General features: G+C 51.3%; 54 protein-coding genes and 4 pseudogenes. 28 read left to right on the forward strand and 30 right to left on the reverse strand.

Going from position 1 to position 57250, the window contains the following annotated elements; all coding sequences use genetic code 11:
* Positions 1–861 precede the first annotated feature (861 nt).
* A pseudogene (locus EGC76_RS07455) lies at positions 862–1422 on the forward strand (aminotransferase class V-fold PLP-dependent enzyme); the annotation flags it as partial.
* A gap of 112 nt (positions 1423–1534) precedes the next feature.
* Here EGC76_RS07455 and EGC76_RS07460 read toward each other — a convergent pair.
* Genes EGC76_RS07460 through EGC76_RS07480 form a run of 5 tightly spaced genes read right to left on the reverse strand, consistent with a single transcriptional unit; the run spans position 1535 to position 7930 of the window.
* A complete protein-coding gene (locus EGC76_RS07460; protein WP_128352369.1) occupies positions 1535–2569 on the reverse strand; it encodes a cyclase family protein in 1035 nt (344 codons plus the stop codon).
* A 32-nt stretch (positions 2570–2601) separates the two neighbouring features.
* On the reverse strand, positions 2602–4044 hold the full coding sequence (locus EGC76_RS07465; protein WP_128352370.1) for an NAD-dependent succinate-semialdehyde dehydrogenase: 1443 nt from the start codon (positions 4042–4044) through the stop codon (positions 2602–2604).
* A complete protein-coding gene (locus EGC76_RS07470) occupies positions 4037–5416 on the reverse strand; it encodes a sigma-54 interaction domain-containing protein (RefSeq protein ID WP_128352371.1) in 1380 nt (459 codons plus the stop codon). Before EGC76_RS07470 ends, EGC76_RS07465 begins: the two co-directional genes overlap by 8 nt.
* Complete coding sequence (locus tag EGC76_RS07475) at positions 5413–6756, reverse strand: hypothetical protein (RefSeq protein ID WP_128352372.1); 1344 nt, start codon at positions 6754–6756, stop codon at positions 5413–5415. Before EGC76_RS07475 ends, EGC76_RS07470 begins: the two co-directional genes overlap by 4 nt.
* Before the next feature lie 10 nt (positions 6757–6766).
* Positions 6767–7930, reverse strand: coding sequence for an iron-containing alcohol dehydrogenase (locus EGC76_RS07480; protein WP_128352373.1), 1164 nt, complete (start codon positions 7928–7930; stop codon positions 6767–6769).
* 362 nt (positions 7931–8292) lie between these two features.
* Between EGC76_RS07480 and EGC76_RS07485 the strand changes: the two genes are divergently transcribed.
* The 3 genes and pseudogenes from EGC76_RS07485 (at position 8293) to mgtE (ending at position 11616) form a co-directional block, all read left to right on the forward strand.
* Complete coding sequence (locus EGC76_RS07485; protein WP_128352374.1) at positions 8293–9465, forward strand: porin family protein; 1173 nt, start codon at positions 8293–8295, stop codon at positions 9463–9465.
* Positions 9466–9514: 49 nt separating this feature from the next.
* The gene (locus EGC76_RS07490) at positions 9515–10261 is read left to right on the forward strand and encodes a plasmid pRiA4b ORF-3 family protein (RefSeq protein ID WP_164876815.1); all 747 of its coding nucleotides are present in this window, start codon (positions 9515–9517) and stop codon (positions 10259–10261) included.
* Positions 10262–10270: 9 nt separating this feature from the next.
* Positions 10271–11616: pseudogene (mgtE, locus tag EGC76_RS07495) on the forward strand (magnesium transporter).
* A 105-nt stretch (positions 11617–11721) separates the two neighbouring features.
* Here mgtE and EGC76_RS07500 read toward each other — a convergent pair.
* Both EGC76_RS07500 and EGC76_RS07505 read right to left on the reverse strand, forming a co-directional pair.
* Positions 11722–11931, reverse strand: coding sequence for a helix-turn-helix transcriptional regulator (locus EGC76_RS07500; protein WP_128352376.1), 210 nt, complete (start codon positions 11929–11931; stop codon positions 11722–11724).
* Positions 11924–12256, reverse strand: coding sequence for a hypothetical protein (locus EGC76_RS07505; RefSeq protein ID WP_164876816.1), 333 nt, complete (start codon positions 12254–12256; stop codon positions 11924–11926). Before EGC76_RS07505 ends, EGC76_RS07500 begins: the two co-directional genes overlap by 8 nt.
* Positions 12257–12890: 634 nt before the next feature.
* Here EGC76_RS07505 and EGC76_RS07510 point away from each other — a divergent pair.
* A pseudogene (locus EGC76_RS07510) lies at positions 12891–13262 on the forward strand (conjugal transfer nickase/helicase domain-containing protein).
* Between the two features lie 79 nt (positions 13263–13341).
* On the opposite strand, the gene EGC76_RS07515 reads toward EGC76_RS07510, so the two are convergent.
* The 8 genes from EGC76_RS07515 to EGC76_RS07550 form a co-directional block, all read right to left on the reverse strand.
* The gene (locus tag EGC76_RS07515; protein ID WP_128352378.1) at positions 13342–15984 is read right to left on the reverse strand and encodes an excinuclease ABC subunit UvrA; all 2643 of its coding nucleotides are present in this window, start codon (positions 15982–15984) and stop codon (positions 13342–13344) included.
* A 25-nt stretch (positions 15985–16009) separates the two neighbouring features.
* Positions 16010–17875, reverse strand: a complete 1866-nt coding sequence (gene nhaA, locus EGC76_RS07520) for a Na+/H+ antiporter NhaA (protein ID WP_074777290.1) — start codon at positions 17873–17875, stop codon at positions 16010–16012.
* A 134-nt stretch (positions 17876–18009) separates the two neighbouring features.
* Positions 18010–18999 carry a zinc-dependent alcohol dehydrogenase family protein gene (locus EGC76_RS07525; protein WP_128352379.1) on the reverse strand — a complete coding sequence of 330 codons (990 nt, stop codon included), beginning with the start codon at positions 18997–18999 and terminating at the stop codon, positions 18010–18012.
* 212 nt (positions 19000–19211) lie between these two features.
* Entirely contained in the window at positions 19212–19517 is a 306-nt protein-coding gene (locus EGC76_RS07530; protein WP_128352380.1) for an ArsR/SmtB family transcription factor, read from the reverse strand.
* Positions 19518–19650: 133 nt separating this feature from the next.
* Entirely contained in the window at positions 19651–20637 is a 987-nt protein-coding gene (locus EGC76_RS07535; protein WP_128352381.1) for an LLM class oxidoreductase, read from the reverse strand.
* Between the two features lie 66 nt (positions 20638–20703).
* A complete protein-coding gene (locus EGC76_RS07540; RefSeq protein ID WP_128352382.1) occupies positions 20704–21828 on the reverse strand; it encodes an alkene reductase in 1125 nt (374 codons plus the stop codon).
* A gap of 54 nt (positions 21829–21882) precedes the next feature.
* The gene (locus EGC76_RS07545; protein WP_220445670.1) at positions 21883–22059 is read right to left on the reverse strand and encodes a hypothetical protein; all 177 of its coding nucleotides are present in this window, start codon (positions 22057–22059) and stop codon (positions 21883–21885) included.
* Between the two features lie 182 nt (positions 22060–22241).
* Entirely contained in the window at positions 22242–23156 is a 915-nt protein-coding gene (locus EGC76_RS07550) for a LysR family transcriptional regulator (protein ID WP_128352383.1), read from the reverse strand.
* A 108-nt stretch (positions 23157–23264) separates the two neighbouring features.
* On the opposite strand from EGC76_RS07550, the gene EGC76_RS07555 reads away from it, so the two are divergent.
* The 5 genes from EGC76_RS07555 (at position 23265) to EGC76_RS07575 (ending at position 27324) form a co-directional block, all read left to right on the forward strand.
* The gene (locus tag EGC76_RS07555; protein WP_244154900.1) at positions 23265–24044 is read left to right on the forward strand and encodes an SDR family oxidoreductase; all 780 of its coding nucleotides are present in this window, start codon (positions 23265–23267) and stop codon (positions 24042–24044) included.
* Between the two features lie 60 nt (positions 24045–24104).
* A complete protein-coding gene (locus EGC76_RS07560) occupies positions 24105–24317 on the forward strand; it encodes a metal-sensing transcriptional repressor (protein WP_128352384.1) in 213 nt (70 codons plus the stop codon).
* Positions 24318–24376: 59 nt separating this feature from the next.
* Positions 24377–25486, forward strand: a complete 1110-nt coding sequence (locus tag EGC76_RS07565; protein ID WP_003291553.1) for an S-(hydroxymethyl)glutathione dehydrogenase/class III alcohol dehydrogenase — start codon at positions 24377–24379, stop codon at positions 25484–25486.
* 43 nt (positions 25487–25529) lie between these two features.
* A complete protein-coding gene (locus EGC76_RS07570; RefSeq protein ID WP_128352385.1) occupies positions 25530–25928 on the forward strand; it encodes a VOC family protein in 399 nt (132 codons plus the stop codon).
* 94 nt (positions 25929–26022) lie between these two features.
* Positions 26023–27324, forward strand: coding sequence for a DUF3422 family protein (locus EGC76_RS07575; RefSeq protein ID WP_128352386.1), 1302 nt, complete (start codon positions 26023–26025; stop codon positions 27322–27324).
* Between the two features lie 284 nt (positions 27325–27608).
* Here the strand turns inward: EGC76_RS07575 and EGC76_RS07580 are convergent, their stop codons facing one another.
* Positions 27609–28622, reverse strand: coding sequence for a GlxA family transcriptional regulator (locus EGC76_RS07580; RefSeq protein WP_128352387.1), 1014 nt, complete (start codon positions 28620–28622; stop codon positions 27609–27611).
* 63 nt (positions 28623–28685) lie between these two features.
* On the opposite strand from EGC76_RS07580, the gene EGC76_RS07585 reads away from it, so the two are divergent.
* Positions 28686–28988 (forward strand): putative quinol monooxygenase, encoded by a 303-nt coding sequence (locus tag EGC76_RS07585; protein ID WP_007182542.1) that lies wholly within the window; start codon positions 28686–28688, stop codon positions 28986–28988.
* A gap of 172 nt (positions 28989–29160) precedes the next feature.
* Here the strand turns inward: EGC76_RS07585 and EGC76_RS07590 are convergent, their stop codons facing one another.
* Both EGC76_RS07590 and EGC76_RS07595 read right to left on the reverse strand, forming a co-directional pair.
* A complete protein-coding gene (locus tag EGC76_RS07590) occupies positions 29161–30693 on the reverse strand; it encodes an integrase catalytic domain-containing protein (RefSeq protein ID WP_128352388.1) in 1533 nt (510 codons plus the stop codon).
* 69 nt (positions 30694–30762) lie between these two features.
* On the reverse strand, positions 30763–31344 hold the full coding sequence (locus EGC76_RS07595) for a hypothetical protein (RefSeq protein WP_128352389.1): 582 nt from the start codon (positions 31342–31344) through the stop codon (positions 30763–30765).
* Positions 31345–31608: 264 nt separating this feature from the next.
* Here EGC76_RS07595 and EGC76_RS07600 point away from each other — a divergent pair, with 264 nt between their 5' ends.
* Both EGC76_RS07600 and EGC76_RS07605 read left to right on the forward strand, forming a co-directional pair.
* A complete protein-coding gene (locus tag EGC76_RS07600) occupies positions 31609–32076 on the forward strand; it encodes a mobile mystery protein A (protein ID WP_128352390.1) in 468 nt (155 codons plus the stop codon).
* Entirely contained in the window at positions 32076–32666 is a 591-nt protein-coding gene (locus EGC76_RS07605) for a mobile mystery protein B (protein WP_128352391.1), read from the forward strand. The genes EGC76_RS07600 and EGC76_RS07605 overlap by 1 nt, the downstream gene beginning before the upstream one ends.
* Positions 32667–32810: 144 nt before the next feature.
* Here EGC76_RS07605 and EGC76_RS07610 read toward each other — a convergent pair.
* The 4 genes and pseudogenes from EGC76_RS07610 to EGC76_RS07625 form a co-directional block, all read right to left on the reverse strand.
* Positions 32811–32957, reverse strand: a pseudogene (locus EGC76_RS07610) (nucleotidyl transferase AbiEii/AbiGii toxin family protein); the annotation flags it as partial.
* Complete coding sequence (locus tag EGC76_RS07615; RefSeq protein ID WP_220445671.1) at positions 32950–33726, reverse strand: type IV toxin-antitoxin system AbiEi family antitoxin; 777 nt, start codon at positions 33724–33726, stop codon at positions 32950–32952. The gene EGC76_RS07615 and the pseudogene EGC76_RS07610, both read right to left, overlap by 8 nt.
* 123 nt (positions 33727–33849) lie before the next feature.
* Complete coding sequence (locus tag EGC76_RS07620) at positions 33850–34197, reverse strand: DUF3024 domain-containing protein (RefSeq protein ID WP_128352392.1); 348 nt, start codon at positions 34195–34197, stop codon at positions 33850–33852.
* Between the two features lie 344 nt (positions 34198–34541).
* Complete coding sequence (locus EGC76_RS07625) at positions 34542–35972, reverse strand: amidohydrolase family protein (protein ID WP_246013935.1); 1431 nt, start codon at positions 35970–35972, stop codon at positions 34542–34544.
* 343 nt (positions 35973–36315) lie between these two features.
* On the opposite strand from EGC76_RS07625, the gene fic reads away from it, so the two are divergent.
* From fic to EGC76_RS07645, 4 genes are all read left to right on the forward strand, one after another.
* The gene (gene fic / locus EGC76_RS07630) at positions 36316–37398 is read left to right on the forward strand and encodes a protein adenylyltransferase Fic (protein ID WP_128352393.1); all 1083 of its coding nucleotides are present in this window, start codon (positions 36316–36318) and stop codon (positions 37396–37398) included.
* Positions 37399–37584: 186 nt separating this feature from the next.
* Positions 37585–38322 carry an endonuclease/exonuclease/phosphatase family protein gene (locus tag EGC76_RS07635; protein WP_128352394.1) on the forward strand — a complete coding sequence of 246 codons (738 nt, stop codon included), beginning with the start codon at positions 37585–37587 and terminating at the stop codon, positions 38320–38322.
* A gap of 134 nt (positions 38323–38456) precedes the next feature.
* Positions 38457–38732: a YebG family protein gene (locus EGC76_RS07640; protein ID WP_128352395.1), complete on the forward strand. Its 276-nt coding sequence runs from the start codon at positions 38457–38459 to the stop codon at positions 38730–38732.
* Positions 38733–38806: 74 nt separating this feature from the next.
* On the forward strand, positions 38807–40630 hold the full coding sequence (locus EGC76_RS07645) for an SLC13 family permease (protein WP_128352396.1): 1824 nt from the start codon (positions 38807–38809) through the stop codon (positions 40628–40630).
* A 69-nt stretch (positions 40631–40699) separates the two neighbouring features.
* Here EGC76_RS07645 and EGC76_RS07650 read toward each other — a convergent pair whose 3' ends face one another.
* Positions 40700–41527 (reverse strand): MipA/OmpV family protein, encoded by an 828-nt coding sequence (locus EGC76_RS07650; protein ID WP_128352397.1) that lies wholly within the window; start codon positions 41525–41527, stop codon positions 40700–40702.
* 222 nt (positions 41528–41749) lie between these two features.
* Here EGC76_RS07650 and EGC76_RS07655 point away from each other — a divergent pair, with 222 nt between their 5' ends.
* The 4 genes from EGC76_RS07655 (at position 41750) to EGC76_RS07670 (ending at position 44264) form a co-directional block, all read left to right on the forward strand.
* Positions 41750–42214, forward strand: coding sequence for an SRPBCC family protein (locus tag EGC76_RS07655; RefSeq protein WP_128352398.1), 465 nt, complete (start codon positions 41750–41752; stop codon positions 42212–42214).
* An 8-nt stretch (positions 42215–42222) separates the two neighbouring features.
* Positions 42223–42567, forward strand: coding sequence for a YciI family protein (locus tag EGC76_RS07660; RefSeq protein WP_128352399.1), 345 nt, complete (start codon positions 42223–42225; stop codon positions 42565–42567).
* Between the two features lie 5 nt (positions 42568–42572).
* On the forward strand, positions 42573–43811 hold the full coding sequence (locus EGC76_RS07665) for an RNA polymerase sigma factor (protein ID WP_128352400.1): 1239 nt from the start codon (positions 42573–42575) through the stop codon (positions 43809–43811).
* A 75-nt stretch (positions 43812–43886) separates the two neighbouring features.
* Positions 43887–44264, forward strand: coding sequence for a nuclear transport factor 2 family protein (locus EGC76_RS07670; protein WP_128352401.1), 378 nt, complete (start codon positions 43887–43889; stop codon positions 44262–44264).
* Between the two features lie 85 nt (positions 44265–44349).
* Here the strand turns inward: EGC76_RS07670 and EGC76_RS07675 are convergent, their stop codons facing one another.
* Positions 44350–44808, reverse strand: coding sequence for an ATPase (locus EGC76_RS07675; protein WP_128352402.1), 459 nt, complete (start codon positions 44806–44808; stop codon positions 44350–44352).
* Positions 44809–45030: 222 nt separating this feature from the next.
* Here EGC76_RS07675 and EGC76_RS07680 point away from each other — a divergent pair, with 222 nt between their 5' ends.
* Entirely contained in the window at positions 45031–45381 is a 351-nt protein-coding gene (locus tag EGC76_RS07680; RefSeq protein ID WP_128352403.1) for a PadR family transcriptional regulator, read from the forward strand.
* Positions 45381–46307 carry a hypothetical protein gene (locus EGC76_RS07685; RefSeq protein WP_128352404.1) on the forward strand — a complete coding sequence of 309 codons (927 nt, stop codon included), beginning with the start codon at positions 45381–45383 and terminating at the stop codon, positions 46305–46307. The genes EGC76_RS07680 and EGC76_RS07685 overlap by 1 nt, the downstream gene beginning before the upstream one ends.
* A gap of 20 nt (positions 46308–46327) precedes the next feature.
* Here the strand turns inward: EGC76_RS07685 and EGC76_RS07690 are convergent, their stop codons facing one another.
* The gene (locus EGC76_RS07690) at positions 46328–47377 is read right to left on the reverse strand and encodes an isopenicillin N synthase family dioxygenase (RefSeq protein WP_128352405.1); all 1050 of its coding nucleotides are present in this window, start codon (positions 47375–47377) and stop codon (positions 46328–46330) included.
* 143 nt (positions 47378–47520) lie between these two features.
* Positions 47521–48606, reverse strand: a complete 1086-nt coding sequence (locus EGC76_RS07695; RefSeq protein ID WP_128352406.1) for a DUF2891 domain-containing protein — start codon at positions 48604–48606, stop codon at positions 47521–47523.
* Positions 48607–48724: 118 nt separating this feature from the next.
* Here EGC76_RS07695 and EGC76_RS07700 point away from each other — a divergent pair, with 118 nt between their 5' ends.
* Complete coding sequence (locus tag EGC76_RS07700; RefSeq protein WP_281277728.1) at positions 48725–49756, forward strand: branched-chain amino acid aminotransferase; 1032 nt, start codon at positions 48725–48727, stop codon at positions 49754–49756.
* Positions 49757–49781: 25 nt separating this feature from the next.
* Here the strand turns inward: EGC76_RS07700 and EGC76_RS07705 are convergent, their stop codons facing one another.
* On the reverse strand, positions 49782–51368 hold the full coding sequence (locus EGC76_RS07705; RefSeq protein WP_128352408.1) for an ABC-F family ATPase: 1587 nt from the start codon (positions 51366–51368) through the stop codon (positions 49782–49784).
* 210 nt (positions 51369–51578) lie between these two features.
* Here EGC76_RS07705 and EGC76_RS07710 point away from each other — a divergent pair, with 210 nt between their 5' ends.
* Together EGC76_RS07710 and mscL are read left to right on the forward strand one after the other, a co-directional pair.
* Positions 51579–52619, forward strand: coding sequence for a bifunctional glycosyltransferase family 2/GtrA family protein (locus tag EGC76_RS07710; RefSeq protein ID WP_128352409.1), 1041 nt, complete (start codon positions 51579–51581; stop codon positions 52617–52619).
* Positions 52620–52707: 88 nt separating this feature from the next.
* Positions 52708–53163 carry a large-conductance mechanosensitive channel protein MscL gene (gene mscL / locus EGC76_RS07715; RefSeq protein ID WP_128352410.1) on the forward strand — a complete coding sequence of 152 codons (456 nt, stop codon included), beginning with the start codon at positions 52708–52710 and terminating at the stop codon, positions 53161–53163.
* On the opposite strand, the gene EGC76_RS07720 is transcribed toward mscL, so the two are convergent.
* Positions 53160–54089 (reverse strand): sodium-dependent bicarbonate transport family permease, encoded by a 930-nt coding sequence (locus EGC76_RS07720; protein WP_128352411.1) that lies wholly within the window; start codon positions 54087–54089, stop codon positions 53160–53162. The two genes, mscL and EGC76_RS07720, sit on opposite strands and share 4 nt — an antisense overlap.
* 118 nt (positions 54090–54207) lie before the next feature.
* Here EGC76_RS07720 and EGC76_RS07725 point away from each other — a divergent pair, with 118 nt between their 5' ends.
* Both EGC76_RS07725 and EGC76_RS07730 read left to right on the forward strand, forming a co-directional pair.
* Positions 54208–55107 carry a LysR family transcriptional regulator gene (locus tag EGC76_RS07725; RefSeq protein WP_128352412.1) on the forward strand — a complete coding sequence of 300 codons (900 nt, stop codon included), beginning with the start codon at positions 54208–54210 and terminating at the stop codon, positions 55105–55107.
* Between the two features lie 30 nt (positions 55108–55137).
* Positions 55138–56274, forward strand: coding sequence for a DSD1 family PLP-dependent enzyme (locus EGC76_RS07730; protein WP_128352413.1), 1137 nt, complete (start codon positions 55138–55140; stop codon positions 56272–56274).
* 7 nt (positions 56275–56281) lie between these two features.
* On the opposite strand, the gene EGC76_RS07735 is transcribed toward EGC76_RS07730, so the two are convergent.
* Both EGC76_RS07735 and EGC76_RS07740 read right to left on the reverse strand, forming a co-directional pair.
* Entirely contained in the window at positions 56282–56548 is a 267-nt protein-coding gene (locus EGC76_RS07735; protein ID WP_128352414.1) for a TIGR03643 family protein, read from the reverse strand.
* A gap of 2 nt (positions 56549–56550) precedes the next feature.
* Complete coding sequence (locus EGC76_RS07740) at positions 56551–57210, reverse strand: cupin domain-containing protein (RefSeq protein WP_128352415.1); 660 nt, start codon at positions 57208–57210, stop codon at positions 56551–56553.
* Between the last annotated feature and the right edge of the window lie 40 nt (positions 57211–57250).

Consider the following 57250-nt stretch of genomic DNA (forward strand, 5'->3'; position numbering starts at 1 on the left):
ACTTTAATGGTCACAACCATCTCCTGAGTTAACATCGAAAGCGGCCTCTTGAGAAAAACCGCTAGTTTACTTCAGGGGGTCAATTTTCAATTGCCGTTAGGGGGTCATTTTTACACTGCCGGTAACAGAAGGATCTCAGAGTACCAATACTGTGTAATCTCCCCGATAATTTTGCCGACATTATTGAGCGTTTAGCCAAACAGCAAGATCTAATTAATAGCTTTTTGAACAAGCGGCGTTAATGTCAATAAAGCCTTTCCTAAACGCCGTATTTATCTCGCATACTTTCTTTTTAAAGATGCGATCGTTTGCATTTCAGTAGACTCTTTCATCTTGAGCCCCTCTTACCGAAGGCTGGTTTTGAAGTTCTCGATATTTGGAACAAAGCGCTCTCGGTTGTTGCCATGAGTTTTTGTGTTTCTCATTACCATACCCCTCATGTTGAAACGATTAAATTATAGGCTACTCTACGTAACCAAAGTCCAGTTAAATGGTGGAATTTTTTCCACCTCTAAACTCAGGTTTTCTCGGATACCTCATAGATTTTTGTCGCGAGGCAAAGGTCAAAAACTGAAATTCCCATGTCGGTTTTCTGTGACCAATTTTGTCATTAATAGGTTTCAAAAGTGTCGATTTCGACACAAAACAGAAAGCCACAACACCGTTTAAACCCTTACCAAACCTGGCTTTAACGATTTACCACCGAACCCTTGACTGCCCTCCGGAGGCAGAGGTCACAGGTTCGACTCCTGTCGGGTGCGCCATTTTTAATAGTATGTAGACAAGTAGTACTTACTAACTAAGAGGCCAGCACCCCAAGGGGTTACTACGAACAGACGTGACTTTCTCCAACGCGCCGCAGCCCTTGTGGCGATGGCGCGGATCTTTGGGGTGGATTGTATTGTCGATGCTGCCCATTCGTGGGGCCAGATGAACTTTGATCTAAACGATTTAGGAGCTGATTTTGTTGGTTTTAACCTACATAAATGGATGGGAGCGCCGTTAGGCGCAGGGGTGATGTACATCAAATCGACACGCCTCGCCGATATCGCTCCTGCTAGCGGTGACAACGTTTGGTTGCAAGAGCAAGCGGCCAGTCATAACGACCGTGGTTTCACCTATAAAAGAATCCACACCGGTACTTTCAACTACGCTGCGTGGCTAAGCGTCCCTACGGCTCTCGCCTATCGCGACACTATCGGTGCTGAATTAATTGCTGCACGCTTACGCTACCTACGCCACTACTGGACCAGCCAAGTGGGTTCTCACGTTCAAGTGATAGGTAGCCAACATGTCGATAATTTTGCCGGCATTGGCGCCTTTCGCCTCAACGGCCTTGCCGCCGGGTCCTGCCTGCGCATCACGCCGGCGCTATTCACCAGCACCGCCGAACTCGACACCTTGCTACACGCCCTCACTTGAGGAACTTGCAGACCCACCTCCGGACCTCCCTCCGGAGCCACCTGCGGCCCCAGCTACGTAGCTGGGGCCGCAAGTCCCTCCAAGTCCCTGCAGACAGAAAAGAGCAACAAGCCTACTTAATCACAATCGGGTTAATCGGCGAGCCTGAGCCGCGTTCCATTTTCAGCGGCGCCGCGGTGAACATAAAGGTATACTGGCCATCTTTGGCGCTATCTGCAGCCAAATCGTCCAGCCAATACAACTCGCTCAGCACCACACCTAAATCACGAATAAGCGCACCATGTAAAGGGATCACGTAATCGTCACCCTCAATCTTTTGTGGTACCAATTCAACCGCTAAGTTATCCGCCGCAATCACCGGAATTTCCATCTGATCAATCCAGCGCACCAACTCTTTGCTGTAACACAAACCTGGCTCGGTGGTAGCGCTCCATGGCGCATCTGGCGCATCGCTATAAAAACGGCCAACGGAGCCCGTACGAATCAGCAAAATATCACGCTTTTCAAGCGTTACACCTTGGGCCTTTGCTGTCTCTTTCAGATCTTGCAAAGTCACGCAACTGCTAGGTGGCAAACGCCCGGCATCGCCGCCTTTACGTAAACCAACATCCAGCAACACCCCGCGTCCAACAATACCGTGACTCGCCAAGCTACCAATATCCACATGGTCATGCCCATGCACCGTACTATCAGCGCTCACCCCACCGTAAACTTGGTCACCGTACCAAGCGTGGCCTAACGCATCCATGTGCGTGGTTCCTTGCAGATACATAAATACCGCATCATCAGAATACTTCACGCCACCCGCCAGTTTATCCAACTTACCGGTGTCGTACATGCTCTCATCTTGAGTCATATAGTGCATGGCCGGCACTCGACCAGGAAAGACCGGTCCCACGCCATGTATCATCGGCAACTGTAAAGTAAATGTCTTACCTTGCTTCACAGCTTTTACCCCACGCATCGCCTGCGCGTCATCGAGGTAATTCAGCGCACCAATTTGGTCGTCATCTCCCCATTTGCCCCAGTTCTTCGGCATATCGGCCTGTAATTTCTCAATCGGTGTTTGTTGTGCCAGAGCTGCTGTTGATAAACCCATCAGCATGGCTGCAATCGCTACTGGTAGTACTTTCTTTGTTGTTTTCATAATGTAAGTCCTTATTGTTATTGGAATAAAACTTAGTTACTCAATTTAATGTATTTGGTTTCGAGATATTCCTCGATCCCTTGACGGCCGCCTTCACGACCCATACCCGACGCTTTGACTCCGCCAAATGGCACCGCAGCATCTGAGATAAGGCCCGTGTTGACACCCACCATGCCTACCTCAAGCTCTCGTGCAAAGCGTTGAATTCGTTTCAAATCTTGGCTGTAGACATAGGCAGCCAAGCCGGCCTCCTGCTGGCGTAACTGTTGAATTAATTGGGTCTCGTCAGTAAAGCGCACCAAAGGTGCTACCGGCCCAAAAATCTCCTCTTGCACGCACTCCATAGCAAAACTGGCGTCAGCCAATACCGTGGGTAAAAACCAATTAGCATCGCTCTGCCAACGTTTACCACCGCATAACAGCTTGGCCCCTTTGGTGAGCGCATCTAACAACAGCTTTTCGACTTTATGTAGGGCCGCCCGGTTGATCAGCGGCCCAATCGTGACATCAGTCTGATCGCCAGAGCCCAAGCGCAACTGCTGCACCTTCTCAACTAAGCGTTCAGCAAATGGCTGATACACCTCATCGGCAATAAACAGGGCATTGGCGCACACGCAGGTTTGCCCAGCATTACGAAACTTAGCCGCAATAGCTCCATCCACCGCAGCCTCAATATCCGCATCGGCGCAAACAATAAAAGGAGCATTACCACCCAGTTCTAGCGACAGTCGCTTCAAGGTTGGAGCACATTGAGCCATCAACAAACGCCCCACCGCAGTCGAGCCAGTAAAACTCAACTTACGAACCTGCTTGGAAGCCGTTAATTGAGCTCCTACCTGCTGTGCATCGCCGGTGATCACATTCAGCACCCCTGCTGGTAGCCCCGCGCGTTGCGCGAGCTCAGCCAAAGCCAATGCTGTAAAAGGTGTGTCCGGCGCTGGTTTAACAATCATGGTGCAGCCCGCAGCTAAGGCCGGCGCTACCTTCCGAGTGATCATCGCCGCCGGAAAATTCCATGGTGTAATAGCCGCACACACCCCTACCGGCTCTTTAACGACCAACATCGATAATGGGGTTTCGCCGTAGGGCAAGGTCGCCCCACCATCAAGCAGGCTCGGCTGCGCAAACCATTGAATGTAGCTCGCAGCATAAGTTATCTCACCGAGCGCTTCAGCCAACGGCTTACCCTGCTCCAGCGTCAAAATCCGCGCCAAGCGCTCGCGCTCAGCCATAATCAACTCATACCAAGCCAGCAATAGGCCACAACGCTCACGAACCGGTACCTCCCGCCACAGGTAATAGGCTTGTTCGGCAGCAGCAATACAGGCCTCAACTTGCGCGCTATTGAGTTGTGGCACCGTGCCTAAGCACTCTCCTGTTGCTGGGTTGACGACCTCCTCTACCGCATCGGCATCAAGCCACTGGCCATTCACAAATGCCTGCTGGCGTAACTCAATTACGTCGTTTTTAAACATCTTTAAACTCCACTGTATTGCGGTTTTCCACAGCTTGCTGGGCCCGCCAGCGTTGTTGCTTTTTCACCAAAGTAGACTGATCAATGCCCAGCGCTGCCGCCGCTTGGCGGGTAGTGCCGTACATGGCGAGGGCCTGCTCAATCAGCTCGCGCTCTAAACCTTCTACTTGTTCTTTTAAACTCATACCAAGGGCCGTAAAACCTGTATCTACTCGCATTTCGCGTGGCAGTTGGCCCGTGGTAATCAGCGATTGCTCTGCAGTCACCACCAGTCGCTCAGTCAGGTTAATCAGCTCACGAATGTTGCCCGGCCAGTGATAGCGTTGTAACCGAGCAATCACATCGCTGTGCCAACGACAGTCAAACTCGTACTTAGCATTAAAATGGCTTAGATAATGCTGCAACAAGGCTTCAACTTCTTCAGCCCGCTCGCGCAGCGGCGGCAATTCCAGTGGCACCACACTCAAGCGATACAACAAATCTTCACGAAATTGGCGCTGTGCCACCAATTCATGCAAGTTATGATGGGTTGCAGAAATCAACCTGAAATTGGTATTTTTGAATTGAATGCCACCAACCGGAATAAACCGGTTTTCAGCAATCACTTTGAGCAGTTTGGCTTGCAAGCTGAGTGGTAAATCGCCAATCTCATCAAGAAATAAAGTGCCGTTATTAGCGGCCTCCAACAGCCCCGTCTTGCCTTTCTGAGCAGCCCCAGTAAAGGCCCCCGGCACATAGCCGAACAATTCTGCTTCTAACAGACTCTCTGGCATGGCAGCACAATTCAACTCAATAAAGGGCCCTTGCGCCACGGCACTGTAATCATGAATGGTGCGCGCCAGTAACGTCTTACCAGTGCCGGTTTCACCCTGAATCAGAACCTTGGCGGCGGTGGGAGCAACTCGTTTGGCGAGATCGTAGCAACGCTGGGTTGCCCGACTGATAATCACCGCATCGTTGGCCTCGTGCGCACCATAATGGTCACGCACATGTAAGATCTGCTCCAACTGTTCTTCGGCGCGTTTGGCCTGCAGCAACTCGGTAACGTCACGCACGGTCGTAACTATGTATTCAATTCGCCCTTGCGGGTCGAACATGGGCGTACCCGAGACTAAAATCTTATGATCATTGCCAATGGTCTGAGTGAGCGTGACCGGACCTTGCTCTTTCAACACCTCCAACGACACCGAACGCGAGATGTAGCCTCGCTGTACCACTTCAGACATGTGTAAGCCCACGAGCGCACTACGTGGGATGCGGGTAATACGCTCGTACGCCTTATTCACAGTGACCGTCACGCCATGACCATCGGTGATATAGACACCATCACTTAACGCATCAATCACTCGCTGTAAATTATCGCCGGACATCATGCTCGTTGCTCCCTTAGGCGCCAGCCGTACACTAAAAAGCACAGCAACAGCCCAGCTGCAAAGGCCCAAGTAGCACCTTTCACCACCAAAATGGCAGCAATCACCCCAGCAATCCCTAAATCACGCTCGGAGCGTGCTTCTTGAATGCCAATACGCACGCTCACATAGCCTTGAATAAGCAGAGTGAGCGCTAAAGCGATCCCCAAAATCGGCTGCACCAAACTCACCACCGGCAACAACAACAAGCCGGTATTGGTGCCCCAACGAAATGAGCCGGCGCCACCAAAAATCGAGTCCATCGCTTGCCGCCCCTTTTTGAAGCGCTCCACAATCACCACATGCATGGCCGCCCACAAGGGTCCGCACATAGTCACATCGGGTCCGATCACGCTCATGCCGAGGTTACGCGCACCAAAGATTAAATGCGCACGATTAGGGTCGTAATCAATTTTCTCATCTTGGCGCACCTCGTCTGCTTCATCCAAGATAGCCTTGCTTTGCAACACATCACCAAACAACACAATGTACGCCGCAAGCACCGTCGGAATCGCACTCAAGTACATACTCCAAGGCGGAAAACCCACTCCGAACAAGGTGTACTGACTAAACATGGTGGCAAAATCAGGCGAGGTAAAACCCCACTCCAACTGCGGCCAAGGCGCTTCTGAAAACAGCGGGGCCAGCACAATCGCCAAGGCAATAATCGGGAAAATACCTAGCTTACCTAACGCCGCAAACACCCAATGACGATCTTGCAAGGCCGCAAAATGCTTAGAAAAGATCAGATAAAAGGCAATACCCACCGCAATAGAAATGGTAAATGGATAACTTTCAAAGCGCCCGCCATCGTCAAACACCACAGCAACCGCTGCTAGCCCAGCCCCCATAATAATGCCGGCTTTGATGGCGCTAGGTATCAACTGCACTACCCGCTTAGCAGCGCCCGAGGCGCCCAGCAAAATAGCAAACAACCCCAGCAACATCTGAAACGCAATCAATGCATGCACCCGCGCCTCACCTTCCGGGAACATCGACACATACATCATCAGTAACGGAATCGCTGGGGTTATCCACCCAGGGACCACAGGATCACCAAGCAAATGGTGCAGTAAATAAAACAAACCATTGAGCACCACAATCGCTAACGCCGCCTCGAACGGCATGCCCAGCAGTTCGGTCATTAACGAGATGGCGGCAAGATCAACCGCACACATCAACAGCCCTTGAAAATAGTCCGGCCATTCAAAGCGATAATGCACAAACGGCAACCGCACTTTAAACGGACCCAGGGCAAAAAACGGTGCTTCAGCGCCGCTAACGCGTTGTTTCCATAACGACATCAGAGGCTCCTTAGTAGGCTTCGCGATAAATGGCTTCGATATCTTGCACCGAGAGCTCGCGTGGATTATTGCGCAATAGCCGAGTGACCCCACTTGCGGCTTCCGCAAGCTCAGGTAAGGCCGACTCAGGGATGTCAAACTCGCGCAGTTGCGCCGGAATATTGACCGCCGCACACAACACCTGCATTTGCTGTAAGACATAATCCCCAGCCGCTTCTACGCTGATACTATCGGCCGCACCAAAAGCTTTGGCTAATTCGACAAAGCGCTCAGGACAAGCCGCTTGGTTCCAACGCATCACTGGCACCAACATCACCGCATTGCTCATACCGTGTGACAAATGATAACGGCCTCCTAGCGGGTACGCCAAAGCATGAACAGCACCCACCCCAGCGTTACCAAAAGCCAGCCCAGCCATCAAACTGGCGGTGGCCATTTCTTCGCGGGCGACCATGTTGTCAGGCTCTTGATAAGCCTGCACCAAACTGGCTTTGATTTTACGGATAGCCGCCAACGAATAGGGCTCGGTTAACGCCGTCGCAAATCTTGAAAGGTAACTTTCTACGGCATGCACCAACGCATCAATACCGCTGGCCGCAGTAACACCTGGCGGACAGCTCAGCGTGAGCTCTGGCGCCACAATGGCCACATCAGGCAACATCTCATTACTCACAATGCCCTTTTTTAACTGGGCTTGGGTGTCAGCCAAAATAGAAATGTTGGTGACTTCTGAGCCGGTACCTGCGGTAGTAGGTAAACAAATCAGCGGATATTGCCGAGGTTTCACTTGGTCTTCACCGAACAGCTCCGCTAACGGGCGCGTATCACCAGCGTAAACCGCCACGGCCTTGGCCGTATCCATGGCACTACCGCCACCAATCGCCACAATGCCATCGCAACCTTCTGCCACAAACAGCTCGCGACAGGCTTCAACCACCGCCATCTCAGGTTCAGCAGAAATCGCATCAAAGACAGTCACTTGATGCACACCAGCTTGGTTTAACTGGGCGGTAACCGTAGCGATAATGCCCGCCTCACTCACCCCGCGATCACTCACCAATAACGGGCGCTGCATAGCAAGCAGTTGCATCTCGTGCGCCAACTGATGACTAGCATGGGCGCCAGTTAGCAACCGTCGAGCGGTTTTAAAGGTTTGAACCGTTGAAGTACTCATGATCTTCCTCTCGTTGTTCTTGTTCTTATTATTGGCGTTCGATAGTCGGTACCTTGGATGACAAACATAGATGCAAACGACGTACCAACTTTTACAATATTTATAACACCATGTTTTTAAATGCTTTTTTGTTTCAAGCCTAAGAGTCTCGCCCATCTTGTTGATGACAATTATCATCAAGCTACACCCAACGATGACATTTGTCATCAAGATTGTTTGTATCTCAAAAAATAAATAGCTTTAAAAACATATAGTTATAAATAGCTACCGACTTGGCACAGCCATTGCACCTGTTACCCACATCAGCATCATCTCATTCTGAGAGCTGTCACCAACGATAATAACAACAAGAGGCAATGGTTATGACTGACAAAACAACACGGCTTTATCTTCCAGCAGTAATGAGCGCTCTGTTACTGGGTACCGCACCAGCCTATGCCAACAGCAGCAGCGAGCCCGCTTGGGATTTTGGCTTTCGCGGTTATGTGAACGCCCATGCGGTATTCGCCGATTGCGATGACTCAGGGGCCGTCGTTGCAGGCAATGCCCTGCTCTGTACCGGCGAAGATGCTACCTCGGTATCCAACGGCTACAGCCCCGCTAGTTTCCAATTCTCCGCCAGCACCCAACGCGAAGGCTTTGATATCAAAGCAGTGATCGCCATCGAGCCCGGCACCACTGATAACAGCGCCTTTAACGGCAACGGCGACAACCGTGCTTATCGCGCCTTCTTTACGGTAGGCAACGCAGAACTAGGAACCATCAAAGTGGGTCGTGATTACGGCGTATTCGGTATCGATGTAGTACTAGAAGATATGGCATTAGGCGGGGTTGGCGCACCAGCGTCCATTCGTAGTCCTCTGAACACCACTCTAGGTGCGGCTGGCTACGGCTACGTATTTGCAGATAGGCTGTCACAAATCACATACAGCCGTCAGTTTGGCGAACAATGGCAGGCCGATATCGGTATTTTTCAGCCGTTAGACCCAGTCAGTTTCGGCGGTAACGGCTATGTCGGCGACTCAGGCTCTGAACGGCCAGGCCTGCACGGCCGCCTACGCTACAACTACGAGCAAGGGTTTGTCTCTAGCACCTTCTACAACCAAGATGTTAGCACCCCAAGCGGCAGCTACAGCGCCCGTGGCATCGATATCACTGCGGCGCTGCAGTTGGGCGATACCCGCTTCATGGCATCAGCGTTCGACGGTCAAGGTTTTGGCTATTACGGACTTCTGATTGATGCTGCCGATAGCAATGGCGCTCCACGCGATAGCTCGGGCTGGTTAGCCCAAGCCACCCACACCATAGGAGCCACCAAATTTGGTATCAACTACGGCGTCTCACAAGTAGACCTCGCTGGCGTTGATACCTTGGCGCAAGTAGAACAACAAAGCAAAGCCAGCATCGGCGTCTGGCACACCCTCTGGAGCATGTTCACCATCTCCGGTGAAGTCTCTCGCATGGATGCCGAAAGCCACGCCGGCGACAGCATCGAAAACACCGCCATCAGCGTCGGCCTCGCCCTCAGTTTTTGAGGAACTTGCAGACCCACCTCCGGAGCGGGGTCCGGAGGTGGGTCTGCATATGTTCAAGACCGCAGCAGGCTTCTTCTCGAACAACGATGACCCTTTTGATGACGATCAATCTGAAATTGGTGTCAAGCTAGTCGCCCAGCTGCCATGCAAAGGCGATAGCATGCTTTACGTTTATGATTTTGGCGATGACTGGCGTCATACAGTGACTCATGGGGGCAGCAGCATTCAGCCTCGCCACAGCTCGGTTAAAATCATCGCAGCGGTGGGTGCTTGCCCTACTGAAGATAGCGGCGGCGTTGCACATATGCCCGAGCGCTCCAGCAACAAGCCGAACCTAGCGCAGATCCAACAGCGCCTGGATCAGTTTATCGAACTAACAGAACAACAAGCCCACGACCACGACCGTGCTTTTGCATTTGTAATGGGTGACCAGGATGCACTAGATGAAACTGACGGTGAGGATTTCTTTGACGAAGAGGCGTTAGCAGCCTTTATAGCGGCCGATGAGGCCGAAGAGTTTAACGAGGATGAACTCACGCCCGAGCAGCAGCAAGCATTTGCTGAGCTGAAGCTGGACATGCAAAAGCAAGCGGCCCAAATACTGTTACAACAAATTATCGCGAACATGCATGCGCAGCAGCGTTATCAGCATGTGAACGAGTTTATCAACAAGCCAATTAAGCTCACGGCTGCAGGCTATCTGCCGCAGCACGAGTTTCCGGTTAACATGCTGTACGACATGATCAGCACCTTAATACCCGCGCTTAACGAAGAGCCGATCCCGGCTGGCGCGTAGAGAATAGACATGAAGCTCCCAATCATTATTGACCATCTACGCAACGCGCTAGAAACTCATCAATTCGGTGCGTTAGCTAAGACATTAGATGACGTGCATCCAGCTGATTTTGCCAGTGCCCTAGAGCACTTTATCCTCAGTGACCTGTGGTTGCTGATGGGAACTCTACCCACGGCAACGCAAGCTAAGATTTTCGCGTACTTAAGTGAAGAAACACAGCAACAGCTTGCTCTGCAAATCGGTCGCAAGCACTTGGCTAGTATTTTTAAGCAAATGTCAGCTGACGAACGAGCGGACTTATTTAACCGCCTCCAACAAGAACAACGGGATGTTTTGCTGCCTGCATTGTTTTTCATGCTGAACGAGAAGACTTATTGAGACTATCGGCCTACCAAGAAGGAACAGCCGGTGCCATTATGACGTCTGATTATGCAACACTTCCTGACCATGTCACGGTCCAACAGGCACTCGACATATTGCGTCGCGAGGCGCCAGATAAAGAGACCATCTACACCGCGTATGTGGTGAACACCCAGCGAAAACTCATTGGTGTTATTACCCTACGTGAACTTATCTTAGCACCGGTAGGGGCTCTGATTTCTGAATTGATGAACCATGATCCGATCTTCGCCAGCGTTCATACATCGCAAGAAGAAATCGCCGCACTCATTGCTCGTTACGATCTGATGGCACTGCCTATCGTCAATGACGACCAACACATGATTGGTATCGTTACCTATGACGACGCCATGGATGTTGTTGAACAAGAAGCCACGGAAGATTTTCACAAAACCGCCACCATTGGCAAACTCGAGAGTAGTGTGAAACAAGCCAGTGTCACGTTACTCTATCGAAAGCGAGTGTTTTGGCTGGTTGTTCTAGTATTTGGCAATATTTTTTCAGGCGCGGGTATCGCCCACTTTGAAGAGACCATTTCAAGTTACTTGGCTTTACTGTTTTTTCTCCCTTTACTCATCGCTAGTAGTGGTAATGCCGGTGCTCAATCTGGCACCCTAATGGTCCGTGCATTAGCTACCGGTGATGTCAGTTTAAAAGATTGGAGTTACCTCCTCGGCAAAGAGTGCTTGGTAGCATTGCTACTAGGGTTAACCATGGCTGCCGCCGTATTTGGTTTAGGTATCTGGCGTGGCGGCGCCGACATAGCCGTGGTAGTGACCTTAACCATGGTACTTGTGGTAATAGTAGGAAGCCTGATTGGGCTATCGTTACCCTTCTTGCTGAGCCGATTCAACCTCGACCCTGCCACCGCAAGCGGTCCGTTAATCACCTCCATTGCCGACGTTACCGGCGTGATCTTGTACTTCTCTATCGCCGCGTGGTACCTCAATCTCTAAAACAGCCCTTTTTAATCATGACAATGACTACTACTTGCACGCTTCGTTATCATAGTTTGTGACTTGGGGAAGTCATCAATTGTGTCGACTCGAACTAACGCGAAGTCAGTTCGAACTCAATGAAAAAATAGTTTCCACTGGCACATTAAAGTAATTTGCCAACTTCAATGCAATAACTACAGACGGCGTAAATCGGCGAGTCTCAATCGTACTAATTGTTTTACGCGATACGCCGATTGCATCAGCGAGATCTTGCTGCGACAAGCCGTACTGAGCTCTAAAAGCGGGCAAATTATTGAGTACCTGTTCATCCATTATCGTCGTCTCCTTGGTCTCGCATCTCCCATAAAACAGAAATTGACCAAACCCACGTACCAATCACGATGAGTGATAAACTATAAGTACTAACTGTGACGTAGTTGCCAATTCCTGTTTGGGTTAAATTTTCTCCAACCAACACACCAGGAATAAGCACTAAAATTAATCCGACAAACGCTCGCGCATTAGCCTTTCGGCTAGTTTCACGCGTGAATTCATCTTGATAAATACCCAGTATCTCCCTCCAACCACCAGATAGTTTATGGTTGCCTACGCTCATTCGTGTGACAACACCGACAAATAGCAGCGCCAGTAGAATCATAAGTATATTTGGCCATTCCCCTGTGTTAATACCGGCTAATTCTAACCACTTCGCGACCAACATAATCGCAAAATAAATACCGCTAATAAGGCAGATATAAGCGCCATATTTAAGAGAGTTCGCTTGTGCTGTTTGTTGCCATGAGTTTTTGTGGTTTTCATTACCATACCCCTCATGTTGAAATGATTAAATTATAGGCTACTCTACGTACCCAAAGCCCAGTAAAAAGGTGGAATTATTTCCACCTAAAAACTCAGGATTTATCGGATGTTCAGAATTTTTTGTCGCGAGGCAAAGGTCAAAAATTGAAATTTCTACTTCGGTATTCTGTGACCAAATTTGTCATTAAACGGCCTCAAAAGTGTCGATTTCGACGCCCAACAAAAAGTCACAACACCGTTTAAACCCTTGCCACGCCTAACTTTAACGATTTACCACCGAACCCGTGACTGCCCTCCGGAGGCGGAGGTCAGAGGTTCGAATCCTCTCGGGTGCGCCATTAAAGGCTTTCAGCGCGTTACCCCTGCAAATTTCACTACTTTTCTTCTTTTGAGTTGAGGTCACCTTCAAATCACTCATGACCTTTGCCCAAATTCGCTGAAATTCGCCAAAAAAAAGTATGTGGCAGATTTTCATGACGTGGCTGCAACAGGGAGTCGCCGCGCGGCGACTCATCATCAACGACGCCAAGGCGCTCGTGCATACGGTGAGCGACACCGCCTACCTGGTCAGTCCCAGCGTGTTCCAGCGCTATGCGTAGGAACATCCCCAGGTGGATGCGCTGGTCAGGCAGGACAAGCAACCGGATTGGCAGTGGGTGCAAAAGCGCTTTTAGAAACTGCAGCTATACCGCAAGCACCCAAATGGCCTGAACATTTGGACCTGTGAAGTCACGGGCCCGAGGAAGTCCCGCCGACTGCATGGCTACCTCCTCGAAAATGGGTCCTTGGTATTCGCCGAAATACCGCCCAACAATCCCTATCTTGCTCTGACTCAGGAAGGATGACGCGACTCGGGCAGCGACCGTCACCACCGTGTGGCGACGATCAATGCCCCGCGAAGCTGGCAACATTTGGCGAACTAAGCTACTCGGCCCGCGCCAACTCCCGTGCAAGGAACGGAGCGGTTCGGCTGCCAGACTTTCGGGCCACCTGCTGAGGGGAACCCGCCACCACGATGCTGCCGCCGGCAGCGCCCGCGCCTGGCCCTACGTCGATCACCCAGTCGGCTTGGGCCACCGCACGCATGTCGTGCTCGATCATCACTACGGTATTACCGGCATCGACCAGGCGCTGCAACTGCACCAGCAGCCGGTCGGCATCCGACGCGTGCAGCCCGGTGGTCGGCTCGTCGAGCACGTACAGGCTTCGGCCGCGCTGGCTGCGCTGAAGCTCGGTCGCCAGCTTGATGCGCTGCGCCTCGCCACCGGAAAGCTCAGTGGCCGGTTGCCCCAGGCGCAGATAGCCCAGTCCGATGTCGCGCAGCAGTTGCAGGGGCCTTGCCACCGCGTCTTCACCCGCGAAGAATTCGCTGGCCTCGTCCACGGTCATCTGCAGCACCTCGGCGATGTTGCGCCCGTACCACTGCACCTTCAGCGTGGCCTCGTTGTAGCGCGCGCCATGGCAGGTCGGGCACGGCGCGTACACGCTAGGCATGAACAGCAGTTCCACGCTAACGAAACCTTCGCCCTCGCAAGTCTCGCAGCGCCCCTTGGCGACGTTGAACGAGAACCGTCCGGCATCATAGCGGCGGCGTCGAGCATCGGGCGTGGCGGCGAACAGCTTGCGCACATGGTCGAACAGACCCGTGTAGGTAGCCAGGTTCGACCGCGGCGTGCGCCCGATCGGCTTCTGGTCCACCTGCACCAGGCGCTGTATGGCGTCCACGTCGCCCGCCAGATGGCCGCCGGTCGCTTCGACCACTGCCGGCCCTTCGCTGGTGGCGCTTTCGGCGGCATCGTCTTCAGGCTCGTGGCCCAGGTGCAGCAGCACCAATTCCGGCAGGGCCTGCGCGATGAGGCTGGATTTGCCGGAGCCAGAGATGCCGGTAACGGCTGTCAGCACGCCCAGCGGAATGCGCGCATCCACGCCATGCAGGTTATGGCGGTGGATGCCCTGCAGCTCCAACCAGCCGGTCGCTTCGCGTGCTCGGCTTCCGGGTGCGGGAATTTCGTCAAACAGGTAACGTGCAGTACGCGATTCGGCAATCTTGCGCAGGCCATCCGGCTCGCCGCTGTAGAGCACGTGGCCGCCACGCTCCCCGGCCTCCGGCCCGACATCCACGAGCCATTGCGCGCGGCGCATTAGGTCCAGGTCGTGCTCCACCACAAACACCGAGTTGCCCGCGTCGCGCAGCCGGTCGAGTGCATCGTACAGGGCCTGGCTGTCGGAGGGATGCAGGCCCGCCGAGGGTTCGTCGAGTACGTACACGACGCCGAACAGCAGGGAACTTAATTGCGTGGCCAGCCGCAAGCGTTGCAACTCGCCGGCCGAAAGCGTCGGCGTGGCCCGGTCCAGCGTCAGGTAGCCCAGACCTAGCTCGCGCAGTTGGCGCAGGCGCGCCATCACGCCTACAGCCAGGCGCTGTGCGGCGAGGCGCTTTTCTTCCGACAGCGCGGAGGTATGGCACACGTCGGGCGATACCGCATGGACGGTGGCAGCGCGTTCGGCACGCTCGCGCCGGGTCGCTCCCTTGTCTGTAGCCGCACCCGCTGCATGGGCGCGGAAATCGCCCTGTGCGATGGGTTCGAGCAATGCCGCCAAGTGGTCCAGCGGCATCTGCATAAACGCGCCGATGTCCACCCCAGCGAAGGTGACCGACAGCGCTTCGGGCTTGAGCCTCTTGCCGTGGCAGGTAGGGCACGGTTTGCCCTCCATGAACCGGGATACGCGCTTTCTCATCAGCGCGCTCTGGGTATTGGCGAAGGTGTGCAACACATACCGCCGGGCGCCGGTGAAGGTGCCCATGTAGCTCGGCTCCATCTTGCGTTTGAGCGCGGAGCGGGTTTCGGCAGGCGTGAAACCGGCGTACACCGGCACCGTTGGTGTTTCCTCGGTGAACAGAATCCAGTCGCGATCCTTTTTCGGCAGGTCCTTCCACGGCCGGTCAACATCGTAGCCCATGCTGACCAGGATGTCGCGTAGGTTCTGGCCCTGCCAGGCGGGTGGCCAGGAAGCAATCGCCCGCTCACGGATGCTCAGGGAGGGGTCGGGCACCATGTTCGCCTCGGTCACCTCGTACACATGACCCAAGCCGTGGCAGGTCGGGCACGCCCCCTGCGGCGTGTTCGGCGAAAAATCCTCGGCGTACAGCATCGGCTGGTTGGCGGGATAGGCGCCGGCGCGCGAATACATCATCCGCACCAGGCTGGACAGGGTGGTCACACTGCCCACGGAGGAACGCGCATTGCTGGACCCCCGCTGCTGCTGCAGCGCCACCGCTGGTGGCAGGCCGTCGATCGCATCTACGTCCGGCACGCCCGCCTGGTCGATCAGGCGCCGTGCATAGGGGGCCACCGACTCAAAGTAGCGTCGCTGCGCCTCGGCATAGATGGTGCCGAAGGCCAGCGAGGACTTCCCGGAGCCGGAGACACCCGAGAACACCACCAGCGCATTCCGCGGGATAGAGACGTCCACCTCTTTGAGGTTGTTCTCACGCGCGCCACGCACCTGCACGAGGCCGCTGGCCGCAGCGGTACAAGAGGATTCACCGAAAGAATTGCTTGGCATGTTCTTATCCTGTAGTTCGCCCCACTCAGGACGGGACTTCCTGAGTGCGAGGGCCGCGGCGACTGGCTTCGAGCACTGCGGTGAGAGTGCGGGCGTCGTAACTGCCGAGCAGACGACGACCCTCGATGAAGAACGTAGGAGTGACGTGCGCACCGCTGGCGACCGCGCTGACGAGGTCACGCTCGACACGCTCTATCACTGCGGGACTGTCGAGATCCGCGATGAACCGATCGATGTCAAGACCCAGCTCGGCGGCGTAGCCGATCAAGTCCTCTCGCTCCAGCGCATGCTGACGGGTGAACACGAAGTCCAGCCACGGCCAGAACATCCCCTGGTTCGATGCCGCCTCGGACGCCCGCGCGGCGATCGGCCCGTGGGGGTGGTGCGGCAACTGGCGCACCACATACCGCAGGTCGTCCCCGAAGTGGGCGCGCAGATCGTCCCACGAACCGGTGGCGTGTGCACAGTACGCGCACTCGAAGTCAACGTACTCCACGAGCGTGAGCTGGGCGTCCTCCGGACCGCGGATGTGATCGACCTCCGGATCGACTGGTGGCTCAAGTACCATCGGCAAATCGGCAGTCTCCTCCCCCCACTTGAGAGCGGCGACCTTGAATATGAGCCACCCCAGCAACGTGGCGAGTAACATCGACACGAGCACCCCGACCGTCGCCTGGCGGCCCAGGTCAGAGGTCGTACCGAACGCGAGCCCGATGATGAGCAGCGACACGGTGAAACCGATCCCGGACAGCGCCGCACCACCGAACACGCTCCCCATCCCGACGCCCACCGGCAGGCGCCCCAGTCCGAGGCGGACTGCGGCTAGAGTGATGAGCCCGATGCCTAGGAGCTTACCGAGCACGAGTCCCGAGATGACGCCCCAGGTCACGGGCGAGCCGAAGGCCTCAGCGAGCAACCCGCCACGCAGATCCACCCCGGCGTTCGCCAAGGCGAACACCGGCACGATCAGCAGTGCCGCCGGCAGCCGCAGGAACTCGTGCAGCCGCTCGTTCACAGAGATACCGCGGGATAGTCCGCGGTCCACCGCGTGGGCCGATGCGGCACTCGGAGACTGCCAGAAGTCACGGAACAGTTGTCTTGCCGCGACGACTTTGTGACGCTGCGTCGCGTAGGCGGGGATCAGGAGCCCCGCAGCCATCCCGGCCAGGGAGGCATGGATGCCGGAGTACACGGTCGCGAACCACAGCACGATCACGATCAACACATACGGCGTCGCCCGCCACTGCCGGGTGCGCCCCAACAACCACAATCCAACGAGGCTGGCGAGGGCGATAAGCAAGGGGACGATCCGGATCTCCTCGCTATAGACGATGCCGATGATGGACACTGCGAGGAAGTCATCGACCACGGTCAGGGTGAGCAGGAACACGCGCAACTGACCCGATAGCCGCGGGCCGACGATCGCCAAGGTGCCCAGCATGAACGCCGTATCGGTGCCGACCACCGCACCCCACCCGTGCAGGCCCTCACTTCCGGCTAGTTTCACGATCAGGACATACACCAGCGCGGGAAGCACGACACCCGTGACCCCCGCGATCAGGGCGAGGCGGGCACGGCTGCGGTCCCGGAGCGATCCGTGGGCGAACTCCTGACGCACCTCCAGGCCGATCAGGAAGAAGAAGACGACCATCAGGCCGTCGTTGATCCAGTGATGCAGATCCATGTGTAGGCGCAGTGGCCCGAAGTTGAACCCGACGTCTAGGTGCCACAACTCGAAATAGGCGTTGGATAGCGGCGAGTTCGCCCACACGAGCGCCACAACCGTGACGATCACCAGCAGCACCGCAGCGCCAGACTCCGTGCGTAGATAGTGGGCAACGCGTCTGCGTCTGATATGCGCCGAGGATTCACCGAAAGAAGAGGCTGGCATGTGCTTATCCTGTAGTTTGTGAGATCACGATGGGCCGGTTTCGGATGGACCGATCAGGCGTCCGCCTCTGGCGGCGTCTCATCATCGAGCGAACGCAGCCAAGCGAGTCTTTCTCCCAGCCCCATAATTGCTGGTCAGACAGTTACCACGATCTTGCCGATCTGCTGATTGGCTTCAAGGAAACGATGGGCATCCTGGATGTCGCTAAGTGTGAATGTCTTTGCGATGATCGGGCGCAACGCACCGGACTTCAACCCTTGCAGAATAAAAGCCTTCGCTCTCTCCAGGGCTTCAGGGTCGGCCACAATCTCTGCGTAGAGATAACCCTTCAAAGTCAGACTTTTGCCCAGCACGGTAAACAGTGGGAATGGTGTCGATTCAGAGCTAAGCGCGCCGTACACCAGCAAAATTCCGCCCCGAGCCATGCTCTGCGTGAGAGGTTCAAAGGACGGCCCGCCTACAGGATCGAATACAACGCGAGCGCCTTGACCGGCAGTTATCGTCATAACACGCTCGACGATATCGTCTTCATCGCTGACGATGACATGCGCAGCGCCTGCATCAAGTAGGGCTTGCTTCTTCGCGTGAGTTCGAGTGATCGCAATCGATGTGGCGCCGACCATTCGAGCTATTTGGAAGGCGGCCAAGCCAACACTGCTTGACGCGGCGGTAACGATGACAAAATCGCCCTGCCGTAGCTTCGCCTGTTCAATCAATGCTCCCCAGGCGGTGACGTACTGCATCCAAGACGCCGCAGCCTCTTCAAAGGACAAGTTCTCAGGGCTCTTTACCACCAGGTGGGCCGGTACATTGGCCAACTCGCCGTAGGTGCCCCAGCGAGCAATATCCAGAGGTGGGATCAGAGCGACCGAGTCACCAATAGTGATCTCGGTTACGTCGCTCCCGACTGCCGTTACGACGCCTGCGGCCTCGTAGCCTAAGCGGCTGGGGAACTCCGCTTCTTGTAGGTATGCGTGATTGCGGAACATCACTTCGGCTCGGTTCAAGCCAAGAGCTTTAACACTAATCTGCACCTCGTTTGCTGCTGGTGCCGATACTTCCAGATCTTCCAGCTTCAGAACGCTGGCGTCACCGTATTCATGAATTCTGACAATGCGTGCCATATAGATACCTCGTTTATCAATGGGCCTCGACGTACATCCGGAAGGTATCCGGGCACTCGAAAGGTAACAAAAATTTAGTCATTGGTTGGCGCTAAATAATGGCCTACGATGGCGTATTACTTGGCGGCTGTCAAAGCATGAAGACCTGTAGCCATAGCGCATCCTCCTGATGAGGGCTCAAGAATGCACCATGACTTCCTGGGTCTGCATACCTAGATTCTTTCTTGCAGCGCCTTTAAGAAGGCGTCGATATTCTCATCGTGGCGTTTGTAGTAGGTCCAGGGGCCGATCCGCTGCGATGTCACCAATTGCGCGCGCTGTAGAGCGGCGAGATAAAGCGATGTCGTTGACTGAGAGAGGCCCGTGCGCTCTTGGATGATACTAACGCACACGCCTACCGTTTCTGGGTCGACCTCCTGCCCGGGAAAGGCTGTCCTGGGCTCCTTGAGCCAATTGAGGATGGTAAGGCGCATCGGGTTCGCCAATGCTTTCAGGGCTTCGTTGACGTCAATAGTCATGAATTTTTTTACCTATTCTTCCGATATCTGGATATCTTCCTGATTCACGTGTCAAATTGCAAGGCTTCGCCATGATCTCCGCGCCTGCCCTTCGCAGTGATGGGCAGGCTTGGACTGGAATCCTATTGTCCTGTCAGGTAGGACTATCGGGCACCTGCGCGCCGCCGAATTTAGGGACGATATGCTTGCCAAGCTCCTCGATAACCTCTGCTGCGGGGCGTTTACCATACTTGAGGTTCAGGATGACGTGATCTACACCGATTTCCTGAAGTGTATCCAGCAAGGCCAGAAGGTGGTTACGTCCCAGCCGGAATCCTAGATGGATAGGCGAGGGCGGCGTGGATGGGTTTTCGTCCAGGTCGATATACAGCGATTGCAAGAACGGCTTGTAGATAGCGCCACATTGTTTAGCCGTTTCCTGTCGCCAATCTTCCACGATGAGTCGCTGTATTTTTGGCGGACGTGGATAGTTGATCCATCCATGGCTTTCACGCGCGATCCAATCGAGCGACTGGCGGCTATGTCCGGTTACGAATAGCGGTATTTCCCGAGTCGTAGGTTTGGGAACGAGATCGGCCCCCAGTAACTCACCGTGACTCCAGCGAATGGGCTCGAAGTGTGTTCGATGGGCTTGGCGTATCACATTGAGGTTTTCTTGAAAGGTCTCGCCGCGCTGTTCTGGATCAACGCTGAATGCGGGAAACTCCACGGGACGATCGCCAGAGGCTACTCCCAGGAGCAAGCGACCTCCGCTCAACTGATCAATGCTCGCTGCGGCCTTTGCCGTGTGCAAGGGATTACGCAAAGTAAGGGCGATGGAGGCGGTGCCTAGTGCGATTTTTGTTGTATGGGCTGCCATGTAGCCCAGATACACCCAAGGGTCGAAAACCTGGCCGACATCGCCGAAGCTTGGGTCCCTGAGCGGCACGTCGCGAAACCAGAGCGCCGAAAAACCAAGTGCCTCTGCACGTTTGGCCAGCGCGACCTGATCCAGCATGCGCGGGGTGTCACCCTCGAAAGCCTCCAGGGGAAAGAACAGCCCAAGGCTTAGATGACCCTGCCTGAAGGTCTGTTTGAATCCCCTATGCTCTTGGTAGGGGATCGTGCTCGGTTGGTACATGCTTAACTTCCTCGGTCAGCAAACGCTGAGTCACGCCCCTGAGTTATGGGGCGTGGCTCTGAGCGCTTAGGGTTTGTAAGTAGCGTAGTCGGTGTAGCCCTTATCGGTACCGCCGTACATGCTGCTTGGATCAAGTGGGTTAAGCGGCCAGTTGTTGGCGATACGAGCGGGCAGGTCGGGGTTCGCAATGAAGGGGCGACCAAAAGCGATCAGGTCGCCCCAGCCAGCTTTTATCACGCGATTTGCTCGCTCAGCGGTGTACTTACCGGCATAGATAATCTTGCCGCTGAAAGTCTTACGAACAGCTTCTCGGAACGTCTCAGGCAGCTCGGGTGCGTTTTCCCAATCGGCTTCGGCGAGCGACAGGTAGGCAATGCCCACTTCCTCGAGGATCTTCACTGCCTCGATGTAGGTTTGGTGAGGATCTTCTTCGACCAGGCCAAGGTAAACGCGGTCTTCGTCTGTGGTCGCGAACAGCGGAGCGAAGCGAACGCCAACGCGCTCCTTGCCGACGACACCAGCAACGGCGAGTGTGATTTCGCGCAGGAAACGAAGACGATTTTGCAGCGAACCGCCATATTCATCATCACGCTGGTTGGTATGGGCCGAAATGAACTGGTTTACCAGGTACCCGTTCGCGCAGTGAAGCTCCACCCCGTCAAAACCTGCTTCCAGAGCATTTCGGGCTGCTTGGGCGTAGAGCTCAACCAGTTCCTTTACCTCCTTGGTGGACAGGGCTCGTGGGGTCGATGGGTCGGCCAGTGTACCCGTGCCGGGGCCGGTTTCGATGAACACTTTGACGTTGTCCGCGCGGATGGCTGATGGCGCGATGGGCGCTTCACCACCGAGTTGCAGCGATGTGTGCGACACGCGGCCCACATGCCAAAGTTGAGCAAAGATCACCCCCCCTTCGGCGTGAACAGCGTCGGTGACCTTACGCCAGCCTTGTATCTGTTCCGGGCTATGAATGCCGGGTGTCCAGGCATAACCCTGTCCTCGGGGTTCGATCTGTGTGCCCTCGGTCACCATGAAGCCAGCACCGCTGCGCTGACGGTAATAGGTGGCCATTAGGTCGTTCGCAATATTGCCGGTTTGGGAGCTGCGCGAACGCGTCAGTGGCGGCAGAACGATACAGTTCTTGAGGGTGTATGGGCCCAGCTGAGTGGTTTTAAAAAGTTCTGAGTGTGTCATTTCATTTACCTGCATATCTAAAATATTCGATGCTATAAGTCAAAAAAACATGGATCAACGAGCTCTGAAGAGCCCGAGCGGTGCTTCGTTGAGGCTAACGTCGATGTTCTTCTTCTGCCTGTAGGCTTCCAGCATTGAGTTGTGAGTTTCCCGTCTTAGGCCAGATTTCTTATCGCCACCAAAGGGGACATGGGCAGAGATCTCATGGTAGGTATCGCCGGAATCTTTCATGGGGGTACCTCCTAAGGTTTCTCGCACGGGTTATGAGCTAATATTATTTGCAATATATAAATATGTCAATATGTCGCTATCATTTTCCGGCACGTATGCATATTTCCACGCCCTTGCAGCTCACTTCTGGATCAGCTGGGAACGCGCCGTGCTTCGCGCCAGGGTTGTCTATGAGTCTCTGGCTATTTCCCCAGGCCCTGGGGAAATAGCTTGGGGTTTGAGAAAGCCTGCTTAAGGTGGTCGTACACCAATCGCACCCGCTTCGATACAGGACCCTGCTGCGGGCGGTATATGAACAGATCCCATGGCGCTGGAGCGAGATCAGCCAAAACAGCAACCAGCTTTCCTGACCGCAGATGAGGCTCAGCCAGATAGGCAGGAATTTGACCAAAACACATGCCTGCCAGGATGGCTTCCAATTCCGTATCTGGATCATCACAGATAAGCGCTGGCTGCCCGGGCGTGAACGTTTGCCCGTCGGCAAATAGCCAAGGCCAAGGGCGGCCATTTTTCCGGTCGATCAGGACTGAAAGTGGCAGCTTAGCTAAGGCATCCAAAGATTCAGGTGGTGTCTTTTGGCCTATGAGAGACGGGGACGCGACAACGTAAAACGGCACGGGAGCTAAGGCACGTGCAACGTAGCGCCGGTCGCGAATACCCCCCACCCTGATACCAATATCGATATGCGCCTCAACAGCATCAGTCATCTGATCTTCCAAGCGGAGATCGAATTGCAGGTCAGGATGTGCAGCGGCCAGAGGCTGAAGAAACGGTATTAGGAAGCGCCTGCCAATAGCATGTGGAGCCGTAATCCCCACCCTACCTGACAGCTCAGGCTTCGTCCTGTGCGAACGGAATAGCGTATCGAAATGATCCAGAGCTGACCTGGCATCTTTGGCGTAATCCTGACCGAAAGCAGTGATGCTCACCTTGCGGGTATTGCGGTGGAACAGTGATTCGCCAAGCTCAGTTTCCAGGGCTTGAATGGCTCGAGTCACCCCTTGTGGGGAGATGCCTAATCGAGTTGCCGCTTCGCGGAAGCTACCAGCCTCTGCTGCTGTGCAAAAAATCCTGACCATCTCCATGCGATTAAGCATGTTGCCCCTCCCATTTATTCCATTTTCAGGAATAGCATAATCCAATTAATTTCATTTATTGAGATAAATTATGGGTCTATAGTATACACACTGCCAGGTTAACCAACCATGGCGAAGTATAAAACCACCGATGAGGTTCTTAGCATGAGCAATAACATTTCTGGAAAAGTTGTCGTTATCACCGGTGCCAGCAGCGGCCTGGGTGAGGCTACTGCACGCCACCTTGCTGCGCTTGGCGCTCGCGTAGTGCTGGCTGCACGCCGCAAAGATAAACTCGACGCATTGGTGGCTGAGCTGACCAATGCAGGTGGTCAGGCAATCGCGTATCAGACCGATGTCACCTCTCAGGAAGAGGTCAAAACACTCATTCAAGGTGCCGTGGACACCTACGGTCGCATTGATGTACTGATCAATAATGCCGGACTGATGGCGATTGCACCGCTCAGCGATACTCGCACTGACGAGTGGGATCGCATGATCGATATCAACATCAAGGGTCTGCTGTACGGAGTCGCGGCTGCATTGCCAGTCTTCCAGAAACAAAACAGTGGTCACTTCATCAACATCGCATCGGTTGCAGGCCTGAAGGTGTTCAGCCCGGGTGGCACCGTGTACAGCGGCACCAAGTTTGCTGTGCGGGCTATCTCCGAAGGACTGCGTCACGAAGTCGGTGGCAGCATCCGCACCACGACTATCGAGCCGGGCGCCGTGGACTCCGAACTGAAATTCGGCAGCACCCACCAACAGAGCCGCGATTTCGTGGTGGATTTCTACAAGCATGCAATTCCCGCCGAATCGGTCGCTCGAGCTATCGCCTTCGCAATTGAGCAGCCTGCTGACGTGGATATTAACGAGATCGTTCTGCGCCCAACCGTGCAGGAATTCTAATGAGTTGAGGGCCTGTCTCTTCGGCGTCAGGCCCCGCTTATCTGGAGTGAAAAGCGGTGGGTGCCACATGCCCCGGAAGAAAAGAAGCAAGCGCTCGATGCAGGTGCTGAATGCCCTGCAATTCTTCAGCAGCTTGCGGCTGTTCGTAGAGCTGTCAACAGATTGAAGGCAACGGTTCTGGAGAGCTATCTACGGGAAGAGTTTCCCAGGAGCGATTCGCAGAACAAGTCCATTGACGAGACCATCTCCATCGTCCGCTCCTACCTGCGGTAGAGGCACCAGGGTGCCCTCGGTGAGGGAAAATTTAGTTAGCTAATATAGGAAGCGACATCATGAAATCACGTGCAGCAGTTGCCTTCGGGCCTGGAAAGCCACTGGAAATCGTCGAGATCGACGTCGAGCCGCCGCGCAAGGGCGAGGTGCTTGTCAGGATCACGAATACCGGCGTTTGCCATACCGACGCCTTCACCCTGTCGGGCGAGGACCCCGAAGGCGTGTTCCCGGCGGTGCTGGGCCATGAGGGCGCCGGCATAGTGGTCGAGGTCGGCGAGGGCGTGACCTCGGTCAAGCCGGGTGACCACGTGATCCCGCTGTACACCGCCGAGTGCGGTGAGTGCCTGTTCTGCAAGAGCGGCAAGACCAACCTGTGCGTGGCGGTGCGCGCCACCCAGGGCAAGGGCGTGATGCCCGATGGCACCACCCGCTTCAGCTACAACGGCCAGCCGATCTACCACTACATGGGCTGCTCGACCTTCAGCGAATACACGGTGGTGGCCGAAGTCTCGCTGGCCAAGATCAACCCCGACGCCAATCCCGAGCATGTCTGCCTGCTGGGTTGCGGTGTGACCACCGGCATCGGCGCTGTTCACAACACGGCCAAGGTTCAGCCGGGTGACTCTGTGGCCATCTTCGGCCTCGGCGGCATCGGGCTCGCTGCGATTCAGGGGGCACGCCAGGCCAAGGCAGGTCGCATCATCGCCATCGACACCAATCCAGCGAAGTTCGAGCTGGCTCGTACCTTCGGCGCGACCGAATGCCTCAACCCGAAGGACTTCGACAAGCCGATTCACGAGGTTCTCATCGAGATGACCGGTTGGGGTGTCGATCACACCTTCGAGTGCATCGGCAACGTCAACGTGATGCGCTCGGCACTGGAAGCAGCACATCGTGGCTGGGGCCAGTCGATCGTCATCGGCGTGGCTGGTGCAGGCAAGGAAATTTCGACGCGCCCGTTCCAGTTGATCACCGGTCGCACCTGGAAGGGCTCGGCTTTCGGCGGGGTCAAGGGCCGCACTCAACTTCCCGGCATGGTGGAGGACGCAATGAAAGGCGAGATCGATCTCGCCCCGTTCGTCACCCACACCATGGGCCTCGACGACATCAACAAGGCCTTCGACCTGATGCATGAAGGCAAGTCGATTCGCACGGTGATCCACTACTGACAGCCCACTACCCATTCAACACCAACCACCAAGGAAATTAATCATGTCCACTCCTGTCATTTCTGGCGATGACATCTTTTCGCACATCTTTATCGGCGCTGCCGACCTTCAGAAGTCGGTCGCGTTCTACGACGCCGCTCTGGGTGCTCTTGGCATCAAGAACCTCGGTCCTTTCAACAACGGATGGGTACTTTTCGGTCGCGAAAAGCCGGCTTTCATCATCGCCCGCCCGGGCAATGGTGAAGCGCCTTCCAGCAACGGCGTGACGATCGGCTTTGCGGCCGCCACTCCCGCTGAAGTGGATGCCTTCCACGCCGCCGGCCTTGCCGCAGGCGGCACTGACGAGGGCCAACCTGGCGCACGTGGTCACCTGCCGGGTGCCTATGCGGCCTACCTGCGTGATCCGGCGGGCAACAAGGTCTGCTCGTACACCTTCGTCTGAAAGCAAGGAAGCTGAGAGCGTTCTGACAGGGTCAGCACAAGCCTCTATTATACGGCGAGCCTGTTAGACGGACCGTGTAGCGCGGTGCCTGCTCATGAAGATCGGCCCGACCGCCACCGTGTACGGCATGCCGGCCTATGCCGATCGTGCTGCAGCCGTGGGTGAAGTGCATGCGCGCCCGCATCTGTTGCTTCAGGTCCCCCGCGGTATATTGCAGCTCTCTTTCATGACCGAAGGCGACCAGGCCAGGGATCAGATGGCGATGAGCGAGTTATCTCATCGCTTCGGCGTTGCCGAGCCCGACCACGCTACGCCGCTACACGGCGTGACATGGGATGAGGGAGACCTTCACTGTGAAAAGCACACCGAGTTCTCTACGTATCTCTGGTGCGCTTCGCTGGATTCCAAGACGGGAGAGCCTTGCGGAGAAAATCCCTTCAAACATGGATTTGTTCCTCCGGGCCTGGTCGTATCCGGCATCCGCTTGAGACTTCTTCCGTGGATGCCAGAAACGGAGAAGGAGGCTGATCGCTTCGATCCTGCCAGCCTGTGCTACTCGCTGGTAGAGAACGGCTCTGCCGCCATCTTGACCGACTTCCGACAGGATGAGGATGGCCTGACGCAGATCCTCATCCTTGCTCGTGATTTGACCCCGGCGCGAGCAGGTGCGCTGGCTCAACGTCTATTGGAGATCGAGACGTACCGTACCTTGGCGTTGCTGTCTCTGCCGTTGACGCGATCGATGACGTCGGAGCTGCGACGCATGGAGTCGCGCCTTGCTGCGATCACTGACGAGATGTGTACGAATTTGGTAGAACGCCGCGATAGCGACGTGCTGCTTTCCGAATTGACAGGTCTGGCCGCCGAACTGGAAGCTGGCGTCGCGGCAAATCTCTATCGCTTCGGCGCCAGCCGTGCCTACTACGAGATCGTCGAGGAAAGGCTGGCTGCGCTTTCAGAAGTGGCCGTATCCGGATACAGCACCTGGGCGGATTTCCTGCAGCGTCGCATCGCTCCAGCCATGCGGACGTGCCAATCCGTAAAGGAGCGCCAGGCCAAGCTCTCCGACAAACTGACCCGAGCCATCGCGTTGCTGCGTTCGTGGATCGACGTCGAACTTGAACGCCAGAACCGCGATCTGCTGGCTTCGATGAATAACCGGGCCAAGTTGCAATTGCGCCTTCAGCAAACCGTCGAAGGCCTGTCGGTCGCGGCAATTTCTTATTACGTCGTGAGTCTTCTCGGCTACCTGCTCAAGGGCATTCCGCTCGTTCACGACAGAGTGGCGCAGGTGATGGCGGTTCTGGTACCTGCGGTGATGCTGACGATCTGGTGGATCGTCCGCAGGATAAGACACGCCCACAGCGACAAGGCGGCGGAAGAGAAACCTTCCTGACGAGCTGCCGTCCTGGCACGCGATAGCTGCGCCGTCCGTTTGAACAGAGAAGAACAACATGCCAAGCAATTCTTTCGGTGAATCCTCTTGTATCGATGTTGGGTCAGAGCTTCAACGATACGGGCTTGCTCTTATAGATCAATGGGTTAGCGCGAAATGGCAACAGACCCTAGCAAACCAGTTCAAATAACGTGGCGCAGTAGTTTTATCAGGTCCAAATGCGCCGTTTGGCCTGCGTCAGTTTCGCGGCGGTCTCCAGCCGTACATTTACCAAACGCCTCTGGTCATCCGCCGCGTCGCAACTCCCTGACACCCCGGCCCAGCTTGCGGCGCAGCAGGGCCCGCAGGGTCGCCCCATCCGAATACCCGACCTGTGTGGCGACCTGGTCGACGCTGGCGTTTCCGGTGCGCAAGAGATGGACGGCATGCTCCACGCGCAGGTCCTGGAAATACGACAGTGGTGTCTTGCCCAAAACGCTTTGCAGCCGCCGCGCCAAGGTGCGCTCGCTTGTGCCCGCGGCGCTGGCCGCCTCCGCCAGCGAGAACCCCTGCGCGAGCCGACGTCTGGCCCAGCTCTCGAAGCGCTCCACCATTGGGTCGGCATGCGCAAGGTGGTCGGGAATCACGAACTCGGCTTGCGAACTGCGTGCCTCGACCAGCAGATAGCGTGCCACCAGGGCCGCCAGCGCCGGACTGCGCCCCCGGATGATGTGCAAGGCCAAGTCAACGTGGGCCAAAGCGGCACCCGCGGTAGTGAAGCGTGTCGAGTTCACGATCATGCGTGACTCGTCCAACGTGACGTTCGGATAGCGCTGCCGAAACATCGGCCCCAGCCACCATGACGTCGTCGCACGATGCCCATCAAGCAGGCCACTCTCTGCAAGTAAGAAACTACCGGAGCAGGCGGCACCAAGATGCGCGCCAGCGGTGGACCACAGCTGTAGCGCGGCGACCGCATCGGGCACGTCGGGGCGTGTGAGCCGAGCCGAGAGCGTGTCAGGCATCTTGTCACCAAACGCGGGCACGAGCACGACGTCTGGTTCCGGCACACCACGCGCAGTGACCACGGGGACCGTCAAGCCCTGCGCCGTTAGGATGCGACGCCGCACGCCCACCAGCGTGAGCTCTATGTGCGCGGGAGCCTGTGGCAGCGAGCTCGACATCGCATTGGCCAAGCCCACTGTGTCAGTGAGCGCCGCAAGCCCCAGATCAAACACGCGATCACAAACAAGGATATGAAGTTTCATGGCAATAATGATATCAAAGTTGTCATTTTTGTCTATATAAATGATTGTCATGAAGACTTACACTGCAGGCTCGTCGGTGCTTTCACCTAAACCATTTACCCAAAGGATTACAATATGACCAAGCTCGCCCTGTTTGTTCGCCTCGAAGCCAAACCCGGCCAGGAGGCTGCGCTTGCCGACTTCCTGGCCAGCGCACTGCCGCTCGCCAACGCCGAATCTGGCACCACTGCCTGGTTTGCATTGAAGTTTGGCCCTTCGACGTTCGGTGTGTTCGATGCCTTTGCCGATGAGGCAGGTCGCCAGGCACATCTGAACGGCCAGATCGCCGCGGCCTTGATGGCCAACGCCGCGACCTTGCTCAGTTCTCCGCCCAATATCGAGAAGGTCGAACTGCTTGCAGCCAAACTGCCTGCATGACAACCCGGCCTTGACTCAATCAGGTCACGCTGCAGGATGGGGTCACACGGCCCTACGCAGCCCCACCCCTCGATTGCCGGGGGGGATGTTCGGCGACAATTAGGATGACCGGGTCGTATTGCCTCATTAAAAAATAACACTTTGCCAATCGCTCGGTGATTGCATTCCAAAATCATTCCGTTTGCATTAACTGGGTTAGTTTAGCCTGATAAGTCTGGTCACGTAAACGCAACGCTGAAATACGTCTTTGCAGAGTCCGTACTTGTCCCATATCGTGCTGGCCAGGATACCGAACTGAGAGCCATTCAATGATTTCAGGGGCTGTGCAGTGAGGCTCTAATTGAAGTTTAAATTTTATATCATCCCAGGCGTGTTCAAACGGGTCTTTACGGGTCCGCCAGGTTCGCGGAAGACTCCGTTTGTCTTTTGGCTTTTCAAAACGAAAGTAGTCTAGAACTTCTGACTCGGTGGGTGCTGTATGACTCTGATTAGGTTCAGCCGGTTTATCAGCATGCTGCTCGGTTTTGGCGGTGCCGTTAATATTCCAGGCAAAGGTCATTAGGTTATTTTGCAACACTTTTAACTCAGACATTAACTTCACCGGATCGAGTTGTAAGTAAATTGCGGTCAAATCGTCTTTGATACTTTCCTGTATATGCCCGCTATTTAAAATACGTTGGTAAGGGGTCAATGCTTTGTCATATTGTTTTGCCACTTTGGCACCGGTGCGTGTTTTTTTAAGTAGCTTTACTGACGGCTGAAAGAAGTTTACGTATTTCCGTAACACACTATAGAACTTCGCGAGAGCTGCCCACGCTTTAGGGCCCTCGAAGCGGTCGTAACCGACTAAGCGCCGAACAACGGAGCCGTTTTTCTCTTCTACAAAAGCCTGGTCATTCTTTTTATAAGCCCGTGAACGAGTAAATGTGATTTTGTTTGACTCACAGTAATCCAAAACTTCGTAATTAATAAATTCTGAGCCGCCGTCTGTATCAAGTCCCAACAGCGGAAACGGCATAAGAGAGCGAGCAACGCTAACGCCGTTGATGACATCCGCCGCACTTTTTCTTAACAACGGCATGCATTCAAGCCAACCGGTGCTTACGTCCACCATCACTAGCGAGTTAAGAAATGTGCCATTTGCATCATCTCCACAATGAGCAACTAAATCAACTTCATAAAACCCGGGCACTATGTCATTCCAGTCTGCGAAAGTTCGCACCTGAATTTTACTCTTTAAAAGCGCTCCGGCTTTGGTTTGGCTCAATCCCTGAACTTGTCTAGAGCGTTCAGGTTGAAGTATTCGATCAACAGTGGCAGCGCTCACTGTCATAAGCTTTTTTCGTATGTCGTCTGATATTCGCAAGTGGCCGTGTAGCTCCATGGCCGCAACCAGATCAGGTATGAAAGGAACAAATCGTTTTGAGCAGACTTGATTCGCGGTATTCCTGACTTTAATGAGCACGTGACGAAACTGGTCATCATAAACCTGAGCCCCGGGTCGAGCTTTGGGTTTCAACGACACGGTGTCGATTGGTGAACTCTTTTTGCACAACAAAACAAGCGCGTATTTTCTGTCGTAACCGGTTGCCGCCACAAAACCATCGAGGATCTTCGTTTTTTCTGGGCGTTTTGCTGATAAGTAGCGTTGCCGTATGCTTAATAACATTTCCCGGCGAGCGGCAAGACTCATAGTAGTTGTCATAAATCACCTAATATCATTCCCGTAGAGTTTGATTTTAGATGAGGCAACGGACGTTGTTTAGTTTGATTCTTAGTGAGTCAATGCGATAGTGAGGTGAGAAAAGCGGAGCCCACTCGCGATGGAAGCAATTTCACCCATTTGAGACAAGTTGTGAATGGACGCTAACGCACTAGCGGCTCCGGCCCTATCTGCAAAGCTACTTTCAAGTATAGATGCGTAGGCCGTGTATGCTGGAGGAGTGAGTTGATTTGAATCCATTAACGGCGAGATCATTCTCATAGCTTGAACCGCGGCACCCATCCCCGGGGTTTTCATGAACTCAATCGCAGCTCTAGCAGCCTGGCCGATTTCCTGTTCGCTCCTTGTAGCAGCTTCTGCAGCTGCAAACATTTCACCATGTCGACCTAGTATTTCGCTAGCTAAACTTCTTTGCTGTTTTACCATTTGAGCAGCGAAGGTAGTGTGTACGAGTTGATCTGACTTTAAGGCCTCCACCGCTCCAGCAGCTCTAGAAATTTGAGAGCTTATACTGTCTGGCAAAATGTGAATTTTGCTACGCTCAATAATTTTCTGAATTGAGCTGTCGAACGCCCATGATGGAAAGCTTGATATTCTATCGGGGCGCTTTTTGCCATCTGATGAGGAGCTCATGACCAAATCCTTGTTTTAAGTGAGTTGGTCGAGCATACCAAAGTAACGAGCGGCTGCGAATCGACGATTCATCTAGAATGACTGGGGATTGCTGAAAAATTGCACTGCACCGCCGCCACTTACCAGCTAGACATTTTCTCGCCATAGCGTGAAAGAGACCGAGAGTCATCCACCATAAAGTATATCGACTGATTGACAATATAGAATTATTTGCATATTGTTCAATGTGCAATATATGGGTTTTAGTCAATGAGATAATATGCAATGAGTGTAAAGAACACGGTAAAAAAACAATATGTACAGATAGTAAATAGCGCAGCGAAGCAACTTGTGTCTCTAAGGAAGCCGCCTGAGGGGTGGCTTTCAGTGCTACGAAAGGCTTTGGGTATGTCTGGGGCACAAGTTGCAATTCGGGCAGGGGTTAGCCGTAATGCCATCTATCAAGCTGAGCGCAACGAGACTGATGGAGCCATTACAATCAAACAGATGCAAAAGTTTGCCGAGGCAATGGGTGGACGTTTCGTTTATGCCATTGTGCCTGAGAACGGAGCAGTCTCAGATATTATCCAGAAGCAGGCGCGTCGCAAAGCAGAAGATCTTATTAAACGAGCTAGTGCCCATATGGCATTGGAGAAACAATCCTTGACGAGCAAGCAAACGGCGCAGCGTATTGATGATCTCGCAAATGAATTCATCAGGGATATGCCCGCAGACTTCTGGGAAGTTAAGTAATGTTTGAAGAGCCGGATGGAGCAACTCCGCTTGATCCCGATGAAATACGGGGCCTAAAGTTTAAACACGTTGCGACTCGAGGAGAGTTAGATGAATTGGAGCAGGCCAACATCGAGCAGGGCCTTACCTGGATATCTCGCAGGCGGGGCGGTTCAGTCTTTGATGATGGTTTTATAAGGACTTTACACAAAAGGCTTTTCGGGGATGTTTGGGCATGGGCCGGTGAGTACCGACTTACGGAAAAAAATATCGGTATAGATCCACTTCAAATTGCAGTGCAGTTGCGCATGCTGCTCGCCAACGCAAGCTATTGGGCGGAGCATCAGACGTTTTCACCTCTGGAAGCGGCTGCTCGTTTTCATCATCGGTTGGTACAGATTCATCTATTTCCTAACGGCAACGGACGCCACGCGCGTATTGCAACCGACATCATGCTTGAAGAAGTATATAACCACCCACCTATTGCTTGGGCTAGCGGCTTCGATTTACAAGCTGACAATGAACGCCGTGAAGATTATATTGCCGCCCTTCGCGCTGCTGATGCTGGCGATTTCCAGCCACTTTTTACTTTCGTTGAGGCCGATATTTAAGTGTAATAAGTCTAACAGGCCTTTCTAAGACGGTTGGACGAGCGTTAGGTTGGATTCGGCAAAAGAGATGAAGCGAGAGATATTGAAATACTTTGTGCATGGCGGACAATTGTGCGTGGTGCAGCGCGCTCAGCTATTTCCAAGTAAGTTAATGTCTACGGACAGTCTGGGCATGTCCTGCAGAAACAAATTGATAGCCGTACCGCCATGCATCGCAAAACATTCTTCTTTAGCAACCTCCGGCAATACATCAAGAAGTAGCTTCACCTGCCTTCTATAAGCTTCATTCATGCCATTGACTCCAGCGCTTTCGGTACGGTGATATGGTATACTTCGCAACATAAACGCCATCAGTTACTATCGAGCGCTTACCAGAGCCCAGGTCCACGTTGTCTAAATTGAGGTAACGCACCCAGTCGTGATTCGCTTTGTCAGCCATATAAAGAAATAGGCGTTTAACCTTGATTGAGTTGCAGGCCTCAAGCAGCTTTTGCACGGATGCCGGTCGTAGGTTGTTCAGCCCCTCCATTAACTCATAAACTTCCGTTAATGATTGTGACTTTGGTGCGAGGTATAAACATTCCATGATTGCGCGCGCAGGGTCGGATATCTTCACTTTAAATTGCTTATGCGATAGTTCGATCAAACCAAGCTCAGGCGGTAGGAAATTGGTGAGCGTGCATTTTATCTTCACGCCCCAATCCCGTTTTTTAAACCAAAGCGGTAAATGCTCGCCTTGATTGCCAAACAGTTGCGCATGTTTTGGAGAGAGTTCTAAATAATGCGATTTACCCTGCAATGCTAATGCAGTCTTACCCCCTGGATGGACGGATAGACCCAGTTGGGTTTGCAGTGCATATACAGCCCCCAGATAATCGACTTGGTCGCCGAAGCGGATTAATGCACCCGTACCGACAGATTCAAACCACTGACTGTTCTTATAACGCTTTTGTAGGTCGTTGCTGTAACCTTTATCTGCAAGCCAGGCAGAGCAAAGCACAACCCCGGCGGGTTGGGCTCTGAGCAGCTTGTTTAATTTAGATGATGATTCGGTACTCATAGTGCCAACCTACTATAATTTATAAACCAAATTAACCGTTAGTTTATATTATTTTATATTGTGGTGCTATTAGTACCTTAATATATTAAATTTTAAACTGCGGGACTGGTTGTAGACTGATGCTCAACCAAAGAAACAAGCATACCGATCTTCTTTCACAAGCTCTAAGAACTCACTAAGTCGCTTAACTTTAGGCTTTGGCTCATAAGCATGCCATTTCAAATCAGCGCGTTGCCAATAAACTTTCCAGCAATTCTTGGTTTTTACGTAGGTTGTTTTTGCCACCGGCAGCTCCATGGTTTCAGGAGGGGTTTGCCATTGCGGTCTGATCTCGAAAATCTCAATACTCTGATTTTCAATTCGGTAACCAAGGTCAAGCTCTGGTCGTATGTGCACCGGCGGTCTTCGTATCGTCATGAACGCTTCAAGTTCTTTCTCACATTTCTTAATTTCGAATTCACTGAGTGCCATGGCAGATTACCTAAAGCGGGAAAAAGGAGCAGGATTTTAACCAAAAACACCCGATTTATACAGGAAGTCCAGTAGCTGATCTATCTGGCTAACTATCCTTTTTTCCATACCCTTTTGTGACAGGTTTTGCAGAGTTCTGACGGTACCTTGATTTTAACAGGTACGTTATCTGGCTAAATGGCCTCGTTAAAATATCTCTAAGACCCCTATAGGACGCGGCTTCCACGGTTGGTGTCTACTCTCCCCATTTAACAACAGCCAGTCGCTGTTTGCTCCGGAGGCAGAGGTCACAGGTTCGACTCCTGTCGGGTGCGCCATTTCTAGATATTGGTTCATTGGGTGGATCACCGTCCAGTTACTCTGCTCCACGAAAATTCGTCTTTGCCCAAATTTGCTGAATTTTTTTTGGCAAGCTCGGCAAGCTCGGCCTCAATATACTCTGCATGGATCCAGCGACCGTTGACGAATACTCCCGCGATTTTTCTCGTGTTGTCTATAATCTCGAGCGGGTTTGCGTCGAGCAGAACGAGGTCTGCGAATTTACCTGTTTCTATCGTACCAAGTTTATCGTCCACTTCGAGCCATGTCGCAGCCAATCTAGTTGCTGAAGCTAGTGCTTCCTCTGTTGTCAAACCTGCATCGACTAATAAAGCCAATTCATCATGCAACGAAAATCCCCACACAATACCAGACGTTCCAGCATCGGTTCCTGCAACCATAGGCACACCCTCTTCTTTAAATGCCTTGACCAATTGAATATGAAAGTCGACCAATGTATCGAAATATGCGACTCTCTCTGTACTTGTTCCCTCATAGTATTGATTCGCGGTGAGCCATTTGTCTTGCATTAGCGGGTGAACGTATTTCAGACTAGGCAGATCTCGAACCGCATCAAGTGAGCGTCCTTGAGCAGCGATGCGAACTAAATTCGATAAATTCGGCATAACCCATGAATTATTCTTTTTAGCCAGCTCAGCAAATTTCTGCGCGGCCTCTTCAGTATAATAATTCGCTTGTTTAGAAAATTCTTCTGCATGCGCGACTAGGCTGAAGTGAGGTACAAAAGCCTCGCTGGTTTTTCCTTTAAATGAAGTGGGTATGTGCCCTACAACCTTCAATCCCTGTTTATCTGCCTCATCAACAATAGCTTTAAACGTTTCAATATTAAGACGAGAATACACCTTGATGAATTCATACCCATCGCCTTTGGCAATGCGAACAGCTTGTCGCCCTTCGCTTGGCGTTGTAGCTACTCGATTTGCATTATCGCCATCGATTAATGCAGCCAAGGCAATTCTCGGACCAATGACATCGCCTTGAATTATTTCATTACGCTGACCAAAGTGCTCAACCCGACCGGTTAACTCAAATGCGGTTGTCACGCCATTGGCTACGTATAAAAGCATAATATCTTGATTATCGAAGAAGTATGACGCTCCCTTTGTCGGGTAGCTATCGCCGATATTGCCATCCACTAAATTGTGTACATGCATGTCAATTAAGCCTGGTATTAACCACTTACCTTGACCATCAATAATCTCTGCATCGGTAGGAATTCCCCCACCAATAGCGGATATTTTATTATCGACAATAAGAACCGTGGTATCTTCAATCACATCGCTATTCTCGGTCATTGGAATTACATTGACGTTTACTAAAGCAATCGTTTTGAACTCTGGGGGCAAGTTCATGCGAGAGTGATTTATTGAAGTACTGCAGCCTATAATAGAAGTAAATGTTATAAAAATTGCAACTATCCATCGTACATTTTCCAAAATAACCTCCTGTAACCATAGTTAGGATTACGATAATTTAAATCGACTATGTTTAAGCGTTAGTCGCAGTTGAACACTCTATGGTTTACCTGCATGAGAAATTTTTTTGGGTATCTTTGACGTTTTTTGTAATCCTCCACCGAAAGTTCAGCGGCAGTTTTAATAGAAAATCCAGCTCCTCTCCTGTGATGCCGAGCATCACCTAAATATTCTGTACATGCTTTAGAAACCCGCCATGTCGATAAAACAATAAATAATCGACAAATAAACTTGTCGTGTCGATAGAATCGACATACACTGCAACTAAGATCACAGTGTGTCGAAATTTTCGAGGAATTTAAATATGACGTGGCGAGCTGACCAACCCTATAACGATTTGCCGGTGTTACCGCCAAAATTAGAGCTCATCGAAACGCGCGATGTATTGAAAGCATGCATCTCTGCTCGCGCTGCGCTTGCCGAATTGAAACAAGCTGGCGCGCTACTCCCTAATCAAAGTATGCTCATCAATTTGCTTCCTCTGTTAGAAGCTAAAGACAGTTCGAAGATTGAAAATATTGTAACCACAACAGATCAGCTATTTCGATATGCACAACAAGACAGCGGTGCTGATCAAGCAACCAAAGAGGCGCTTCGTTATCGCACAGCGCTTTATCAAGGCTTCATGCAGTTAGAGCGCAAACCACTATGTACGACGACCGCCATTGAAGTGTGTAGTACATTGAAGAATACGGCGATGGAATTACGAAAGCTACCTGGCACCATTATTGGCAATCAAACCACAAATGAAGTGGTTTATACACCACCGGTTGGCGAACAGGTTATTCGCGATTTACTCAGTAACTGGGAGCAGTTTCTGCATAGCACCGATACTATCGATCCGCTAATAAAAATGGCGGTGAGCCACTATCAGTTTGAAGCAATTCACCCTTTCTATGACGGCAATGGGCGTACTGGCAGAATTTTAAATGTCCTCTATTTGATTGAGCAGAAGCTTTTGACACTGCCGATATTGTACCTTAGCCGTTACATTGTTGCGCACAAGCAAGATTACTACCGATTACTGATTCAAGTGACTCAGAAACAAAACTGGGAAGACTGGCTGATATTCATGTTGCGTGGTGTTGAGCAAACGTCACTTTGGACTTGTGAGAAGATCGCCGCTATTCGAGCGTTAACGGAGCAGACTACCAACACGATTCGCGAGCAATTACCGAAAATATACAGCTATGAGCTTGTTCAAGTGATTTTTGAGCAGCCTTATTGTCGAATTAGTAATTTGGTGGAACGCGATATCGCCAAGCGTCAAACCGCTTCTGTTTATCTAAAACAGCTCGTTGAAATTGGCATATTAGAAGAGACAACTTCAGGCAAGGAAAAGCTATTTGTGAATCCTCGCCTGATGGAACTGATGACATCGGCTTAATCCTATTAGCCTGCTATCAAACCCTATTACGCAGTCTGATGATCCAATTTTAATGGAAATCTCATCGATGTCATGGTTCTATTTTGGGGGGAGACGTCAAACTGTAACGACCCCGAAAAATAATACAGCTCACTCGTAGAATTTCTTTTAAACTAAAACAAAGGAATTTTTACCGGAGTCGGAGCTGTGCTTAAACCAAAAATCGTGATTCCTCAGCAGTTCATACACGAGCAACCAATTCATCATGGCGAAGAATTTGGTGTGTTGTGTTGGAATACTCAGAAACTTACCGAAACATCAGATTTTCAACGTGTTTTGGCTGGCATTTTAGCAAGCTACCCCTGTCTATTTTTGTTGCTTCAAGAGGCAAAGCTGACACCGAAAAATAACTGGCTACTACCGCAATGGTCTTATGCTATTGCTCCAAATATGCAAACACGTCGCTCTGTTTATGGTGTACTCACCGCAAGCCAGTATGCTTTTACAGAAGCTCAAACTCGACTGAGCAGAAAGCGCGAAGGCATGTTCGCAACACACAAAAGTTACATGCTCTCGTATCACGCGTTAGCAGAAGGTGGCTCATTATTAGTTGTCAATGTTCATGCGATGAACTTCGTTCGTGTGAACCAATTTTCTCAAGAAATAGAGTTCATCAAAGAAGAGATATTAGGGCACCAAGGACCGCTTATTGTGGCTGGTGATTTTAACGTGTGGAGCCGTCAACGCCGGTTGCGATTGCTGCAATTTTGTCGCAGCGTGGGTCTACGACAAGCTATTATGGTCGACCCTCATCATATTAAAACCTACCGGCAGCACCCTCTCGACTTCATCTTCTACCGCGACCTGTCACTGCAAGGAACCTCAGCGATCGATACAAATAAAGTTTCTGACCATAATCCTCTTTATGCACGATTTAAGTTATAGCGACGCATTCAGCTTGGCTTACAGGTGCTCAGCTAGTACGACCAACTTGTGTCCTTTACAAATAAAAGGTTGCAACAGCTCACCTGTAACTGTATAAATATACAGTGTTTTTTAACTATCCATAAGGATGAACTATGGCGGTAGTAACTCAATACGTTGTTGTGCGAGACGGAGAGGAAAAGATGACATTTACCACGAAAGCTGAGGCCGATGCCCACGACAAGATGTTGGACATGGTCGATGGGCTGCTTCCCCTGCTCGAGCGTAGCGAAACAATCACCGATGAAAAAATGCTTGAAGACCTTGCCGTTTTTCTAGCGCGCGAACGCGAACATGTATTAATTGCCTTAGGCGCAAAAAAACCGGCGAAGAAAAAAAACTCGAAACCTGCGGACGTGCCGGCTAAATGATATTAAGCTGTTATTAAAACGCAGGGCTTCCTCTCAGTGTGGTGGCAACTTGAAATCAAGGCGGTTACCGACTTATGACTCTAGATCAGTGGCTTATTCTCGCAATTCTTGTGGCAACCGTGGTGATGTTCTTGATAGGTCGCTGGCGACACGACATGGTTGCGTTGGCGGCACTTTTAGCCTGCGTTATTGCGGGGCTTGTTGATGGTTCTGCTGCATTCAGCGGCTTTGGTCACCCAGCTGTCATAACCGTGGCCTGTGTACTCATATTGAGTCAAGGCCTACAAAACTCAGGCGCGGTTGACGCTTTAACACGAGTCGCTTTGCCCGCTAATGCAGGTACGACCCTAAGCATCAGTGCGTTGATTGGCTTAGGTGCCCTGCTCTCGGGCTTTATGAATAATGTTGGCGCTATGGCGTTGTTAATGCCAGTTGCCGTACATGTGTCGAAACGGCTTGAGCTCACCCCGGGCCAAGTATTGATGCCCCTCGCTTTCGGTACCATTTTAGGTGGTATGACAACGCTGGTGGGAACACCACCTAATATCATTGTGTCAGGCTTTCGCGCCGAGGCGGGCTTAGGCAGTTTTGGCATGTTTGACTTCACGCCTATTGGCGTTGCCGTGGCCGCGGCGGGCGTGCTTTTTACCGCAGTCATTGGCTGGCGATTGGTACCTGCACGCAAGCAAGCGGGAGTCGAAGGCTTTGAGTCAGGTGCGTACATCACCGAGGTTCGAGTTGACGAAGGGAGCAAGTCTGACGGCTTATCGTTGCATGAGATTGAGGCTGAATTGAAAGATGTCGATGCACAGATAATTGGGATTGTGCAGCGCGAAGTGAAAATCATTGCCGCAAACCCAGGGCGTCGCGTTCATGCTGGCGACATATTAATGCTGGAAGCAGAAGCCGATGCGCTCAAGGATGTATTATCCATACTGGGGCTTAAGCTGGAAGAGTCAGTCGAAGACCAAGAAGAAGAAACTGACTCGAACGATGAAACAAAAACCGACGAAGACGACGACAGCGAAGAGAGCAAACAAAGCGAAATTGTTCTTTTAGAGTTAGTCGTTCAACCTAGCTCTCGACTCGTAGGCCACTCTGCGAAAGACATCCTACTGCGCACGCGATATGGCATTAATTTGCTCGCATTTTCACGCGAGGGTAAGCGTTCAATGAAGCGGCTGCGTGCCATCAACTTTCAATCTGGTGATTTGCTGCTGATGCAAGGCCCACCTGAGGCTATTGCGGAGTTCGCCGCAGACAACGGCTGCGTACCGTTGGCACAACGCGAGCTTCGCATTCCAAGCAAAGCCAAGATTTGGCAAGCTAGTTCAATCATGTTGGGCGCTATCGCTGTCGCCGCGCTTGGGTGGCTTCCAGCCGCGGTGTCGTTTGCTCTTGGTGTACTCGCCTCGATGGCATTGGGAACGGTGTCGCTACGCAAAGTGTACGAAGCGGTCGATTGGCCGGTCATTGTTCTCTTGGGCGCATTGATACCTGTTGCCGGGGCCATGGAATCAACGGGAACCGCTGCGCTCATCGCCACATTCTTGGTCGATAGCGTTGCGCAAGGAAACGCTATCATTGGTTTGCTTGCTATTTTGTTGGTGACGATGTTCTTGTCCGATTTAATGAACAATGCCGCCACCGCAGCGGTGATGTGCCCCATAGCAATCAGTATTTCATCCGTACTCAACGTAAACCCGGATTCATTTCTGATGGCCGTTGCCATCGGCGCTTCGTGTGCGTTTTTAACGCCAATTGGGCATCAGAACAATACGCTGATATTAGGGCCTGGTGGATTCCGATTCGGCGACTACTGGAAGTTGGGCCTACCCATCCAAGTGCTCGTGGTTGCCGTTTCGATGCCTCTGCTTCTTATCGTGTGGCCGCTTTAATTAAACGTAGTTTCAACCGACCAAACCGCAATCAGCCCCGCGCCACTGGCATACGGGGCTCATCGCTGTCTAGAATATGTAAATGAACCCAACGCCGACTTCGGCTTCATAATTATTGCGAGCTATTGGGCTGTCCGAAATATCGTTACTGTATCGCTCATAGAGCGCCTCGACGAAAACCTGCCAATTATCATTGATATAATTACGGTAATTGTAATGCACACCAATTGAACGGAAACCTCCGTCTAGGTTGGTTTCATCCAGACCCGATGCAGTTGCTTGTGCTGCGTCGATGCCAAAGTCAGTATTGGCAAGATCGCTGTCGTGAAAAACCGCAACGACAGAAAGCTCAGAACCAGACCCGTCGATCTGCTCGCCGAAGCGACGACCCACGCCAAAAATACCAAGATTTCCGTTTTCACCGGCTACAACGCGGCCATCCAACCAATAACGCCAGTCAGCATCGAAAGCGCGACGCGCTTGCAATGCGAATTCTACACCTTCCTCTGTGTCACCGAGTCCATCCAACCGGCCGTCGTCGGAATCGCCTTCTTCACGCCCTTCTTCGAACCCCACAATGGCCTCTAATAGCCACGTGTCAGAACGAAGGCCACGCCACCCCAGCGCTTCACCGGCAAAGAAGAAAATGTCATCCCCTCTGCGCCATTGCACTGCACCAGCAGGCTGGATTTCGAAGCCGAACTCATCCGAACCTTCATAGGCAGACTCGTATTCAACACCCAAGCCCAACCCAAAGGCCCAGCCGTCTTGGCCTCTCGTGAAATCGTCAAGCGACGGCAAAGGCACCAAAGCTGCTTTTTCTTCCTGTGCTAATGCTGTCTGAAAGCAAAGGGCACTTGTGCACAATGCCAACAATAGACCTGTAACCTTTTTCATGTGAACTCCTCCAACATGTGTTGGTATATAAAGACTTCTTAAACCATAAGCATATTACTTAAGGATTATAGGAGTAGATCACATACAGTCATTTTATATTTGAAGGCTTGTGGTGAAGCAGCACAACTGCGAGCACGATTCGACGCATTTTTTATCAGGATGTCGATTTCTTCTTTTGTCATTCGATAACTAGAATGAATATCAAAACAAAGGAGAATTTTCATGAGTAAACCGACAGGTACTGTGCAACTGCACCGAATTATTAAAGCTCCGGTTGAACGTGTTTATCGTGCCTTCACAGACAAAAGTGCACTTGAATATTGGTCGCCACCTTATGGCTTTACCGGCACCATCCATCACATCGATGTGCGTGAGGGAGGCGGTTACAACATGTCCTTCAACAATTTCACCACAGGCTCAAGTCATTCGTTTACGGTTAAATACGTTGAGATTGTTCCGAACGAACGTATCCGTCATACCGATAGCTTTGATAGCGGACCAATGGCCGATGTAATGGATGTTCTCGCAACCTTCAAGCCGGTCGCATGCGGCACTGAACTGAAGATTGTGCAAGCAGGGATCCCTGCCGAAATTCCCGTCGAGTTTTGTTACGCTGGTTGGCAAGAGTCATTAGCGCAACTTGCACATTTGGTTGAGCCTGACGTGCCTGACTTCCCTGAAGAGTGAGAAATGCCATGAAATATTTATGTTTAGTGTATGCCGATGAAAATCAACTACACAGTTTGCCAGAGAGTCCGGAGGACTCCGAGTGTTTCGCTTACACACAGCGCACGGAGGCCGCAGCAACATTTTTAGCTGGCGAGGCATTGCAGTCTGTGGATACAGCTACCACGGTACGCCCTCGCGGTGACAAGGTAACCATTACCGACGGCCCTTTTGCAGAAACCAAAGAGCAGCTTGTCGGTTTTTATATGATTGAAGCGAATGATCTTGACGCCGCCATTGACTACGCCAAAGGCATTCCGGCGGCCCGGGTTGGTAGCATAGAGGTGCGTCCGGTACGCCAACTGGACGTATAGAATCGGTGCCCGGGCTAAGCACAGAACAACAGATTGCGCTGATCTATCAGCACGAATCCCGGCGTATTTTAGCCACCCTCATTCGCTTGCTAGGCGACTTTGAGCTGGCCGAAGAAGCCTTACAAGATGCTTTTTCTGCGGCGTTGACACAATGGCGAAGCGATGGCATTCCTGATCAGCCCAGAGCATGGCTGATCTCCACTGGCCGTTTTAAAGCGATTGATAAGCTTCGCCGTGATCAGCGCTTTCGCGAATTACAACCAAGCCTAAACTTACTCGCACAAGACGAAGTTCCGCTCACCGCGCGTGCCATTGAAGATGATCAGTTAAGGCTGATTTTTACCTGTTGTCACCCTACTCTTGCTGAACCCGCACGCGTAGCACTTACGTTACGCGAGGTGTGCGGAATGACCACTGAACAAATTGCACAAGCCTTTCTGCTGTCCACCCAAACCGTGGCACAGCGTATTGTCCGGGCAAAGAAGAAGATACGACAGGCACGAATTTCGTTTGAAATCCCCGAAACAACACAGATGGCTGAACGCTTAGATGCCGTGTTACAAGTGATTTATCTCGTTTTCAATGAGGGCTATCTTTGCTCAAGTGGCGACACCCTCATTAACAGTAAATTGATGGCCGAAGCGCTGCGCCTAGCTCGCCAACTGGTGCGCGACATACAGCACACCGAAGCACAAGGGCTGCTCGCTTTAATGTTATTTCAACATGCACGTCATTGCGCGCGCCTTGCTGACGACGGGCGTTTATTAACCTTAGAAGAGCAAAATCGAGAACTTTGGAACTCGGCCCAAATTCAAGAAGCGGATACCTTGCTTCGGGACATCCTTCCGCGCGCTGACATTGGCCGCTTCACCTTGCAAGCTGCTATCGCTGGTTTACATGCTGACGCCAAAAGTTTTGCACATACCGATTGGCGAGAAATCTTGGCTTTTTATGACTTGTTGCTACAACGGCACCCTTCGCCTATTGTCGCGCTGAACCGCGCAGTGGTAGTCAGTAAAACTTCAGGTCCGCAAGCAGCGTTGCAACTTGTTGATGAACTTCATCGCAGCGGCGTGTTATCCGACTATCGGCTGCTTCATGTCTTTCATGCCGACCTTCTTCGGCAACTTGGTGATAACCATGCCGCTGAACAAAGCTATCACCGTGCATTGGCGCTTACCCTGCAAGATGCCGAACGTGCCTTCCTTTATGAACAACTAAATCGCCTAGACACGTCGATTTAAACATTCCTTGTTCGACTAACAAGTACGTTATGAAAATTCATAGCGCACTACAATTCAACTAGAGGAATAATAATCATGCAACCTATAGAAACAATGATACGCCGCTTTAGCAGCGCATGGGCAACCTTCGACACGGACGTGATTCTCGACGCCGTTACCGATGATTTTCGCTTTGGTATGGCTAATAGCGACGAAGTGATAAAAGGCAAAACAGCTTTCGCAGATTGGCTTCATAAAATGGGCAGCGGGGATGGCGGCAAAGCCACAATTACCCACCGCCAATTTTTGTTGGATGGCGATCGCGCGGTGCTGACAGGTGATCTTGAAATAACCTGCGAACTCGGCACTGAGCGTTTAGCCTTTTGTGATGTTTACGAATTAAACGGCAGCAAAATTAAAGGCCTTACGGCTTATCTTGCCAAGTATGGTGAGACCATAGCATGCCCAGCGTAACGCGAATTAAGGTTTATTTATTAGCCCTTAAGGTGGAGGACGGTGGTAATTGGCGCCGCTATTGATGATAATCAATAGCGGCACTCTACATATCAGAAAAACGATTCGCTGTTTGCACCATTCGCTTTATCTCGTTTTCTTCAACATCTTTAATCGTATCAAGCAGCTCCTTGGCACTATCTGTGTCAACTCGAGAATAAAGGTGCTCGAAGAGTTCAATGACGTGATTATGATGTTCTACGGTTCTGTCCATAATATGCGCCATATCCTGCTCTTGGTATGGCGATTCACAATGGCCATGCTCAATGATTGGGTGTTTATCCATATAGTCATAACACCAAGTATTTAAGGCTTTCTTGTCAGCTGTATTTTCAAACCCTTGAACAATACGGGCAAGACTCCCTTCATGATCGGCTAAATAACTGAGGATCATCTGCGCACGTTCATCTTTGTTCAGCTTAGAACAGTGCTTTAAGCAATCCTTTAAATTTTTATGGAAAGAAACGGTCCAATTCAGCACATCTCTAATCGTTTCGACTTGCATGTGAATAGTCCTAGATGTCATCAATTTTTCTTATACTACGTCGCGAAAAATCCCCTGCTCATTAATGACGCTAGACCATGTTTTATTAATTTGCAAAAGAGCACGTTGCGCAAGAGCAGGCTAACCAGAAAAATAAATAGTTGCATTCTTACTAGGCGTCACCTAGTATACTTTACTGTGTCATATACAGTATGCGGTACACAGTACTTATTAGGATTCCACATGACAACAGCACAACTGGATAAACTGAAGCTTGAACTTAGGCGTGGCGTGTTAGTTTTGGCGGTACTCGCATCGTTAAAAACACCGCACTACGGCTACTCATTACGCAAGCAACTGCATGAAGCAGGTGTCGACATTGACGAAGGCACACTGTACCCACTTATTCGCAGACTGGCTGATCAAGGCTTACTTGATAGTGAATGGCAACAAGGTGAAGGCCGCGAACGCCGCTACTATCATTTGTCGGAACTTGGCGCTGAATTACTTGAGCAACTCATTCAAGAATGGCAGACATTAAATGGTGCTGTTACCCCTTTGCTAACCGGTAACAACGATAAGGAGAATAACTAATGGATATGGTAGAACGCTATATAGCAGCAGTACAGCGCGAGCTTCCTGAAGATAAACGCGATGATATCGGCCGCGAATTAAAGGCCAATATCCTTGATCAAATAGAGGCTCTCGAAGCGCAACAGGGTCAGTTCAATGATAGTGATGTGTCCAGTTTGCTCATTTCCATGGGGCACCCGCGAGACGTTGCTATAACGTATTACCCACCCAAGCCACTTATTGCTTCTTCATTAATGCGACTCTACGCAAGCACCTTATATATGGTGCTTGGCGTACTCTTTGTTATCTCAGTCATAGAAGTAACCAGCACCTGGTTGGGTGGTAGCAGCATGGGCATAATTCGCTTTGTTTTCGCCATTGCCAGCGACTTCATCAATAGCGCCTTTTTCGCATTCAGTGCAATCACAATTTCCTTTGCAGTAATGTCTCGCAGTCAAACCAACGAAAATAAACCTCGCACTTGCCGTTGGAGTCCAGAGAAACTGCCGACTGCCAGCAAAAGTTGGCAACATATCGGCTTAGACAACATTTTCACTGACTTAGCCACCCTGCTTTTTTTGATTCTACTCATATGGTATCCCCTGTGGCGAAACGATAGTAATTCGTTATTCTCTACCGAGGCCCTGCAAATTTTACGTTGGTTCACTCCGGTGATTGGTGTGGCGGTAGTTCACAGCCTATGGCAACTTCGTGTGCGACTGTGGAGCGCTAGCATGTTATGGCTGAATATAGGTGTGAACACTGCTTTTTTAGTGGTTTCACTTATTTTGATGCAGACTCAAGTGCTCCAGATTGAGACTCTGCCAACTCTCGACGATTGGGGAATAAACGTTGCCCAGTATGGCATTAACACAATTTTGATTGCAGTTGCGGTTATTTCTTCGTACGAAGTTATACGTGATGCGCGCCGAATTCGGCGCTTGTGAAAGTCATCTGAGCACGCAAGCTAAGCGCGGCAGTCGCCACAAATATCGGTTGTTGCCGCGTAAGCGAAGCTTTTTGCCAACAGGTGCCGCACTGATTCATCGCAGTAATGCTTGCGGGTTACATGCATGTGTGAGCGCAAGCGTCCTTTCAAAACGTTATTGCCAACATCTGTCAGCAAAGGATTATTTGGATCGGTTGTTGGCCCTGAAGCTTTTGCTTTTAGTTCGGGTGGCAAAGCCAGCACCGGTATTGTAGCTGACAATTGTGCGGCCATAAAAAACGCTATCGAATACCGTTCAACGCCGTGTATGGGGCTCTCAACTTTATGATTTGTCGCTTTCAATAAGCCATTAGAAGCGAGCTCTAAGAGCTCACCAATATTAACAACCAGCGCACCAGGAATGGGCGCGACGTCAATCCATTCATTACCACGTTCAACTTTAAGACCACTTTGTGAGTCTTGCATAACGAGCGTGAGGTATCCGGGGTCTTTATGCGCGCCTACACCTTGCTGCTGTGACTCCTGCGCAGGATAACGAATCAGCTTAGCGTGTGTATAGGGTTGTCCACCAATAGTATGGTCGAGTGCATTGCGATCTACGCCTAACGACTCACAGAGTTTCTGCAGTAAATTAACTGTTATGCCGCTTAACTTACGTTGCAGTGTCGTTAATTCAGGCTTGAGCTTCGGCATGGTGGTAGGCCATAAGTTCGGCCCAATGAGCTTTTGCCAAGGGTACTGCAACTGTTGCTCAGGCAGTGCCTGTTCTTCATTCATCCAATCAAATTGCTCACGGGCATCAAGACGACCTGCGGTCATTTCGTTGCCCATGGCGTTATAGCCACGAAAATGGGGCGACTGAATCATATCAACCGTTTGTTTTTCTTCCGCCGAGAGCTGAAAGAACGCACGACTCAACGCAAGGTACTCTTGTTGAGCGTCACGCGTTATGCCGTGATCAACAAGGTAGAAAAATCCGACTTCGCTGGCAGCGTGGCGCAATTTATTCAAGCCATCGTCGGAATCGAGCGATGCCATAGAAATAATCGGTAATGTCGCAGCGTTCATAAGCGCCTCCTATTAGCGTAGTGGCGCTCAATATATGACACTAGCTATAATTTATGAACGAACGAATCCGTCTATGTTAGATTGTTTCGCTATAGCCAGAGGCTTTTAGTATTCTGGGGCTGGCGTTTTCTCGCGTGCGCAGGCTAGTCCTGCGCTTTATTCAAGGCCTGAATTGCGAAGCTTCCTAACCAATGCCCGCCTTCGTAGCTGTCACCAATCAAGTTCGGGTACGAATACGCCATGTGCGCGTCTGCCACAGCACTCAAATGTGCATATTGTGGGAATTCGTTTGCTAAGGCATAAAGGTTCCAGGCACGGCTGAAATTTAAACCGTCCAAGTGCACCAGTTTACCGTCGCTGCGGTCACTTACTTTACCCACTTCTAAGCTGTAATTTTTGTCAGCCAATTGCGGCATAAATACGTTTAACCATGTCAAAAACTCTTGCTTGGACAACACCCGTTGCATCAAGCCTATCTCCTCAAGACACGGTGAAATAAAATCATAACCACTCGGCTCCCAGCTGATTGGGCAGTCTTTATCAGCAATAAAGTAGTGTTTGGCACGCTGTTCAATCAACATCTGCAGTTCGCTCAGCTCATGATTGACGGCGTAGTCATAAGCGAAACTTAAGCCAAAAGCGGTATTGGTGTGCTCACCCACGCGCACTGGGTAGAGTAATTGTGGCAAGAATTTGAGATAACGATCAATAATAACGTCCGTCAACGGCTGTAAATTAGCAGCCAATTCTTGTCCAAGCGGGTCTTCCCATGCGTTCAACTCGTCCGACAGCTTTAACAGCCACGCCCAGCCATAAGTACGCTCGAACGTTTTATTAATCTCCTTGCTAAAGAATGCTGCTTCGCGCAGACCATTCTCTTGTGTGATATTACGTTTTAACACGTCTCGCGCCTGTTCGGCGTTTGCCATATCCGGAAATTGTCGTAACAACGTTACCAACGACCAGTAACCATGGGCTGCGCTGTGCCAGTCAAAGCACCCATAAAATATCGGATGATGTTCCGAAGGCTCCTGCAAATCTTCAGCACTGCCAAGCACAATACCGGTTTTATACGGGTAAGGCGTTTCAACACAGTGTAGGGGTAGCGCCACTAACTTATCTGCTTCGCTTAGCGTTAACTTGTGCTCCGAGTTATTGCTGGCGAACGCTTGGCCAGAAAACCCAAATGCTAGAAATAATGCACTGCTGATAAGGTAGCTTTTGTTCATCTTATTTCCTTTCTGAAAGTTGAGTTAATTCTGAGGATATGCGCTACAGCTTAAAACAAATGACCGGCCATTGTTGACATTAATTTTGCGGTTCGGCTGCCTGCCCAGTAAACTCAATATACAACCAACAAAAAAACAACTGAGTGAAGTTATGGCTGCTTTTGGTAGTGTATTTATGCCTGAAATGGCGCTGAGCACCTTCAATGGTGAGCACTGGAGCGCAGCGCAAAACGTGGCGGCAGATAAAATTAGCCTGCACCCGGGCGCCCATGTACTGCATTATGCCAGCACCTGTTTTGAGGGGCTGAAAGCGTTTCGGCATGAAGACGGGTCGATTAATATTTTTCGAATGGATGCGAATATTAAGCGCTTAGCTCAAAGTACCCGCTTACTGACGTTGCCTAAGTTTTCTCCGGAGTTAATTGAAGAAATGATTGTTGGCATCGTCAAACGTTTTGCCACTGAAGTGCCAGCGCCTCCGGGCTCTATGTACATTCGCCCCACCCATATCGGAACTGAGCCAACTATAGGCAAAGCGGCAGCACCAAGCGCAACATCAATGCTCTATGTACTTCTTTCACCAGTCGGTGACTACTTTAGCGGCGGTGCGAAACCACTGCGTTTATTACTGGAAGAAGACGGCATGCGCTGTGCGCCGCATATGGGCATGGTCAAAAGTGGCGGCAATTACGCCAGCGCCTTACAACCCATTCTACAAGCGAAGCAGGCGGTAAATGCCGACCAGGTTCTGTTTTGTCCAAATGGTGATGTGCAAGAAACGGGAGCTGCGAACTTCCTTTTAATCGATGGCAATGAAATTATTACCAAAGACCTGGATACTAGCTTTTTACACGGCATTACGCGCGACTCATTGTTAACGCTGGCGCGCAATATGGGCATGCAAATAAGTGAACGAAAGCTTAGCGTGGATGAGCTGCTAGAGCGCGCCAGCAAGCCGCATACCGAAGCATCATTGTCAGGTACCGCAGCGGTGATGACGCCGATTGGCACCTTAATCCACAACGGCAAAGAGTATACCGTGGGCAATGGTGGTGCGAAAACGCCAACAATTGATAAGCTTCGCAGCGCGTTAAACGCGCTGCAATGGGGGAAAGCGCCCGACCCTTACGGCTGGCTAACCCGCGTTTAGCTGCCGGGCTTGCGGTAGTGGCTTGTTAGAGTTGCTGCCGCAGGTAATCATCATAAGTGCCTGAGAAATCACGCATGCCCTGATCAGTTAGCTCAATAATGCGCGACGCCAGCGATGACACAAATTCGCGGTCATGGCTAACAAACAACAAGGTGCCTTCGTAATGCTCAAGCGCCAAATTTAGGGCTTCGATGGATTCCATATCCAAGTGGTTGGTTGGTTCATCCATAATCAAGATGTTTGGCCGTTGCATGATCAATTTGCCAAATATCATGCGGCCTTTTTCACCACCCGAAAGAATGGTGACCGGCTTTTTAATGTCGTCTTGCGAAAACAGCATACGCCCCAGCACACCGCGTATAGCCTGCTCGTCATGATGCGGTTGTTTCCATTGGCTCATCCAATCAAATACGCTGATTTTATCTTTAAACCAGTCTGCGTGGTCTTGTGCATAGTAACCAATACTGACGTTTTCAGACCATTTGATAAGCCCACTTTCTGGCGTGTGTTGGCCGACTAAGCATTTCAGCAAGGTGGTTTTACCGATACCGTTGGCGCCCAAAATAGCGACTTTTTCGCCGACTTCAATCATTGTGCTCAGGTTTTTTAGCACCTTCAAATCATCAAAAGACTTATTCAAGCCTTCTATTTCTAGCGCCAGCCGGTAGAGCTTCTTCTCTTGCTCAAATCGAATGAAGGGGCTGACGCGGCTCGAGGCCTTTACCTCAGCGAGCTGAATTTTTTCAATTTGCTTAGCCCGCGAAGTTGCTTGTTTTGCTTTTGAGGCATTCGCAGAGAAACGACTCACAAACTGTTGCAGTTCGGCAATTTTCTCTTTCTTTTTCGTATTTTCATTCAATAGCTGCTCGCGTGCTTGAGTAGCTGCAAACATGTATTGATCGTAATTACCTGGGTACACGCGCAATTCGCCATAGTCGATATCCGCCATATGCGTACACACACTATTTAAGAAGTGACGGTCGTGCGAAATAATGATCATGGTGGCTTGACGTTCGTTGAGCACATTTTCAAGCCAACGAATGGTGTTGATGTCCAAGTTGTTGGTGGGTTCGTCAAGCAGCATGATGTCCGGTTCAGAAAACAGTACCTGCGCCAGCAATACCCGAAGCTTAAGACCTGGTGCAATATCACTCATTAATCCAAAGTGCGCTTCCAGCGGTATACCAACGCCAAGCAATAATTCGCCCGCGCGCGACTCAGACGTGTAACCGTCCATTTCTGCAAACGCTACTTCAAGGTCCGCAACACGCATGCCGTCGTCTTCACTCATTTCGGCCATACCATAAATGCGGTCACGCTCCGCCTTGACCTTCCACAGTTCTTCGTGGCCCATGATGACGGTGTCAATTACACTGTATTGCTCATAAGCGAACTGGTCTTGGCGTAATTTACCGACGCGCATATTCGGCTCAACCGAAACGTTGCCGGCTGATGGCTCAAGCTCACCACTAAGAATGCGCATAAACGTAGATTTGCCGCAGCCATTTGCGCCAATCAAGCCGTATCGATTGCCTTCGCCAAACTTAACAGAGATATTTTCAAAAAGAGGTTTTGCACCAAATTGCATGGTGATATTTGCAGCAGAAATCACGTTGTACACCCGAACAAAAAATAGGCGCGTAATCTACGTGTTTTAGCGGCAAATTACAAAGGAAGTTTACGGTGTTGTGGCTAGTCGATGCTTATACTTCTTACTAGCCTTGATTTCCTTGTGTTTTTACCTTTTGCCACATAGTCTTAACGTCAGGCGCTTTAAAGGATATAACACCCATGCCCGAACACAAAATTTAACGAGGACGATTTGAACCCTAGCCTTCCTGTTATTGTAATACCAGCCTTTAACCCTGATCAGCGGTTGCTGAATGTGGTTGCTGACTTACAAAATCATCGAGAACTGTTTGAAGCGATTGTGATTGTGAATGATGGTAGCGAGAGCACCGAGATATTCACTGCCATCCCACCAGCGGAAAACCTGCATGTGCTGAGCCATGATGATAACTGTGGTAAAGGTGCAGCATTAAAAACAGCTTTTCGTTGGGTTCGTACGCACAAGCAAAGCGCACAGGGCGTAGTCACCGCGGATGCCGATGGCCAGCACTTACCAGAAGACATTGTGAAGGTTTTACAAGCCTTTAAACAACAGCCTCAAGCTCTCTGGCTAGGCAGCCGTAATTTCAAAGAAAAAGGCATCCCGTTTCGATCAAGGCTTGGCAATACCTTCGCTCGTTATACCTTTCAGCTCGGATTACGGATAAAGGTACCGGATACCCAAACTGGGCTTCGTGGCATTCCCAATGGTTTACTCGATGACCTTATCAACACACCCAGCAACCACTATGAATTTGAGTTGGACATGTTGATTCTGGCTAAGCGTCAAGGCCTTCAGCTCTGCAGCACCGAGATTACCACTGTGTATGAACAAGACAACGCCAGTAGCCATTTTAAACCGCTGCAAGACTCCATAATTATTTATAAAAATTTCCTTAAGTTCTCTGGCGTCGGTATTGCGTCGGCTGGCATCGACTACGGCCTGTTTGCCCTGATTTATGGCTTAACCGGAGAGATTTTAGTCGCTATCGCGGCCGCCCGTTTGGTCTCAGGTATCTTTAATTTCACATTAAATCGTCAATGGGTGTTCGGTCGCGGCAGTTCGCTAACCCGTGATGCGACAAAATATACGCTGCTTGCGGTGATCTTGGTGGGCCTCAACTATGTCTTTACCAAGGGGCTTTTATGGGTCGGTGTTACGCCCTTTATTGGCAAGCCTCTAGCAGAAGTTATTGTGTTCCTGCTGAGCTATCGCTTTCAAAAGAAACTTGTTTTTGGCAATAGCACGCACTAAAACGCATTACCTTTTCTTAGCGTTTTGTTCTATAAATAATTCATTGTTCGCTTACAGTGTGTAAGCGACTTCATGCGAGATGACAATTATGTTGAATGAATTCAAAAAGTTTGCCATGAAAGGCAACGTTGTCGATATGGCGGTAGGTATTATTATCGGGGGTGCCTTTAGCACCATCGTAAAAAGCTTTGTCGCCGACATTATCATGCCACCTATTGGCCTCATGCTCGGCGGTGTCGACTTCACCGATATGTTTATAGTATTACGCGAAGGTGTTGAGACCGCTGGCCCCTACGTTGCGCTCGCTGACGCTCAAGCTGCAGGGGCTGTCACCATCAACTACGGTGTGTTCATTACCAACACCATCAGCTTTATTATTGTAGCCTTTGCCGTGTTTTGGCTCATTAAAGGCATGAACAGCTTACGCACGAAAGAAGAGCCCGCGCCAGTCACCACTAAAAACTGCGAATTTTGCTGCTCTTCAATTCCGTTGGCCGCGAAGCGCTGCCCTGCTTGTACCTCCGAATTGCCGACCCAAAACTAAAGCTGTGTAGCCAGAAACGGGATATAAACAATCACGTTCAACGGAAACGTAACCCCCAGAGATGCCAACATTGCTTTACTGATGTTGGCATCCGGGATTGCTGCACGGATGGCCGCGGGCGCGGCAATATACGAAGCGCTTGCCGTTAGTGCTGCCAAGATCAACACGCTGCCTGGCTGTAAACCCAAATAACTACCAAGTAACAGCCCCGGCCACACTAATGCAAGTGGCGCTAGCGCAGCAAACACAACCAAACGCCAATGCTCAAGCGGTAAAGGCCGGCAGATTCGGGCGGTCGTTAGTCCCATTTCGAGCAGGAATAACGCCAACAAGACTTTGAACCCATCAACGACCAACGGTGATATTGCACTGAGCCCACTTGGGCCATACAGCCACCCCAGGGCTACCCCACCCATCAACAAAATCACGCCACGACTGGTAAATGCTTCGTGCCATATGGCCAGCATATTCGTATTTTTACCCTCTTCTCCCAGCTTCCAATGATACAGCGCTAGCATCACAATAATTGCCGGTAACTCGAGTATCACCAGATACAGTGTGGTATCAGCCGATATTGGTAAGTTAAAACTTTCAGCTAAGGCCCAAGCGACCGCGAAGGTTCCCGCACTTACTGAACCATAGTGAGCGGCGATACTAATCGCATCAACGTGGGCGAGACGCACCCATTTTTTCAGTACGGGCAACAGGATAATTGGAATCACTAGGCCAAGCAGCATGATGGCAGCTAAGTGCGACCAAACAATTGTCTGCTGTTCGCTGTGTAGCGCTAAACCACCTTTGATACCAATACTCAGCATCAATAATATTGAAAGAATTTCATAAATCTGACCCGGCACTTTCAAGTCTGACTTGACGACGCCCGCGATAAGACCAAGGATAAAAAATGCAATGACAATATCTGGCATAAAAAGTCCTGTTGTTTAAATTGCGCGCCAGTATGCAAAAATATGTGTATTATTAAAAATAAATAAAACAGTTGTTATGCATAGATAATCATCTATACATTAATTTTAAGGTTATGCCATGGATATTCGCCATCTCAATTTCCGATTGCTGGAAGTATTCACGCAGGTTGTTGAACAGCAAAGTATCTCCGGTGCTGCGCGGCAACTATATCTAACTCAACCTACGGTTTCATCTCAGATCCGCCGCTTAGAAGAGGTTTTTGACAGTAAGTTACTGCTGCAACAGGGTCGACGCATGGTGCCAACAGCTGCGGGTCAAGAGCTTTACAAAGCCGCCGGAGACTCCATTCGTCGATTAAGAGATTGTGGTGAAAAATTGTCAGCCATAAAGGGCGGAATCGCTGGTCAGTTGAATATTGCACTGGTGAACACCGCACAATATGTTCTTCCCCAGTTGGTTGCTCAATTTAACCGTCATTACCCAGATATTCAGGTAGAACTGAGTATTGGCAATCGCGAGTCGACATTGCAGCGATACTTTTCAAATAAAGATGATATTTATTTGTTTAGTCACCCGCCAACGGATGAAAATGCCGAAGCTTATGCCTTTATGCAAAATCAGTTGGTGCTGATTGCGCCGCCAACACATTGGGCAGCAAAACAGAAAGACCTTGATTTTCATGCCTTACACAATGAGCGATTTTTAATTCGAGAAAGTGGCTCAGCAACGCGTATGGTTTTCGACACATGGCTTGCAGGCCAAGGAATTCAACTCAGCCATCGTACACAAATTGAAAGCAACGAGGCCATTCGTTTAAGCGTTGCCTCAGGCAGCGGCTTAGCGGTTCTCTCCCAACATATCGTTGAGCATGGTAGCGACCCGGTTGCTACGCTTAATGTGAAAGGTTTTCCACTTCCCGGACAGTGGTATATTGTGAGCCGTCGTGACAGCATGCGGCAGCAAATTATTGACCATTTTCGTGATATTGCACTCGCAAACGTAAATTCGCCGCGTTAAGTTATTCATTGAACCGTCGAGGAGTTCTACATGCCGGTAAATCAAAATGAGTTAAGTACCCAGCAAACCCCGTTCTTGCTCATTGACCATGCGCGGTTTATGCGTAACCTTACTTACCTTCAGCAGCGAATTTCGGAACGTGGCTGTGCTCTGCGGCCTCACCTCAAAACATTACGTTCCGTTGACGCTGCTCATGACATGCTGCCCAATATGAATTCGCCGGCCACTGTATCAACGTTGGCGGAAGCTGAGGCATTTGCCGATGCGGGCTATACCGATCTGCTCTATGCCGTTGGTATAACAAGCAACAAATTGGAACGAGCGGCCGCATTAATAAAACGGGGCATTAATTTTCATATTTTGCTCGACAGCCTCGAGCAAGCGCAAGCCGTTACCCAATTCGGGCAGAAGCATGATGTTGTGTTTTCCGTATTTATAGAAATTGATAGTGATGGTCATCGGGCTGGTCTTGCACCCAATAACCCCCTGGTTGTTGAAATAGCTAAACATGTTCATGCCAATGGTGCGCAATTAACCGGTGTTATGACGCACGCTGGCGGCTCATACTCTTCAGATTCTGTTGATGAAATTCGAGCGGCGGCCGCACAAGAATGCGAAGCGGCTCGTAATGCTGCCGAGGCAATTCGTGCAGCAGGAGTTCCTTGCCCAATTGTCAGCGTCGGCTCGACACCCACTGCACATTTTGCTGAAGACTTTACCGGCATCAGTGAAGTTCGAGCTGGTGTTTATACCACGTTCGACTTGGTTATGCTGAACCTTGGCGTTTGTAGCCTTGATGACATTGCCATGTCAGTGGTAACCACCGTGATTGGTCATAATAAAGAGAAAAACTGGGTGTTGATAGATGCTGGCTGGATGGCGTTATCGCGCGATCGTGGCACTGCAAGCCAGCGCATTGATTATGGATATGGTTTAGTTTGTAAGGATTCTGGCGCCCCCTATGAAGGGGTTTGTGTCACATCGGTCAATCAAGAACATGGCGTCATTGCATTGCCGGCAACACACACCGTTAATGAGTTTCCTATCGGCGCACAGCTGCGGATACTTCCCAATCATGCGTGTGCAACGGCAGCCATGCATCAACACTATATGGTGTTAAAGAATACCGATGAGCTCGAAGTTTGGCCCCGTATATTGGGCTGGTAAAACAACGTTAGCGTTTGTATTGCGTTGGGCAATACGCGCGTGAAACAGCCGGGTTCCTTAATTGTTCATGTTTGGTCGCCCGGCCTTGCACGCGTTTACGCCAAAGCTTAAATGAGTTGTGCTTTAATTGCTGACGCATCAGTTGAATAACTTGCGATTCATTGAGCTGATACAAGCGCTCTATTGCTTCGAATGCGGTGCGATCTTCCCAAGCCATCTCAATAACACGAGAAATATCAGTCTCGGTCAGGTTTTCAAACGCAGATCGCTTCATAACTAGCTCTCTGCGACGAGTAGATGGCCAGTTTTCACGTAGATAATGGTTTCTTTTTCTACGAATGGTGTATGCGCGCTATTGTGTGGACTACGTATCCATGTGCCTGCCGGATAGCGGCCGTGTTCATCCATAAACTCACCACTAAGTACGAGTATTTCTTCGCCACCAAAATGACGATGCGATTTAAATACCTCGCCTGCAGGCCATTTCACTAACGCACAGTGCTCTGTCTCGAAGCTGTGTAAGGGCATGACTTGCAGCCCCCCTTGGCCCTGCAGCCACGGGCTGGTGTTGGTGTTAATTCGCACCGTGGCGTCATCAGAACTGGAAAACTGGTGCAACTTCACAAATAACGTGCAGCCTTCATCGCTAAATGGCGCGTGTTGTGAACCTGGTGGATTTCGAATATAGGTGCCAGCCGGATAGTCTCCCTTCTCGTCGGAGAACACCCCCTCAAGTACAAAGATTTCTTCGCCCAACGGATGCTGATGCGTCGCGAATTTGGCACCGGGTGCATAACGGACAATGCTGGATGCACGCCCACGTTCTGCATCTTCTCGTTCCAAGGGTTTACGCTCAACCCCTTCAGCAGGGCTTGGCTGCCAATCAGCTTCGGCGCTGCGCACAACAACTTTTTTTGAGAAATCCATATTAATCATGGCGATACTTATTCCAGTTCAATTCGGCTTATTGACTACA

The sequence above is a fragment of the Pseudidiomarina gelatinasegens genome (assembly GCF_004025325.1).
Classification (GTDB): Bacteria; Pseudomonadota; Gammaproteobacteria; order Enterobacterales; family Alteromonadaceae; genus Pseudidiomarina; species Pseudidiomarina gelatinasegens.

Coding starts and splice junctions, on each gene's coding strand:
- EGC76_RS07460 (WP_128352369.1), bottom strand. CDS start 2,569: ATGAAAACAACAAAGAAAGTACTACCAGTAGCGATTGCAGCCATGCTG.
- EGC76_RS07465 (WP_128352370.1), bottom strand. CDS start 4,044: ATGTTTAAAAACGACGTAATTGAGTTACGCCAGCAGGCATTTGTGAAT.
- EGC76_RS07470 (WP_128352371.1), bottom strand. CDS start 5,416: ATGATGTCCGGCGATAATTTACAGCGAGTGATTGATGCGTTAAGTGAT.
- EGC76_RS07475 (WP_128352372.1), bottom strand. CDS start 6,756: ATGTCGTTATGGAAACAACGCGTTAGCGGCGCTGAAGCACCGTTTTTT.
- EGC76_RS07480 (WP_128352373.1), bottom strand. CDS start 7,930: ATGAGTACTTCAACGGTTCAAACCTTTAAAACCGCTCGACGGTTGCTA.
- EGC76_RS07485 (WP_128352374.1), top strand. CDS start 8,293: ATGACTGACAAAACAACACGGCTTTATCTTCCAGCAGTAATGAGCGCT.
- EGC76_RS07490 (WP_164876815.1), top strand. CDS start 9,515: ATGTTCAAGACCGCAGCAGGCTTCTTCTCGAACAACGATGACCCTTTT.
- EGC76_RS07500 (WP_128352376.1), bottom strand. CDS start 11,931: ATGGATGAACAGGTACTCAATAATTTGCCCGCTTTTAGAGCTCAGTAC.
- EGC76_RS07505 (WP_164876816.1), bottom strand. CDS start 12,256: ATGATTCTACTGGCGCTGCTATTTGTCGGTGTTGTCACACGAATGAGC.
- EGC76_RS07515 (WP_128352378.1), bottom strand. CDS start 15,984: ATGCCAAGCAATTCTTTCGGTGAATCCTCTTGTACCGCTGCGGCCAGC.
- nhaA (WP_074777290.1), bottom strand. CDS start 17,875: ATGCCAGCCTCTTCTTTCGGTGAATCCTCGGCGCATATCAGACGCAGA.
- EGC76_RS07525 (WP_128352379.1), bottom strand. CDS start 18,999: ATGGCACGCATTGTCAGAATTCATGAATACGGTGACGCCAGCGTTCTG.
- EGC76_RS07530 (WP_128352380.1), bottom strand. CDS start 19,517: ATGACTATTGACGTCAACGAAGCCCTGAAAGCATTGGCGAACCCGATG.
- EGC76_RS07535 (WP_128352381.1), bottom strand. CDS start 20,637: ATGTACCAACCGAGCACGATCCCCTACCAAGAGCATAGGGGATTCAAA.
- EGC76_RS07540 (WP_128352382.1), bottom strand. CDS start 21,828: ATGACACACTCAGAACTTTTTAAAACCACTCAGCTGGGCCCATACACC.
- EGC76_RS07545 (WP_220445670.1), bottom strand. CDS start 22,059: ATGAAAGATTCCGGCGATACCTACCATGAGATCTCTGCCCATGTCCCC.
- EGC76_RS07550 (WP_128352383.1), bottom strand. CDS start 23,156: ATGCTTAATCGCATGGAGATGGTCAGGATTTTTTGCACAGCAGCAGAG.
- EGC76_RS07555 (WP_244154900.1), top strand. CDS start 23,265: ATGGCGAAGTATAAAACCACCGATGAGGTTCTTAGCATGAGCAATAAC.
- EGC76_RS07565 (WP_003291553.1), top strand. CDS start 24,377: ATGAAATCACGTGCAGCAGTTGCCTTCGGGCCTGGAAAGCCACTGGAA.
- EGC76_RS07570 (WP_128352385.1), top strand. CDS start 25,530: ATGTCCACTCCTGTCATTTCTGGCGATGACATCTTTTCGCACATCTTT.
- EGC76_RS07575 (WP_128352386.1), top strand. CDS start 26,023: ATGAAGATCGGCCCGACCGCCACCGTGTACGGCATGCCGGCCTATGCC.
- EGC76_RS07580 (WP_128352387.1), bottom strand. CDS start 28,622: ATGACAATCATTTATATAGACAAAAATGACAACTTTGATATCATTATT.
- EGC76_RS07585 (WP_007182542.1), top strand. CDS start 28,686: ATGACCAAGCTCGCCCTGTTTGTTCGCCTCGAAGCCAAACCCGGCCAG.
- EGC76_RS07590 (WP_128352388.1), bottom strand. CDS start 30,693: ATGACAACTACTATGAGTCTTGCCGCTCGCCGGGAAATGTTATTAAGC.
- EGC76_RS07595 (WP_128352389.1), bottom strand. CDS start 31,344: ATGAGCTCCTCATCAGATGGCAAAAAGCGCCCCGATAGAATATCAAGC.
- EGC76_RS07600 (WP_128352390.1), top strand. CDS start 31,609: ATGAGTGTAAAGAACACGGTAAAAAAACAATATGTACAGATAGTAAAT.
- EGC76_RS07605 (WP_128352391.1), top strand. CDS start 32,076: ATGTTTGAAGAGCCGGATGGAGCAACTCCGCTTGATCCCGATGAAATA.
- EGC76_RS07615 (WP_220445671.1), bottom strand. CDS start 33,726: ATGAGTACCGAATCATCATCTAAATTAAACAAGCTGCTCAGAGCCCAA.
- EGC76_RS07620 (WP_128352392.1), bottom strand. CDS start 34,197: ATGGCACTCAGTGAATTCGAAATTAAGAAATGTGAGAAAGAACTTGAA.
- fic (WP_128352393.1), top strand. CDS start 36,316: ATGACGTGGCGAGCTGACCAACCCTATAACGATTTGCCGGTGTTACCG.
- EGC76_RS07640 (WP_128352395.1), top strand. CDS start 38,457: ATGGCGGTAGTAACTCAATACGTTGTTGTGCGAGACGGAGAGGAAAAG.
- EGC76_RS07645 (WP_128352396.1), top strand. CDS start 38,807: ATGACTCTAGATCAGTGGCTTATTCTCGCAATTCTTGTGGCAACCGTG.
- EGC76_RS07650 (WP_128352397.1), bottom strand. CDS start 41,527: ATGAAAAAGGTTACAGGTCTATTGTTGGCATTGTGCACAAGTGCCCTT.
- EGC76_RS07655 (WP_128352398.1), top strand. CDS start 41,750: ATGAGTAAACCGACAGGTACTGTGCAACTGCACCGAATTATTAAAGCT.
- EGC76_RS07660 (WP_128352399.1), top strand. CDS start 42,223: ATGAAATATTTATGTTTAGTGTATGCCGATGAAAATCAACTACACAGT.
- EGC76_RS07670 (WP_128352401.1), top strand. CDS start 43,887: ATGCAACCTATAGAAACAATGATACGCCGCTTTAGCAGCGCATGGGCA.
- EGC76_RS07675 (WP_128352402.1), bottom strand. CDS start 44,808: ATGCAAGTCGAAACGATTAGAGATGTGCTGAATTGGACCGTTTCTTTC.
- EGC76_RS07680 (WP_128352403.1), top strand. CDS start 45,031: ATGACAACAGCACAACTGGATAAACTGAAGCTTGAACTTAGGCGTGGC.
- EGC76_RS07685 (WP_128352404.1), top strand. CDS start 45,381: ATGGATATGGTAGAACGCTATATAGCAGCAGTACAGCGCGAGCTTCCT.
- EGC76_RS07690 (WP_128352405.1), bottom strand. CDS start 47,377: ATGAACGCTGCGACATTACCGATTATTTCTATGGCATCGCTCGATTCC.
- EGC76_RS07695 (WP_128352406.1), bottom strand. CDS start 48,606: ATGAACAAAAGCTACCTTATCAGCAGTGCATTATTTCTAGCATTTGGG.
- mscL (WP_128352410.1), top strand. CDS start 52,708: ATGTTGAATGAATTCAAAAAGTTTGCCATGAAAGGCAACGTTGTCGAT.
- EGC76_RS07720 (WP_128352411.1), bottom strand. CDS start 54,089: ATGCCAGATATTGTCATTGCATTTTTTATCCTTGGTCTTATCGCGGGC.
- EGC76_RS07725 (WP_128352412.1), top strand. CDS start 54,208: ATGGATATTCGCCATCTCAATTTCCGATTGCTGGAAGTATTCACGCAG.
- EGC76_RS07730 (WP_128352413.1), top strand. CDS start 55,138: ATGCCGGTAAATCAAAATGAGTTAAGTACCCAGCAAACCCCGTTCTTG.
- EGC76_RS07735 (WP_128352414.1), bottom strand. CDS start 56,548: ATGAAGCGATCTGCGTTTGAAAACCTGACCGAGACTGATATTTCTCGT.
- EGC76_RS07740 (WP_128352415.1), bottom strand. CDS start 57,210: ATGATTAATATGGATTTCTCAAAAAAAGTTGTTGTGCGCAGCGCCGAA.